The sequence below is a fragment of the Roseimaritima sediminicola genome, assembly GCF_009618275.1.
Classification (GTDB): Bacteria; Planctomycetota; Planctomycetia; order Pirellulales; family Pirellulaceae; genus Roseimaritima; species Roseimaritima sediminicola.
Map to the genome: position 1 here is coordinate 1 of NZ_WIAD01000039.1, position 54,446 is coordinate 54,446.

Genomic DNA, 54,446 nt, shown 5'->3' on the forward strand with positions numbered 1-54,446 from the left:
TCGGCGGACTGTCCCCGACGGCGGATCGCAGGCGATTGCCAGTTGCGAAGCAACGACCGTCGATAGCCTGGGATGCAATCCCAGGTCGCGGGCACCCCACCCCATTGCCAGTCGCGAAGCGACGACCGTTGGTTAGAGCGACGTGAGTCCTCGCCTGACGCGGCAAGGTGCGGGGACAATTCACCTGCCGTCGCTCCGCGACTTCCGACGTATCTTGGGGCTTCCCACCTCGGATTGGCATCCGAGGCTATCCACTGCCATCGCTTCGCGATTCAGCAGTGACCGGGGACAGTGCATGCCCAGCCGACGCATGCTAGCAGCTAGCGGGTTTCGTTTGCGTGCTCTGTCCCCGCCGACCGTATGCATGCACTGTCCCTGGCGTGCCGTGCGTGCCCTGTCCCCGTCGGCGGATTGTTTGCGTGCCCTGTCCCCGCCGACCTTCGCTCCGGCGGAGCGACATGAAACCTCATGCCACCCCTCCAGGGTTTGGCACGTGATGGGGCTCGCGCCCCTGGCTACCACATGTCCTCGCTCCGCGAGTTTCCCGTAGCCGACCTCGGCACGTGCCTCGAAGGCGTAGCCCTCTACGCCCCTCTACGACGCACCTCACCCCGCCAACCAACCCGCCGCGGAGCGGCGCCAGACGGTAGCCTCGAACGCGTCAGGCGGCGGCGGAGCCGCTTGGGTTGGCGCTGCCAAGCCAGGCTTGGACGTCTTGCAGCGTAGGCGGCTCGGCTCCTCGCAGCGCTCGGCGGCCGGCCGAGGTGGCCGCGAATCGCAGGATCGTTTTGTGCAGCGCGTCGGCGTCGCTGTCAGCCAGCTCGGCCGGCGTCCGGCAACCGCTGCCGACCAACAGCTTGACATCCCGGGCCAGGAGGCCGGGAACGCTGCACATCAGTCGGCTCTGCGCCTGCCAGTGTTCGACTCGCTGGGAGTCGATCCAACGCGTCGCCAACCGGCGCGCGGTCGACTCGGCGCCGGCTTCGAGCAGGTCTCCGACGGTTTCGATTCCGATGGCCTGCAGTCTGGCAGCCGTCTTGGGACCGATCGAAGGGGCGTCGACGATCGGCGCCCGGACCGACAAACGCGGACCCGTGGACAGCCCTCGCGGTCGAAACGGAATCGTCGCCGGCGGTTCCTCCGCGGCGGCCTCGTCCGGTTCCGCCGCCGCCGTTCGGCTGCCGCGCTTCTCTTCGACTTGGCGGATCGCCTGCTCGGCACGCTGCATCGCCGCCTGCCGCTGTCGCTCGAGCTGCTGGGCGGTCTGGATGTAGGTTTCCTGCGAAGCCCGTGGGATCGCTGTTTCCGCTGCGCCGCCGAGTTCTCCGGCTGCGACGGTTCGTTCTCGCTGTCGGCGCTGTCGGCGTTCTCGGTGGTAGACGGCGACCGAGCGACGGACGGTTTTGCATTCCTCGGGGACGTGCCGGCGAAGCGTGCCGCTGCGCTGGTGCTCGGCCAGAATCGCTTCCACCGCTCGCTGCTCGTCCCGTCGTTCGATGCGGCGGAGCAGCAACCGGTGCGGCACCTTGACGCCCGCCATGACCAAAGCCATCGAGAGCGTGGCTGGCGGCAGCTCGCTGCCGCGTTGCTGTTCGGCTTCGCGGCCCGCGCGATCGATCACGCGGGCCAGTCCGGTGATCGCCAGGGCGAATAATTCCGCTAGAGTCTGACGCGAGGGCGCGTTCAAACCTCGCGGAGGATCCTTCACGCCGGCTTCGAGGTTGTAGGCCTGGATCAGCGGATCGTAGGCGGTGTGGGCAATGCGAGCCCCGTGCAGGATCGCTTCGGCCAACCAGCCCGGTTGCTCCGACAGCTGGAACTGCACCTTCACGCCGGTGCGATGCCACTGCCCGAGGATCGATTCGTAGCTCTTGGTGATGCTCCATTCCATGGGCCGATGCACCAGCTGTTCGCGATCGCTCTGGGCCGTATGCAGCGGCTGCAGGGGATCGGTGAAGTAGTGGCTGAGCACTCCCATGGCGTGGGCCGCTTCGGCGTACCGGCCCTCCTGCAGCAGCCTCTGCAGGCGTTCGTACCAGCGAATCGCTTTGGCAGGTGCCCCGCCCCAATAACCGTCGGTCACATGGACGACGTGGTTATGGAAATCCCGAAACCGCGTATCGGGATCCTTGGCACCGGCCAGGTAGCGGTCGAAGTGGCGCAGCAACAACCGGCCCAGCCGCCGGCCGGGATCGCTCTGGAGGTGTGCCAGGGCGTCGATGGCAAAAAAGTGATGCGTGCTACGACAGTGGGCCGCACGAAGCAGAGAGATCAGAGCCCGCATAAAGACACTTCGCTCCAGAACAATGGGAAAGCCGTTAGGCCGAACGCCGGCGGACGGGCGGGGTCGAAACGGGCGGGGTCGAAACGGGCGGGGTCGCGTCGTGAGTGTCGGAGGCGTTGATCACACGAGCGACATCCACGCGGTAGCTATGCGCTCGCCGCAGCAATTGTTGCTGGAACCGCTCGAGCCCCTCGGGCAGGTGTTTCGCTGCCTGCCGCCGCTCCGCGAACGTGGCCTGATCGAGCGGCCGAAAGGGGGTGTGGCTCGCCGGCCGCTCGCGCTGGCCGTACAGGGCTTGGATGCGCCACTGGTGGTCGCGGCGAGCGACCTCCAAGTAAACCAGGTACAGTTCGGTTTCGCTCAGCAGGTGCTGGATCGCCACGGCTTGCTGCGTCATCGTTCCGCTCGACAGGTGGGATAGTATTGAGGTCGACCGCTGGTACGGCCGTCCTACGGACTATCGTCCCCAGTGGAACCTGAACGCAAGGGCAACTTTTTGCGGCGGCGATCCACGATCGTGATAAAGCTGGGGACCAGGAAGGTGCGGACAAAAAAGGTATCGACCAGGACGCCCAGGCCCAAGGCAAAGCCCAGCTGGACGATCCCATGCAGGGTCCCCTGCGAGGGCTGCTGGGCCAGCCCGGCTCGCTCCGCCAGCCACGGGAACCAGGCCGACGCGGTCATGCTGAAGAACGTGGCGGCCATCACCAGCCCGCAGGCGGTGATGATCCCGCCGGTTCGCGAGACCGCGCGCCGCAGGGCCGACAACCACCCGCCCCGCCGCTGCTCCTCCAGCACCCGCGTCACCAGATAGACGTTGTAGTCCTGACCGACGGCGACCAGGATCACGAACAGAAACAGCGGCAGCTTCCAGTCCAACCCCAAATAGTCGGGACCATAGATCCACTGAAACACCACCGCGGTAATCCCAACGGTCGCGTAGTAGCTGAGCAGGACGGTGAAGATCAAATACAGCGACAACCAGAACCGTTTGAGCACGAGGATCAACACCGCCAGCACCGCCAGCACGACGGCGACCTTGATGCGTTGATTATCGCGTACCGTTACCCGGCGGAGATCGATGATCGAGGCCGTGGTGCCGGCGACATACACCTCCGCGCCGGCCCAGGCCGAATCCTCGGAGGTACTGTACTGCTTGAGCCAAGACCGCAAGTCGCTGACCTGTGCGGCGGTTTCCGCGCCGAACGGGTCGCCTTCGATCACCACATCGATCCGCGCCAAGCGATCGGCGTATTTGGGCACTTCGCTGAAGAAGTAACGTTTGGCGATCGGGTGTTGGCGGAGCAAACGCCGCCGCCAAGCGTTGGGGTCCAGCAGGCCCATGCGTTTGGGCGGGTTATCGCCCAGGGCGTAATCGCCCAGCGGGTCGCTGGCGGTACGCACGGCGATCACACCATCGAGCTGGTACAGTTGTTCGCGAAGCTGACGCACTTCCTGGCGAATCTGCTCGCGCGGTCGAGGCTGCGCATGCACCAACACGACGGTCGTGGGATTCGAGTCGCCGATCGAGAAGTACTGCGACAACAGCTCCAGTCCGCGGCGGCTGCTGGCCTGGTGGCTCAACTGGCCGCTGAGGTCGTAGGTGACGTCGCGTTCTTTGATCGTGCCGTACACACCGGGAATCAACAGCAGTGCGATGCCGGCGGTCATGGTCGTCCAGGGATAGCGCGTCATGGCCAGCGAGAGCGTGCCCCACACGCCGGCTTGGCGTTCGGGTTGTTGCCGGATCCGGCTGGGCCAAAACACACGCGGCCCCAGGGCGTACAGCAAGGCCGGCGTCAGCGTCAGCGACACCAACAGGCCGACCAGCAAGCACAGACCGATCACCGGCCCGGTGTAGTGGTACTTGCCGAACCGGGCGAACCACAGCATGCCCAGTCCCAAGACGGTCGTCATCGCGCTGCCCAACAGGGCCGGTGTCACCCGCGACAAAGCCAGCTCGCAGGCTCGCCGCCAGGGCCGCCGACGGGCCTCTTCGCGCAGCCGCGAGATCAGGAACAGGCAATAATCCGTGCCCGCCCCGAACAGGATCACGACCACGAAGATCCGCGAGGTGGTAAACACGCGGAGGTCGAACCAGTCGTCCGGATCGACGCGTGCCGCATGAGCCAGGACGGCCACCAAGCCGGTCGCCGTGACCACGGCCACGCCGATCGACACCAACGGAACCAGGACCAACAGCGGAGCCCGATAGACGCCGGCCAGGATCACCAGGATCATCAGGACGGTAAAGATTTCGGTGTAGCGGATCGCGTCGCGGGCGGCCATCAGGGTTTGCCCGCCGATCGCGGCCGAACCGGTGGGCAGGATCTCCAGACCCGGCTGGGTGCAGTGCCCCGAGAACCGCCGGACCTGGGCGATCATCTGTTCGATCGCTTCCAGCGTGGCAATGTTGCTGGTCGCCGCCAGCTCCGATTCCAGTTGCAACCGAATCAGCCGGGCATGGGGAACCTGCAAGCGGTGTCCGATGGCCGGATCGTCCCAGCTGAGCACGTTCAGCAGCGGCATCCAGGCGCCCAGGTCGCGCTGCGGAATCGGCGCCACCCGCTTGGCTATATCGGGCACCAGTTCCAAAGCGGCTTGGCGGTCCGATGCCGAGACATCGACCTCGCCCAGTTCTTCGAGCAGGTTGGCATTGTCCCAGTAAGCGATCGCCATCCGGGGTTCGGTCGGGCTGGGCGAGATGTCCGGCGGCAGGCAGTCGGCGAATTGTTCGTAGAGGCGGGCGTCGGCGTCGAGCGACTGCTTGAGCAACTGGCGGGCGCGCTCGATCCATTCGGCGGCGCGGCTGCCCTCGGCCGGCACGCCGCCCTGCCATCCCGCCTCGGCCGCTTTGACAAGCGTCACTTCGGCCAAACGATGGGACAGCCGGCGCTGGAGGTCCAGGGCGACCGAGTCGTCGGATGCGGTCAGCGGTTGGTCTTGCCGGGCCAGCACGATGATGATGTCGCTGCGGGCCCGCTCGTCGGGAAACGCTTCGTCCAACAACGCCCGTCCAGCAACGCTGGGCAGATTGGCCGGCAGGTATTCAAAGTCGCCGTCGTAGGCGATCGCATTCCAGGCGGGCGACAGCAACCGCGTCAGGACCAGGACGGAAAACCAGGCGATCAGCACCAGGTACCAGTAGCGGATGACCCCGCGGGCCCAGCGGTGGGTAGTAGGAGATTCCCCTTGGGTCCGCATCATGCGAGGACCGCCACGGAATCAAGGGTTGGTTTCGACACGCTTATCGTTGCTTTCGGTGGTCGCTGGTTGGCGGTTCGGCCGCCGCCCGATGGGTTCGTCGGTGAATGCTTGCAGGGCGGCTTCGAGCGATTCGATGTTGATCGATCCGACCGCGCGGTGAACCTGCACGTCGCCCTGCGGACGAGCCGCTTCATCCAGCTGGCGAATCATATCGACCACCAGTTCCAGCAACGGCTCCCCCTCTGCACTGACCAACAACGTATTGCCCACCTCGTCGACGCCCACCGACAATTTACCCTTAAAGGTAAAGTCGCTGCCACCGCCCTCTTTGCCACCCTGGTCGACCAACTCGCTGCCGTTGCCACCGCGAGCCCGGTCCGGCATGTTTTGCTGCTGGCCACCCTGCCCGCCGCCGCGACCTTGCCCCTGTTGGAACGCCTTGTCGTTGCTGCTGAGCAGGTCGCGGTAGGCGTCCTTGACGGTTTCGGCAATCTTTTCGGCTCGCGAATACTGCACCGGGACCAGCCGCGTGTACCGTGCCCGCCGCTTGTTGACCGGCTCGGGGACGTCCCACAGCTCGATCAATTCGCCGATCGTCTGCAACTGCTCCTTGGTCGCGCCGGTGACGATCACGGTATTGGTGTCGTCGTCGGAGACGAACTTCAGCGGTTGCGAGGCGCCCAGCCCGCCCGGTTGGCTCTCTTCTTCGGCGGGCATGTCCCAATACCAGCGGAAAAACGAATCCGACGAACTGTCCTCTTGCTCGGTGTCTTCGAAGAAGTCGGTCAGGTTCAGCTCCATCCAGTAGGCCGACGTGTGCTGGACATAGAACACCTCGTAGGGCCGCTGCGGCGGTGGGGCCTGCAACATCAGGTTCTCCATCCGGTCCAACGCCTCGGTGTCGCGGCTGATCATCAAGATACGACCCTGCGCGTCGACTTCGAAGCGCACCGCCGGCTCGCCGCCGTCGGCCGCCGGCGGGGCGGCGGCGACGGAGTCCGGGCGGCCGCCGGAAGCCTCTTCTGACGAGGTGCCGGCGTTTCCCGAGCCGAACAGGCGGTCGAAGTCGCGGCCGCTGCGGACCTCGGGCAAGGGCCCCTCCTGGTGCGCCGCCAGATCGATCGCCGTGTTCTCACCCTCGGGGCCGGTTGCCGGAGCATCGTCGCCGGCCGGGGCATCATCTTCGGCCGGCGCATCCGGGGAGGCTTTTTCATCGCTCTCCCCATCCCCATCACCCTCGCCACCGTCCGATGCGTCGGTGGGATCCTCTGCATCTGTTTGATTCGGGCGAGTGTTGGGATCGGGAAAGGCGTCGGCTTCGGGCAGTTCGACCGCGTTGGGCGCGAGCAATTGAAACTGGTCTCTCAGCCGCTGGAGGTACTGGTAGGTCTGCGGCGTGGGCGCGGCGTCCAGGACCCGGACCGTGGCGCGATTGCCGCCGGGCGGCGGCAGCTCGCCCAATTTGACCAACAAACTGCGGACGTCCTCCATCTCGTATTCGTTGGCCCACAACAGGATCTGGCGAAACTGCACATCGGCGGCGACGCGGAACTTGTCGTCGTTCTTCTTGTCCTCCTGTTGGTTGCCGCCCCACATGTAATACGGGCGGCGCGTCTGCGTGTCCTCTTTGTCTTCATCGCCCACCAGGAAAGCGATGGATTCGGCCACGGCGCGCGGATCGCGGAAGCGTACCGGCAGGACGTAGAACTGCCGGCCGCTGCCATCGAGCCGCTGGATCAGAGAACGCACAATGAAGCGGTCCGCACCGCTGCCGGACACGATGACCGCTTGGTTCTCCTCGTCCACTTCGATCTGCGTGGTCGGTTCCAGGATGTTCATCCCGCGGATGATCTCCAGCAGCTTTTCCGGATCCAGCGAAGTCAGCCGAAAGACGTCCAGCCGGTTTTCGATGTCGGCCAAGGAAACGATCGAGTCGCTGGGCACATCGATGCGGGCCAGAAATTCGGTAGCCACGGCAATGCGGTTGGGTGGCGCGTGCAGGATGATGGAATTGCGCCGTGGATTGGCCACGATCGAGATCTCGGGTTCTTTCTTCGTTGGCGGTGCCGGCTTGCCGCCTTGCTGAGCCCGCATCTGCTGCATCATCTGCATCTGCTGGGGCGTCATCGGTGCCTGCTGTTTGTCCTTGCCGACGCCCAGGAACGCTTCCAGCATCGCTTTGGCTTCGATCGCCGGCACGTGTCGCAGTTCGAACTCCGGGGCCAGATCGCGACGCGAATCGGGCGATTGTTCGCGCTCGAGCAATTGCGAGATCTGCAGCAGATTGATCGCCGCGTCCATCGCTTCGATGCGGTTGGTCGTCGCCATCGCGACCAGCGTCCCGTTGCCGCTGATCAAGGGCTTCAGCTCCTCGGCCAGCTCCTTGGCCGACAGCCAACCCACGTCCAGTGAGGTGCGAACGAAATCGTGCGGTTGTAAATCCGCCAGTTCGCCCGCGGTGACTCGAGGCACCAGGGCCGGATTGATGTTTTCGGTTTTGACGACCATCAGTCCGTCGTCCATCTTCAGCATCACGAACCCGCGAGCCAGCAGGTGGCGGTTCAGCAGATCGCGGACTTGGTCCAAGTCGTAGCGGCCCGAGGAGGCGATGTTGACGTGGTCGGCAGGCACCTCGCGCCAGTCCAGCGGCATGTCCGAGATCTCGGCAAACCATTCCAGGATGGCAACCCAGGGTTGGTTGCGGAACGAGAACGCCAGCCGATTATCGTCGCCGGGACGGACGTTCAGTTCCGCGGGGTCCGGCGGCGAAGCCGGCTCGTTGGGACGCTGGATCGTTTTCGGCGTGTCTTCTTTCTCGGGTTTTTCCTCGCCGGGTTTGCCCTCACCCGGTTTCTGTTCGCCGGGTTTCTGGTTACCGGGTTTGCCCTCGCCCGGTGGTTTTCCCCCGGGCGGTCTGCCCGGTTGGGGCTTTCCCTGTGGGCCGGCCTGCGCGGGGCGCGCAGCCGGCGCAGCTTGCAACGCAGCCCCCTGGCCCCAGAGACGCGCCGCTGGGTCGTCAGCGCCCCAGCCCAGGACAAGGAGCGTCAAAATGGTTGGCATCAGGCCAGCCCCGGACCGCGGCGCACCTGGGCGGGACCGCAGTTGATAAACGGTCGACAGAATGGTTACGAGCAAGACGAAACTCTCGAGAGTGGCAAGAGAGAATAGGAAGAGAACAGGCCATTGTGGTTCGACCCACTGCGGTTCTCAATCCATTGTGTCATGCGGGGGGCAAGTAATGCAAAGAAATCGCATTTCCGTATTATGACGCTGGCCGAGCGAGGGGCGGAGAGGGTTTTCGTAGGGCCCTCCCCGGGCCTGAGAGCCCGACCCTCCCGCTGCGCGGGAGGGTGTTGTCGCGGGGTTTCACCGAAAGATTCATGCCGACGTGCTTACCAGATCCGCACGCGTTCTTCTTTGGGCAGGTACATCGGACTGTCTTTCGGGATGTCGAACGCTTCGTAGAAGGCGTCCATGTTCCAGACGATGCCGTTGACTCGGTAGCGGCTGGGCGAGTGGTAATCGACCAACAGACGGCGCCGCAGTTCCGGTTCGCGGTACAGCCGCCGCCAGACCTGAGCCCATCCCAGGAAGAACCGCTGGTCGCCGGTCAGCCCGTCGATCACGGGGGCGGGTTTGCCGTCGAGGGAAAGTTGGTAGGCGTGGTAGGCGACATTTAATCCGCCCAGGTCGCCGATGTTTTCGCCCAGCGTCATCTCGCCGTTGACACTCATGTCCTCCAGCGGCTGGAAGTTGTTGTATTGCTCGACCAGCCCCTGCGCCCGTTTTTCGAACTCCTCGCGATCCTCCGGGGTCCACCAATCGCGGAGGTTGCCCGCTCCGTCGTACTGGCTGCCCTTGTCGTCAAAGCCGTGGCTCAGTTCGTGTCCGATCACCGCCCCGATGCCGCCGTAGTTGACCGCGTCGTCGGCGGCCATGTTGAAGAACGGGGGCTGGAGGATGGCCGCGGGAAACACGATCTCGTTCATCGTGGGGTTGTAGTACGCGTTGATGGTCTGCGGCGTCATGTGCCACTCGTTGCGGTCGATCGGTCCGCCCAATTTGTCCAGCATCCGCTGGTGCTCAAACGCCGCGGCCGCCATCAGGTTGTCGGGCAGCGAATCGCCGATGGACAGTTTGGTGTAATCCTTCCAGACGTCGGGATAGCCGATCTTGGTGGTGAACTGACCCAGTTTTTCCAGGGCCTGCTTCTTGGTGCCGGGGCCCATCCAGGTCAGGGTTTCGATCCGCTGGGCGAACGCCTTCTTGAGGTTCTCGACCATCTCGCCCATGCGCCGCTTGGCGGCCGGTTTGAAGTGCTTTTCGACGTACAGTTCGCCCACCAATTCACCCAGCACGCTGCCGGTCAATTCCACGCCGCGGCGCCACATCGGTTTCTGTTCGGTCACGCCCGTGACGGCCGTTCCATGAAAGTCGAAATGCCGCTTCTCCAGCGCTTCGGTCAGCGACGAAGCGTAGGCATCGACGACTTTAAAGGCCAGGTAATCCTTCCAGGTATTCAGCGGGTGTTTTTTCAGCAGGTCGTTGATGTCGCTGAAGAAACTGGGCTGACGCAACACGAAGGCATCGGATTTATCGAACTCCGTGGCCGCCGCGTAAGAGGGCCACGCCGACAGGATCTCGGCCATCTCGTCGGCCGTTTTCTTGTTATAAGTTTTTACCGGGTCGCGGTTCTCGCTCTTGGTCCACTGCGCTTCGGCGATGGCGGTTTCCAGTTTCAGGATCTGTTCGGCGGCCTGTTGCGGTTGGTCGTGGCCGATCCGCTGGAGCATGTCCGCGGCGTACTGGACCAGTTCCTCTCGCAGCTTCTCATAACGTGGTTCGTCTTTCATGTAGTAATCCCGATCGGGCAGCGTCAGGCCGGACTGGGTGACGTACACGGTGTAGGCATCGCTGTTGCGGGCATCGACCGAGACGTAGGAGCCGAACAGGTGGCCAACGCCAAAACGTTCCAGTTCGCCCAGGACGGTTCCCATGGTCGACAGCGAGTCGATCTTGGAGACCTGCTGCAGCATGCCCCGGATGGGCTCGATGCCGCGGGCGTTGCGACCTTCGACGTCCAGGAAGGAACGCTGCAGGTCGCCTACCTTCTGCGTCGCCGTGCCGCGGACCGCGTCGGTTTGATCGGCAGCGGCCTGGATCAGCTCGCGGACCTGCTGCTTGGTTTTGTCATCCAGGATGGAGAACACGCCGTAGTCGGAGCGGTCGGCGGGGATCTCGGTCGACTCGAGCCAACCATCGTTGGCGTACTGATAGAAATCTTGCTCCGGCGTCACCGTTTCGCTCAGCAGCGAGGTGTCGATGCCAGAGACTCGCTCGCTGGTGCCTTTGCCGGTCGCCGAGGCCGCGTCTTCGGCGCGGCTCGGCGAAAGCGTCAGTGAGGTAAAGACCAACAGCACAGCCAACGCGATGCCGCGTGACGGGACAACGGGCCGGGGGTATTGAATCATCCGTTTCGATCCTTCTTAGGAGTGAGAATAAACAGGTTGGATTGAGTACTTGGGGAATGGAGTCATTGAGGTACGGGTAAACGTATCAGGCGGAGGGCCGCGTGGGCTACTGCTGCAACGAGTACAGGATCAGGTTGATCCCGATTTTGGCGGCCTCGGAGGTATCGTATCCGGGGCACTGGATCGAATTGGGACTTTCCAACGCACAGCTCAAATCGAAGGGAGACAGGTAGGCAGCGGCCAGGCCATCGTGCTCGGCCACTTCGATTACCGGCGGGCCCTGCCGGCGGGTAACACTGACACCACCGGGACCGCCGGCGGGTCGCCGCAGGGTGACGTTGGAGAGGTCGTAACCGTACTGGGCCGAGAGCGCGGGATGGTCGGCGGGCATCGGCCGCAGCGGGCTGTCCGGCATGACCAGGGCCCACTGGCGGCGAAACGCTGCCGCGAAGGCTTCGCTGCCGCAGATCGCATCGGCCAGGACGATGCCGCCGTTCTCGACAAAGGTGCGCAGTTGCTCACGCTCGAAAGGCGTCCACTCGAATTCGGTGCGGCCGTGCACCCACAGGATCGGATAGGCGGCCAGTTGTTCGGCATCCAGAGGCACATCGCCCTCGACCGGAACGACTCGCACCGGAAAGCGTTCCTTCAGCATCATCGTCAGGTTGGGCAGCGCTCGAGCGGCTTCTTCATTGCCGGTGGCCATGGCCAGGCGAGCGACTCGCAGCACTCCGCGACGAGCCTGCGATTCGAAGTCCGCGACCAGGATCGAACGCGCGTCCAGTTTGTCTTTCAGTTCGCGGCCCGTGGCATAGGCGATGATGTTCTGTCCCAGTTGGGCGGCGGTCGAGGTTTCGGCGCGGACCACGTCGGAGGCGAACGCACGGTGTCCGGTCGGATCGCTCAGCTCCCAGCGACAGGTCAAACTTTGCGGCGTGTACATCACCGCGGTGCGGCAGCACGCCTGCACGCCGTACAGCCAATAATCTTTGCCAAGGCGGCTGGGCTGGACACGACCCTCGGCCGACCACACGGGGTGGTTCGGCGGCAGCTTCTCCAGTTGCGAAGTGGGAAACCAGCGTCGGCACAGCTGGCCGACGCTGCGCTCGAAGGGGCCGGCATCGCCGCAGCCGTTGCCCGCGTTGGCTTCGAACAGGATGCAGCCGCCCTGATCGACATAGCTCTTCAGCAGGTCGGCTTGATCATCGGAAAAGGCCAGCGGTCCACTGCCGCTGATCACCAGCACGGGCGCCTGCAGCAGGTCGGCCGTCGTCGCGCCTTCCAGTTCGATGGTTTGCCAGGTCAGGTCGCGGCCCCAGCTGCGTTCGACGTGCCGGACCAACTGTTGCAGGCCGCCGGCGTGACGCTGCCACTGCTCGCCGGGCTCCGTCGGGTGATGCAGCCGCCCGATCACGACCTGGCGTTTGCCCTTGGACAGGAACAGCAAGGCGAAGGAGGTGGTGACGTTGGGATCGGTTTCGCCAAAGCCGCGGCCGCGCCACCAGTTTTGAAAAGGATCCTGGACGCTGACCAGGTACTCGGCCCCTTCGCGGTACCAATCGTGGCCACCGATCAAGCGGCGTCCGGTCATGCGTCCGACCCGTTCCAGAGCATACAGGTAATAGAACAACGACGACTCGCTTTGCGACCCCGGGTGGGTGCGGACGCTGAACCGCTTGCCCAGCCAGTCCAGGCCGCGCTCGATCGGGTCGTCTTGGCCGCCGTCGCCGCCACAGCAGATCACGTTGTCGCCCTCGATGCGCGCATCGCCCTGGCTGACCCGCCCCTTGCAGATCACCAGCGAAGCGATCCCCGCGCACGTCATGCTGCCCTTGGCCCAGCGCGTGTCGTAGGTCCAGCCGCCGGTGTTCTTCTGGGTCTGCAGCCAGTACTGCTGGGACTTCTCAAACACCGCCGGATTGACTCGCACGCCGCGTTCCTCGGCCGCGCCCAACGCCAACAGCGCGAACTGGGTATTGGATGGGTCGCCGCTGCCGGCCGCGGTGGCCCGGTAGGACCAATCGCCCGGCGGCTGCTGGGCGGCTTCCAACCAGCGGACGTTCCGCGTGATCGCGGCGATATCGGTGGCCGAACCCAGTTGGCAGAACACCATCGTTTGCAGCGAAACCGAATAGGTTTGTTCGGGGGTCAGCCCGCGCAGGTAGTGCATCGCCCGTCGAATCGCCGGGTCGTCCGGAGCCACGCCACTGTTCAGCAGAGCCAGGGTGCACAGCGACGTCAGGCCGCCGGTGTAATTGCTGTACTCGGGCCAGCGACCATCCTCCAACTGAGTCGAACGCAGGTACTGCACGCCCCCGTTGATCGCCCGCTGGACTTCGGCCGCGGTGATCTCCGCGCGCAGCACGCCCGGCGTGAGGGCTGCAGCCAGCACCGCCACGGCCGCCATCAATACACTTCGCACCGTTCGTACTCCATCTCCATAGGGGCTTCTGCGCTGCCACCGCCTGCGGCAACCTGCTGTGTCGACACGACGCTTTCCATCCTAGCAAATGTGGCCAGTCGTCGATCTGCTGCGGGCGCGGCAAACAACCGAGGCGGTTCGCCTAAACGGCTCAGGCCAGGAACCGAGGCGGTTCGCCTCAACGGCTCATCCGCCCGCGTTGCCACCGCCGACCGCTTGCCCGTAAGATAACACAGCCTTCGGGATCGATAATGGCCTGTCTTCGCTGTGTTCGCTCTGCCCTCTCTTTATCGCTAGCTCTGCACCACCATGTCAGCCAACCCCACGTCGTCGTCCGGCAAGACCCGCAACCTGGGCGATGTCCTGCGAGAATTTTCACAGCATCAGCAGAAGATGCGGACCGAGCTTGCGAAGGTGATCGTGGGGCAGTCCGACGTGGTCGAACAATTGCTGGCTGCGATCTTCACCCGCGGGCACTGTCTGCTGGAAGGGGTGCCGGGGTTGGCCAAGACGCTGATGGTCAGCACGTTGGCGAACATCCTGGACGTGGGCTTCAAACGCATCCAGTTCACGCCCGACCTGATGCCCTCGGACATCACCGGGACGCAGGTCCTGGAAGAAGACGAACAGGGCCGCCGCAGTTTTCGGTTTGTCGAAGGGCCCATCTTTACCAACATCCTGCTGGCCGACGAGATCAACCGGACGCCGCCCAAGACGCAGGCGGCCCTGCTGCAAGCGATGCAGGAACGCCAGGTGACCGTGGGTCGCGACACCTTCGATCTGCCCGATCCGTTCTTTACGATCGCCACCCAGAACCCGATCGAACAGGAGGGGACCTACCCCCTGCCCGAAGCCCAGCTCGACCGCTTTATGTTCAACATCAAGGTCGGTTACCCGACGGCCGACGAGGAGGAAAAGATCCTCACGGCGACGACGCGGGGCGAAGTCGAAAAACCCAACAAGGTGCTGTCCGGTCGAGCGATCTTGAATGTGCAGAAATTAATCGACAGCGTGGCCGTCAGCCCCCTGGTGATCCGCTACGCCGCTCGGTTGGTGCGAGCCACGCGGCCGAGAGATGAATCGGCGCCGGAGTACGTGCGGGAACTGGTGGACTGGGGCGCCGGACCGCGGGCCGGCCAGAACCTGATCGCGGCCGGCAAAGCTCTGGCGGCCATGGACGGACGCTTCAGCGTCGCGCCCGGCGACGTCAGCCGGATGGCGGTTCCGGTGCTGCGTCACCGCATCGCCACGAATTTTCAAGCTCAGGCCGAAGGCATGGACACCGACGCGGTGATCGAAAAATTGGTCGCCGATGTGCCCGTGCCGGCGCCGGACAAGTTCACCACCGAAAAAGGCCCCCCGCCGGTCCAAACATAGAGACAGTACTGCTCTGCTAACCCCCTCTCCCCCGAAGCCTGACTCGCTTAGGCTCGCCAGGCTTCGGGGGAGAGGGGAGTAAACATCAAGGTATTCGGGGCAGCAGATCCAGCGACCGCTTCCAGAATTCGGCCAGCTCCTCCAGGCCGATCTCTTGATAGGACGCCACCAATTCCTCGCGTACCTCGCGGTTATACGGCTCGGCGGCGGCCCGTTGTTCCAGGCTGTACAGCCGCACCTTGGCGTCGAGCAGTTGGCGGTGCTTTTCCAAGTATTCGCTGGCCCGCTCGGGTTCGTCGAGCCGCGCGTAGGCCTGGCCGAGCTGATAATAGGCCTGCTCCTGCGAGGGTGCGATCTCCAGCAGCCGCTGGAAGATCTCCACCGCCGCTTCGAACTCGCCCTCGCTGACCAACATCTTGCCCTTCATCAACAACGCTTCGTCGTCGTCGGGCGCCTGCTCGAGCAGCCGGTCGATGATCGCTTGGGCTTGCTGGGTTTCGCCTTGCTGCAGCAGCAGCCGAGCGTGCATGGTGGGGGCTTGGGCCAGCAGGTCGGGGCGTTCCTCTTTCAAGCGACGGACGATTTTCGCAGCGTCTTCCAAACGTCCCACGTGGGTGTAGCCGTCGGCCAGTTCCACAAGCAACACGTAATCGGTCTGGTCGGTTAACTCGAGCGCTCGCTCGGCTGCAGGAATAAAGTTGTCCCAGCGACCGTGATTGCGATGCACCATCATCTGCACGCGGTGGTACTGAGGGTTTTCCGGCTCCAGTTCGATCAGCTCGTCGGCGTGTGCAAGGACATCGCGATCGCGTCCGATGTCGTAGCGGATCGTGATCGCCAGCTTCAAGCCTTCGACGCGCAGTTCGTCGTCGCGGCTGAGGATCAGCGTGACCAGTTGATCGGCCGGTTGAAACCGTCGCGTGTTGAACAGCAGTCTTGCGATCAACAACAGGTCTTCGGTGGCCACCTGCCGCACCGCATCGGCACCTGGCACCGCGAGGCGGCCTTGGGTGCCGGTCAGTGGAGCGACGGCGACGTAGTACATCGCGGCCGTCGTGCCCGTGGCGTCGTCGCGATCGAGCAGGTCGGTGGCCGCATGCTGGCACCGCACGGCCGCCTGACCTCGTTGGTCGTCGCTCTCGGCGGCAAAGATTTGCGAGGCGGCGATCCGCACCGGTACCAAGGACGGATCCGACGCGCGAGCCAACGAGGGCTGGGATACGGTGGGATCCGATGCCGGCTGGGGGGGCGAAGCGGGAAACGCCGCCGGCGGTGCCGCGGCGGGGGCACCGGGGTCTTGGGTTTGAGGCTGAGAGAAACGCCGCACGGCGACGCCCATCAGAATCACCAGGACGATCGCCAGCAGCGGCAAACGCCAGTGGCGGCGGGGTGAATCAATGAGCATCGGTGTCCTCTCCGCGTCCTTCGATCAGGACGTGTGTGCGGCCGGTCGCGAGATCGGTAAAGCGTTCCTGGCGACCACCCAGCCAAGTGACCAACACCTGCTGCGGTTCCGATCCAGCGGTGGGAAACAGCACGCGGGCGTCGCTGTGCGAGAGGTAGCTGCCGCCGCCAAACACCCAGCGCCAAAGCGGCCGGTTGTCGTCAAGCAGTTGCACCCGAGCCCCGACGGCACCGCGTTCGACCGCCGTGCCGACCAGTTCCAGACGCAACCAATGGCCTTCGCTGGCGTGGCGATTGCGCAGCACCGCAACCGGCTCGTTCTGATGCACGACCACCAAATCGATCGCGCCATCGTTGTCGAAATCGACCTTGGCCGCCCCGCGAGCGGAATGTTCCACCTGGAAGTACGGGCCGCCACGAGCCGTCACTTCCTCGAACCGTTTGCCCTGAACATTGCGAAACAATTGGGCGGGTTGGTAGTAGGGACTGTCCAGACGCTGGTAGGCGACGTGGCCGTTGACCACGAACAAGTCCTCCCAGCCGTCGGCATCGAAGTCGGCAAAGCCGGTGCCGAAACCCACCCAGCGACGCGATACGCCGACCAGTCCCACGGCGGCTTCGGCATGGACGAATCCACTGCCCTGGATGCTGCGCATCAAAGAATTGTCTTGATGCACGTAATTGGCATACCACAGGTCGGCGTAGCCGTCGTTGTTGTAGTCGCCCAGGTCCACGCCCATCGACCCTTCGCGTTCGCCGCTGTTGGAATAGGCGATGCCCTGCAGGCTGCCGTTCTCGGCCAGCGGCAATTCGCCCGAGTTGCTGTACAGTTGGTTTTCTTCGACATCGTTCACGACGGCAAAATCGATCCAGCCGTTGTTGTCGAAATCGGCGGCCACCACGCCCAGGCCACGATTCGCATCGACCAGTCCCGCCGCCTCGCGGACCGCTTCGAACCGTTCGCCGCGGTGCCGAAACAATGCATCCGGGGCGCCGGGAAACATTGTCGGTCCGCAGATGTCTCGCAGACGTTGATCGTTCAAGCAGGATCGCGAGGGATCGGGCTGCCACTGGGCGTAGGTCATCAAGTACACATCGACCAAGCCGTCGCCGTCGACATCGGCGGCCGCCGGCGTGGTGTTCCAGTGATCGTGCTGCAGTCCCATCGGCTGGGCATCGGGGCGGAAGGTTCCGTCGCCCTGATTACGCCACAGCTGGACGCCTCGATATCCGGCAACCAACAGGTCCGGAAATCCATCGGCGTCGATATCCGCCACCGTCGTGCCGTGCGTTAAAAACTCCGGTGCATCGCCTAGACCGGACACGCGGCTGATGTCCTCGAACCGCTCGGCGGCCAGGTTGCGATACAGCCGCGATGGCAGTCCCGTAACTTGCAGCGCATCCTCGCTGCCCTCGAACTGTCCGCCTCCGGTAAAGAAGAAATCCTGCCAGCCGTCGCGATCGTAATCCAAGCTGGCGACGCCGCCACCGACCGATTCGATCAACTGCAAGAAACCCCGCTGGCTGCCGTCGCGGTAGGCGAAGTCGATCCCCAGCGTGCCGGCCACGTTGGCAAACCAATCGTCCTCGGTGGGCTCGGGGAAAATTAATTCGCGCGGAGCCTGCGAAGGCACGGCGGCGGTGGCGGGGAGGCCGGGGTTGCCCGAAGCGGCGGGTTGCGGTTCGGGGGTCGGAGCGACGTCCGCTGCGGGTACCGGCTTCGGCTCCGCTGGATCGGCAAGCGGCGCGGTGGCATGCGGCCCCGCGTCGTCGACCGCCGCAGGGTTCGTGTCACAGCCTCCGGCGATCAGGATGAACGCACCCAGCAAGACGCCCAGCACGCGGGGTGTGGTCAGGGGAAGAGGAGTCGATAGAAGGCGTGAAAGCATGGGATGCACCACTACTTTCCCCCCTCTCCCCCGAATCCTGGCGAGCCTAAGCGAGTCAGGATTTGGGGGAGAGGGGTCGGGGGTGAGGGGGCAGAGTATCGCGGCGAGGAGAGCCAAAGTGTTTCGCGGTCCGCGACGGTTGCAGCCTATGCCACTGTTCACAGGCTGGAAGCCTATGCCACTGTTCACAGGCTGGAAGCCTGGGGCACTGTTCACAGGCTGGAAGCCTATGCCACTGACTTACTGGCTGGACGCCTGGGCGACTTCTGGCTGGGCGGGGAATTCGCTGAAGTCCAGCGTGGCGAAGTAATCGTCGAGTGTTTCGCCGCGGCGGATCTGTTTGAAACTACCGTCGCTGCGGCGGAGCACTTCGGCACTGCGAAGTTTGCCGTTGTACTGAAAACCCATCGAATGGCCGTGAGCCCCGGCGTCGTGGATCACCAGCAAGTCGCCGCGCTCGACCTCGGGCAGCGGGCGATCGATGGCGAACTTGTCGTTGTTTTCGCACAGCGATCCAACCACGTCGCAGACGCCATCGCTGTCGCTGGCCGGTTTGCCGACGACCGTGATGTCGTGATAAGCGCCGTACATGCCCGGCCGCATCAAGTTGGCCATGCAGGCATCGACGCCGACGTAGTGCTTGTAGGTGTGCTTTTGGTGCAGGACACGCGTCACCAGGCATCCGTAGGGACCGGTCATGTAGCGGCCGTTCTCCATACAGATCCGCAGCGGATCCAGGCCGGCCGGCACGATCATCTGCTGGTACAGTTCGCGGATGCCGCTGGAGATGTGCTCCAGGTCGACCGGCTCCTGATCCGGCTTGTAGGGCACGCCCAGACCGCCGCCCAGATTGACGAACTCCAGCTGGATGTCCAGTTCGCGTTTCAGCTCGGCGGCCACTTCGAACACCATCCGAGCCGTTTCGACAAAGAATTGGCTGTTCAGTTCGTTCGACAGCACCATCGTATGCAAGCCAAAACGTTTGACGCCGCGCTGGCGAGCCTGCTTGTACCCTTCGAAAAGTTGCTCGCGGGTAAAGCCGTATTTGGCTTCCTGGGGTTGGCCGATGATAAACGCCGTATCGCTGCCCAGCGACTCGCCGGGGTTGTAGCGAAAGCAAATCAATTCCGGCAGACCGGTCAAGCGATCCAGGTAATCGATGTGCGAGATGTCGTCCAGGTTGATGATTGCGCCCAGCTCCATCGCTTTGCGATAGTCCTCGGCGGGCGTGTCATTGGACGTAAAGATGATCTCTTCGCCGGTGATCCCCAGCCGCTCGCAGAGGACCAGTTCGGCCAGACTGCTGCAGTCTGCGCCGCAGCCTTCCTGCTGGAGGATGCGCAGCAGGTGCGGGTTGGGAGTGGCTTTGACGGCGAAGAATTCTTTGAAGTCGCACCAGGCGAAGGCTTCGTGCAAACGCCGGGCATTGGCACGAATGGCCGCTTCGTCGTACAGATAAAACGGCGTCGGGAACTGTTCGGCCGCATCGGCAGCGGCTTGTTCAGGGAAAGGCAGTTGAGACATGTTCAGTGGGGTTTGGAGAGACCGGTCGTACGAGAGACGATAGCAGCGAGGGGGACGGAGTTTCGCGTTACCAACGCAGCCCGAAACGTTCGCCGCCGCTTTCACCCGAGGTGCCGCCGCGGAGCGGGCCGGAGTGTTGGGGTTTGACGGCGGGTTCGCGGGGCGGCTCGTCCGCTTCCGCTTGATCATCCTTTTTGGCTTCTGGCGGCGGCGCCAGCGCGGCTTTCAGGCTCAGCGAGATCCGCTGGGCGTCGCGGTCGATCGATTGCACCTTGACGTTCACCTCGTCGCCTTCGTTGACCACGTTGGTGACCTTGGAGACGCGGTGGTGAGCCAGTTCGGAAATATGGATCAGCCCCTCGATGCCGGCGCCCAGACGCACGAAGGCGCCGAAGTTGGCCACGCGGGTGACCGTCCCGCTGACGACTTCGCCCACCGGGTAGTCGGCTTCGACCGTGTCCCAGGGGTTGGCGATCAGGTCGCGGTAGGACAGCCCGATCTTGCCGGTCTGTTTGTCGATCGTTTCGATCGTGACCTTGACCTTCTGGCCCTCTTCCAGCACTTCGCTCGGGTGCTGGATGCGATCCCAGCTCAGTTTGCTGATGTGGATCAGGCCCTCGCAGCCCCCCAGGTCGACAAAGGCGCCGAACTCTTTGATCGTGCGAACGGTGCCCTCGAGCACGTCGCCCGGTTCCAGTTTTTCCAGTTGTTCCTTGCGACGCTCCTCACGCTCGCGTTCCAGGACCGCTCGGCGGCTGAGCACCAGGCGGCGGCGACGCGGGTTGCATTCGGTCACGGCGCAGACCATTTTCTGGCCGACAAACTCCGACGTGTCCTCCACGCGGTGTTCGGCGATCTGGCTGATCGGGATGAACCCCTCGGCACCGCCGACGCTGCACTCCAGTCCGCCGGTGTTGGTTCCGGTGATCGTGGCTTCGACGATCGTGCCCTCTTCCAGGTCTTCCAGGTCCGATACGTCGATCGCCTGACCGGGGATCGAGCACAGGTACAGGCCATCGCCGGTGCTGAAGCCTCGCACGACGACTTCGATGGTTTGTCCTTTGGCCGGTTCCTCTTCGAACTGGACCAGGGGCACCATGCCCTCGTCGGGACCGCCCAGGGCGATGAAGACGTGGTCGTCGTGGATCTTCAGAACCGTCGCTTCGGCGCGCTGGCCTTCGCTCAGGCCGCCCTTGCGCTCGCTCATTCCGGCCGAACCACTCAGGAGCGCATCGACGTCGGAGGCGGCCAGTTCGGCGTCGAGCATCTGTTGGATGTCGTCCGGCAGGGGCGCTCGTTTGCTGGGGATGGCGACGCGTTTGGCCGGCGATGGAGCCTGCGGCGGTGGAGATTGTCCGCCCTGGCCCGCTCCGCCCTTTTTTCCACCGCCCTGGCCTGCACCGCCCTGGCCTGCACCGCCCGAACGTTGGTCCTCACGTCCGGAAGCCTGCTTGGCCGCAGCGACCTTGCCGGCCGGCGAATTCGGCTGACCCGGGGGCGAGCTGGGACGGCCCTGACCGGCGGCCATCGCGGCCGGCGAGCGGAGCTTGGGTTTGGGGGCCTTCTGGGACCGGGATTTCTTGGGACGAGCCTTGCCCGCTGGCGCGCCGCCGGCCGGCTCGGATGCCGCTGGCGAAGCGGGTTTGGCCATCCCACCGCCACGAGCCGCCAAGGGACCCGAGCGGCGCACCGCGGCCGACAACGGTCCGGCCGGTCGGCCAGCCCCAGATTCGGGCGTCCCAGATTCGGGCGTCCCAGATTCGGGCGTCCCAGATTCGGGCGTCCCAGATTCGGGCGTCCCAGATTCGGGCGTCCCGGCCTGTTTGGATTCGTTTTGATTGGGCTCGCCCTGCGGCGCCGATTCCTGGGCGGTTTCCGAAGCCACGGGCTGGGCGGTTTCCGGAGCCACGGGCTGGGCCGTTTCGGCGGCCACGGGCTGGGCCGTTTCGGCGGCCACGGGCTGGGCGTCTTCGGGAGTCGCCGGCCGGGCGCCTTCCGGAGCGGTACCGGCATCCGGGCCGGGACCGGCGGGCTCGGAACTGCCAGCGGCCGGGTCGGCGGGCGGTTGAGCGTCGTTGGTCGCAGGCCGTTCGGACGCCGTGGGTTGCGATTGAGGAGGTTGGGATTGCGGGTTGTCGCCGACGGTCATACCGGTACACCGGACTCGATAAGTAGAGCGGAAGGCCGGCGAGCCACTTGCTCGCCGGAGAGCCTGCAGTTTACCAACGAAAACACAACGTTGATAGGTTTGAAACGCGCAGGATCGCTTTGAAAGACGCAGCCGACCCGCGAATCACTCGCCGCCGGCCTCGGCCGCACGGTGCACCACCGGTACGGCGGCGACGCGGAGGTCGGTGCCGCCGGGGGGCGACTGCAGCAGGGCTTGCAGTTTGTACTTGGCCGCCGGTTCCCCCTGCAGTTCCTCGCCCGGAGCGCTGCCCCAGACCATTCTCCGGCCGCTCTGCATGACGATGTCGAAGGCCAGGAAGCGTTGGTTGGGGTTGTTTTCCGCATGCAATTCGATGGCTGCCAGCCCCAGTTGCCGCCGGTAGGGCGCCAGCACCGCGGCCAGGTTCGCCGCGGCGGTGACCCGCGAATCGCCGCAGGAGAAGCCGGGCGTGCCGCGCAGATCCACCTCCGGAATGTTGATTACCAGGTACGCCGCGGCGTCTTCGGCCGTGAACGCGCTGGGCGGCAGGACGATGCCCTGAGGGTCTACCGGATAATAGGCCCAGCCCTGGACGTCGGCGTGGCGGCTCCAGTGGCGAACCATGGCCACGGGCCGGCGATAGCGGACCTGGACGTCGACCGCCCCGCCGGATCGCACCCGCACGGCCAGCACCTGCTCGATCCAGGCATTGGTGGCGTAGGCCTGAGCGATGCGTGCGGAGACTTGCCGGTCCAGCAGGGACAGGTCCCCCAGGGCCGTCGATTCCAGCACTTCCCGCGTCAGGTCCACGCGCTCGGGGATGTAGTCGGGGCGGTCGGTCAAGTGGATTTCGCTGGTTTCCAGCCGGGCGAACTGCTTGCCCACGTGTTCGACGCCCCACTGCTGCCAGGCCCAGTATCCGCCGACCGCTAGCAAAGCCGGCCAAAGGAAGGCGAAGGCCATCGGAGCGGTGGCGATGCGGCGAATCACAAATCCCAGCACCCGGCGCAGCGGCCGCTCGTCACCGCCGGCCGGCGCTTTGGCTTTCGAGGTTTTGGCAGGTTTTGCAGAAGGTTTCGTCACGTTCGTCGACATCCCTGTTCGACGGTTATCAAGCGATCATCAGCCGTAACGCGCTAGCGTCCGGTTCTGCACGCTGGCGGTTTACCGTGGTGCAATGTGTCCCGGAACCGTGGGCTCGCGCCCAATGCCATCTACTTTCACCATCGCTTGCGATTGAAGCGTTAGCGGAGCGGCGCAAGCCGCCCGGTGTGTGAAGGTTCGCACCGCAAAACCGGACGGCTCGCGCCGTTCCGCTACAAAGGAAGTGGCATTGGGCTCGCGCCCGGCGGCTGATCGAACCGGGGGCCAGGGCCGGGCGGCTGAAAGCGACCCTACCAAATCTGCAGATTCAACTGCAAGTCGATCCCGGACTGCAGCGAAACCTGCTCGCGGACGCGATTGAGCAGTTCGACGACGTCGTCGCTGCTCGCGCCGCTGTGGGCCAGCAGGTAATTCGGTTTGTTCGACGCCAGGCTGACGTTGCCCAGTCGCATCCCGCTCATCCCGGCCTGTTGGATCAGGTCGTCGACGCTGAAGCCGTCGGGATCGATGAAGGGCTGGGCGATACGGGGTTCGTCGAAGGGGCGTTGGTTGTGGGCGACGATCCACAGTTTTTGCAAGCGTTTGGTCAGGGTGCTCACGTCCCGCGGTTCCAGCTGGAAGGTGACCGACAGGATCATCAGTCCCGACAGATTGCTTTTGCGGTGGGAGAACTGCAGTTGGTCGGCGGGGATCGTACGGACGGTGCCGTCGTCGTCCAGCACTTCGACGGCCGCCACGGTGGATCCGATTTCCCCGCCCGCTCCGCTGGCGTTGCCGCAGATCGCGGCCCCGACCGTGCCGGGGATGCCGGCCAGGTGTTCCAGTCCGCCCAGGCCCGCTCCCACGGCGTGGGTGATCGCGTGGCTGAGCTTGGCTCCGGCGCCGGCGGCCATCTGGTTGCCGTCGACTTCGACCTGAGCCAGGGCCGCGGCGGCCAGCGAGATCACCAGGCCGTCGAAGCCGGATTCGCGAACCAGCACGTTGGAGCCGCTGCCCAGGACGCGCACCGGCACATCCTGCTCCTTGGCGGACTGGACCAATTCGATCAATTGCTCGCGCGAGTGTGGTTCGGCGAAATAGCGTGCCGGACCTCCGATGCCCAGCCAGGTCAGCTGGGCCAGGGGTTGGTCGTGTTGGATCAGGTGCTGGAGGTGTTCAGGAAAAGCCATCGCGAATCAACGTAGCGCGGAAGAATCGGAAGCAGCCAGAGCGGCTATGCCGGCGCGGCAAAACGGAGCCTAGCCCATGCGGAAACCATAGACGATCGCTGCCGAGTCAACCAGCGGCGAGCGCAACCCGGGCCGCGCAAAAAAAACCGGCGGCGAAAAAACCCCGGCGGCGAAAAAACCCCGGCGGCGAAAAAAAAACAGCCGCGCAAAAAAACACGCCGGCCTGCGGAGGCAGGTCGGCGTGCGGGATTTCGGCGTGCGGGATTTCGGCGTGCCAAGTTTCGGCGTGCCCGGCGACGGCCTCGGGCCTAGCTGCCCTGCGAGAGCTGCTTGGCCTTGCTCAGCACCGACTGCATCGTCGTTTCGCTTTGGAAACCGGTCAGCTGGATCCGCTTCCAGCCGCCCGCGGGGGTTTGCGAAAACACGATAATTTGCGGGATCGTGCGGCCACGCTTCAGCTGGGCGGCCAGTTCGGGTTGGTCGTCTTGGTCGACGACGGCGATGCTCACGTCCTGAAGCTCTCCAGATTGCTTCATCGAGGCGATCGTTTGTGATTTAAGATTGACGCATGCCGGGCACCAGTCGGCGCCGACGACAACCATCAGTGGTTTTCCTTCCTGCTGTGCGGTTCGGTAAGCCGCCGCGTAATCCTGCTGCGGGGCGGGTTGATCGGTGACGACCGTCGAAAGTACAGCTGCAAGAAGCAACGAAACCATATGCTAACATCCCTCGGAAATCGGGTGATGTTCTGGAATGTGTCCGGACCTCTCCGGAGCAAGGGGAATCGTCCTCGGAAGAGAATACCATCCCTGCGAGAAAACATTCGCAGAACCGTCCTTGATATGACGCCGCGTTTCACTGGGAAAAGGACGCGGCCTTACGTTCGTGCCGATTAGGAGAATCCTAACGGCTGCCTTGATTGAGGGCGAAGTATAGGACTGCGATTGCGATCCGCAAGGTCGACAAAACAAGTTTTCCGAGAATAGTTTTTGCGGTTTTTTCAGCGTTTTTGCGACTCTTCGGCACGTTTTCATCACGATCACGCTAAACTGCACGCTGCTAACCAGTTAGCCTTAATGCTGGCATTGTCGATCGAGAGGTTTTCCACAATCCACCGCGGAGCGTGGCCTCCGGGGGGATGATGAATTGTCGCACCTTCTCTTACACCTGCGAGCTGTTGTTCGATGCGTTTGCGGCTTGGGCTGATCGGATTGGGCGACGACTGGCAGACCCGTTACCGGCCCGCCCTGCGATTGCTGCAAGACCGCTTCGAGGTGCGCGCGATCTACACCAACGTGCCCAAGTTGGCCGAGCACGCGGTCCATGATTTCCAAGCCCAGCGGCTCGATGGCTACCGCGCCCTGGTGCACCGCGAGGACGTCGATGCGGTGCTGATCCTCGAACCGTGTTGGCAGGGCTGGCTGCCGCTGTTGGCCGCCTGCGACGTCGGCAAAGCGGTGTACTGGGCGGCGGATCTGAACTTCGACTACCAGCAAGCCAGCTTGGTCAAATCGCGGATCGATCGCTCGGGCGTCGCCTTTATGGCCGAATTCCCGCGTCGCTTTGCGCCGGCCACGCTGCGTCTGAAGGAATTGATTGCGACCCAGCTGGGCAAGCCGAAACTGGTCTTCTGCCACCAACGCTTGCCCGCACCGGCCGCCCACAAACGCACTCCCGCCCAGCGAAACGGGGTCCGCGGCGTCGCCCAGCTGGCCGACCGCGAGCAATTGGAGCTGATCGACTGGTGCCGCTACGTCGTCGCCCGCGATCCCTCCAACGTCTACGCTCGCGAACACTGGACGCAGGATAAATGCGACTACCGCAGCATCAGCATGGCGTTTGCCGAGAGCGATTCCGCCCCGGCCGTCACGGCGCAGATCAGCTGTGGCAATTACATTCCGCCGCAGTGGCACGAAGCGATTAATTTTCGCGCTCCCTCGGCGATGCAGATCTGCTGCGAACACGGCGTCGCCTTTATCGATCTGCCGTCCACCCTGGTTTGGTTCGACGAAGCCGGGCGTCACCTGGAATCGCTGGATACCGAGATGTCGGTCGGCGAACAGCTGCTGACCCAGTTCCACCGCGCGGTCACCAGTCTGGTCCGCAAGATGGGCGACCTGGAAGACGCCTGGCGAGCTTCGCAGATCCTGCAGGCCGCCCGCCAAAGCGCCGCGAGCAAACAAAGCGTCGAACTGGAGCTGGAGTAAGGCCAGTGGCATAGGCTTCCAGCCTGTGGAGTCTGGCCGTAGCTGAACCGCGCCAGACTTTGGACCTGCTCGCCGCTTCGCTCCAATCTCTGGCGAGATCCGCTACCTCTGGCGAGATCCGCTACCCTGAAATTAAAACTGGACGAACTACTACGGCCGCGAAACCTCGGACACCGGCAATTCCAGCCAGCCGGTGATGATCACGCGCTGGATGACCGGTTCGGATAACTGCCCCAAGAGGACCTCGATCAAACGGTCGCGCAGGACCGTTTGCGTGGGATCGTCCAGCAGCTCGGGCGGGCTTTGCCGCAGCAGTTGTTCGACCTGTTCGTGGATTTCCAGCTTGTTCTGCAGCAGCCTCTCCTCGGCGTAATGCCGCCGCTGGGGGTCGACGATCACGTGCAGCCGAAACGAATAGACCTTGGAAAGGTCTTCGATGTTCTGGAACTGAAAATCGCCCACCGCTACGGTGGTGGACGGAACGTTTTTCAGCCGCGCTACCTGGCTGCGCACATAGCTGATGATGGCGGCGTGGATTACCACCATGGCCAGCACCAGTCCGACGACCCAGTAACGACGCAGAAAAATCACAGCAGACGGGCTCTTGATAACGGGTGGAGGTGTCGGCCCCGCGGACGCGAGGCCCCGGTTTGCCGCACGGTCACGAAGTAACGAATATGTGTATCAGCCGCGTGGGCGCTAGCCCCCGGTTCCTCGTGTCGGGGTACGAACCGGGGGCTAGCGCCCGGCGGCTCAGTGCATGGCACAGTGCCGCGTCCAAACATAGGTTGTAAATGGTGAACGCGTCGAAAAATCTCGGGTCGTCTTCCGCGGAGCCGTCGAGTGATGCCGAGACGGTGCTGATCTGCACCAGCCCGCGGGCGGGCAGTGGCCGGGGCCGCGAACGGATTCCTCAGCTGGTCCAGCGGCTGGCCAGCGAGGGGTACCGCGTCGTCTGTAGCGACCAGATCCCCGAAATCCTGGCAACGATTCGCCAAACCGATCCGCGGCGCCTGCGGGCGGTGATTCCCGCCGGCGGGGACGGGACGATCAATCTGGTGGCCGATCGGACCCCGCCGGGCACGCCCCTGGTGCCCTTTCCCCTGGGCACCGAGAACCTGCTGTCGCGTTATTTTGGGTTCACGCCCGATCCTCAAGCGACCGTCCGGACGGTCAGGCAGGGGGCCCTGCAGCGTTGGGACGCCGGTCGGGCCAACGGCAAGCTGTTTCTGGTGATGGCCTCCTGCGGGTTCGACGCCGAAGTCGTCCGCGCAATGCACCTGACGCGCCGCGGTCACATCGGCCGCTGGAGTTATGCCAAACCGATCGCCCGCGCGGTGCGTAGATACCGGTATCCGCATATTCGCGTCCGCCCGTGGAGCGCGCAAGCGGATCGTGAAGGTCTGGAAGATCTTCCAGCCGGCCAGCACTCCGAGGACGCCGACGGCTGGGATTGTCGCTGGGCGATGGTCTTCAATCTGCCGCTGTACGGGGGCGGGCTGCGGATCGAGCCCGACGCGGTGGGCAACGATGGCTTGTTAGATATGTGTGCCTTGCAGTACGGTTCGACCCTGTCGACGCTGCGCTACGTGGCGGGCGTGTTCGCCGGGCGGCATCATCGCTGGAAGGACGTCCGTCGCCAGCGGGCGCGGCGGTGGACCCTATCGTCGGACGTTCGCGTCTCGTATCAATTGGATGGAGACTACGGCGGACGTTTGCCGTTGGAGCTGGAATGTTTGCCCGAGCGGTTGACATTGCGCGTGCCTCCCGGAGCGGCCTGAGGGTGTCGGCATCCGTGATGCGCTAGAGAGTAGATCGTCTATTTCTGTTTGACGCCGTGCTAAACACTGGTAATGAACTTGTCTGAATCCGGTACCCCTGCTGATCCGCTCCGCCCGTCCCGCTCGGCGGGTTTGCCCGCACCGGTCACGATCGGACCCTACACGTGTGGTCCGGGCGAGCCACTGCTGTTGATCGCTGGGCCATGTGTCCTGGAGACGCTCGATCGCACGCGTCAAATCGCAGAGGTCCTGCAGCGCTTGTCCGAGCGTGACGACGTAAACGTGGTCTTCAAGGCGTCCTTTGACAAAGCCAACCGGACCAGTCTGGCGGCTCGCCGCGGTCCCGGCATCGACGAAGGCCTGCGGATGCTCGAGCAGGTTTCGGCCGAGACCGGGCTGCCCACGACCACCGACATTCACTTGCCCGAGCAGGCTGCCGCGGCCGCCGAGGTGTGCAGCCTGCTGCAGATCCCCGCGTTTCTGGCCCGGCAGACGGATCTGTTGGTCGCCGCCGCGGCGACCGGTCGACCGGTGAACGTCAAAAAGGGCCAGTTCATGTCGCCCGAAGACATGCAGTACGTCGTGCAGAAGGTTGCTGGCAGCGGTTCGGGCGGAGTGTTGCTGTGCGAACGAGGCACCTTTTTCGGTTACGGCCGCCTGGTCAACGACATGCAAGCCCTGCCCCAGATGCGGGCCTTGGGGGTGCCGGTGGTCTTCGACGCCACGCACAGTGTCCAGCGTCCCGGCGGCCTGGGCGGAGCGACCGGCGGCAACCGCGAGATGGTCGAACCGCTGGCCCGAGCGGCCGTGGCGATCGGCGTCGACGGCTTGTTCTTCGAAACCCATCCCGATCCGGCCACTTCGCCCAGCGATGGCCCCAACATGATTCCGCTGGAGCAGTTCCCGGCGCTTGTCGATCGACTGCTCCGGCTTCGCAGCGTTGTCGAGGAGCTTGCACGATGATTGGCAATCGGTGGTCTCGCCTGAGCGTGGTGGCAGTGTTGTTGGGAGCCGTCGTGGGCTGCGACAGCGACCGCGACAAGTTCCGCGAAATCCAGGTGCGCCAGCAGCGACGCATCGAAGCGGCCACCAGTGTGAATCATCTGGAGGAAGCGTTCGACCTGTTTTCTCGGCTGGGCGAATCCGATCTGGAAGCCGCCTCGCGGCAGATCAACTACCACCTGAACGCGTGGAGCGAATCGCAGGAGCCCGAGTCTGCGGCCGCCTCCGACACGGCGGATGCATCGCGATCGCTGGAGCGGCTGCTGAAGACGTGGCGAGGGCGAATCGACGCCGAACAACTGCAGCGCCAGCTGAGCTCGCGCGAGTTTCAAGCCGGCGACGTGGAGCATTTCCGTCTGCAGTACCTGCTGCATAAAATCAGCAACTGGAGCCTGGATCGGCGGCAGATCGATCCCTGGCTGGAGCGGCGCGTCGAGGCCGAGTCGTTGGCCGAGCAGTCCGCGTATCGGTTGCGCGTGGCCAGCCGGTTGTTCGACTGGGTGATCCGCAACGTGCAACTGGAACCGATGCAGTTGCCGTCGCCACCCTTTTCGCCCCCGGCCATGCCCACGGGACTAGAGTTCGACGGGGCGGGTTATCGACAGACCAACTGGGAAACCCTCTGGCGCGGTTCGGGCGACGCCCTGCAGCGAGCCGGCTTGTTCCTCCAGCTGTGCCGGCACGCGGGGCTGGATGCTTGCTTGCTGGGGTTGCCGGCCGAAGATCAGCCGCAGCCGGTGCCGTGGATGTGCGGCGTGTTGATCGATGGGCGGCTGTACCTGTTCGATACCGCCCTGGGGCTGCCCGTCCCCGGTCCCGACGAAGAGGGCATTGCGACGCTGGCCGAAGCTCGCGGCGAACCCAGTGTGCTGCGCCGCTTGCGGGTTGCCGGCGTGTTTGAGTATCCCTACACGCACGAGGACATCCAGCAGTGCATCGCCCTGTTGTACGCCACGCCGGAACTGCTCAGCGACCGCATGCGGCGGTTGACCGAGCACTTGCTGGGCGACCAGAGGATGAACCTGCACTTGGATGCGGCGGCGGTGGCTCGGCGCTTGGACGACGTGCCGGGGGTCGCCGGGGTGCGGCTGTGGCACGTGCCGCTGGAGGCCGAGGCCTATCAGCAGACGATCGAGGATGCCCTGCGTGACAACATCGACCTGAACCGTTGGTACTTCGGACGCTGGGGCTTGATTGCGCCGCAGAGCCCGTTGGGGAAAGCTCGCTGGCGGCACTTGGAAGGGCAATTCGATAATGATCCTCAGCGAGCGATCGACGGAGCGCGCGTGTTGTACATGCAGCAGCGGCGGCCCGAATTCGAGCTGGCGGACTTGGCGCTGGACGTCCAGTTGCAGGCGGAGTACGACCTCCAGCGGTTGCCTCGCGAGAGCGAGATGCAGTACCAGCAGCGGATCGCCGGCATGCAGCAGGTGCTGCGGGCGGCCAAACGCACGGCCACCTTCTGGTTGGCTCTGATGCACGTCGAGGAGGCCAACTGGAGCAGCGCCGAGAAATGGCTCGAGGACCGCGTGCTGGACAATCCCGAAGCGGTTCAGTGGCATTCGCTGGCGCGTTATAATCTAGCTCGTACCGAGGAGCGGCTGGAAAACTGGCAGCGTGCCGAACAGCTGTATAAAACCGACGGAGATCCTCAGGAACAAGGCAACCGCATTCGCGCCCGCTTGCTTCCGGAAGGAAACTAGAAGTGCAGCTTTACGAAGTCCGCCAGCGGCTGGTCTCACGACCGCTCCGCGACGTAGCCGCCGCGGTCGAGCAGCAACTCGATCGGTTGGACTTGGACGTGCCCGACGGCGACGTGGCCATTACCGTCGGCAGCCGCGGCATTCATCAGATTCCCGCCATCATCCATGCCGCCGGCCGCTGGCTCAAGCGACGCGGGGCCCGGCCCTTTATCGTTCCCGCGATGGGGTCCCACAACGGCGCCACGGCCGCAGGCCAACGCCAGATGATCGAGTCGTTGGGCGTGACCGAAGCGGCGATGGAAATGCCGATCCGGTCCAGCATGGACGTCGTGCGACTGGGCGACGTGTCCTCGGGCGCCGTCTACATGGACCGCTACTGCTACGAAGCGGCCGGGGTGTTGGTGGCAAATCGCATCAAGCTGCACACGTGTTTCGCCGGGCCCGTGCAAAGCGGTTTGACCAAGATGATGGTCGTGGGGATGGGCAAAATCCGCTCGGCCGAAACCTTTCACTCCGCGCCCACGCCGAGAATGAAGGACATGCTGTTGGAGATGGGCCAGCGGGTGGTCGACAGCGGCAAGATTCTGGCCGGGCTGGCGATCCTCGAGGACGGCAACGACCAGACGGCCGAGCTGCACGGCGTGCGGCCCGAAGACATCCTCAGCCGCGAACCGGAATTGCTCGAGCGACACCGCGAACTCTTTCCGACCCTGCCCATAGACCAGCTGGAAGTGTTGATCGTCGACAGCGTCGGCAAGACCTACAGCGGCACCGGAATGGATACCAACGTGATCGGCCGCCGCGGCGTGGTGGGTTTGGAGGATATCCAGCGTCCGAAGATTCGCATCATCGCCGCCCTCGAACTGGCCGCTGCCTCCCAGGGAAACGCCATCGGCGTGGGCTTGGCCGACTTCATCACCCGGCGGCTGCGCGAGGGGATCGACGAACACAAGACGTTGATCAATGTCCTGACCACCGGCGAAATGTCTCGCGGCAAAATTCCGCCAACCCTGGCCGATGATGAAGCGGTGATCGAAACGATCCGCCAGCGTTTCGGCCAGCGACGGTGGATGTTCATTCCCAACACGCTGTGCTTGGACCGGCTGTACGTCAGCGAAGACCTGCGCGGCGAACTGCAAGAGCACCCGCGATGTGAAGTCGCCGACGAGCCCACCGAATGCCGCTTCGACGGCGGCCGTCTACAACTGTTTCAGTAACCACTCGCCCGCCCCGGATAATGACCTGGTATGGAATCCGCCGACTCTTCCGCCGACTCTTCCGCCGACTCTAGCGTTGGGACGCCGAAGGACGCTGGACGGCTGCAGGACGGTTTCGGACGGAGGCATCACAGCCTGCGGATCAGCGTCACCGATCGCTGCAACATCCGCTGTTTCTACTGCATGCCCGCCGATCAGGTGACGTTCTTGCCGAAAGCGGACATCCTCAGCTTCGAGGAGATCCACCGTGTGGTTTCGGTCCTGGCGACCGCGGGGATCCGGCGGCTGCGCTTGACCGGTGGCGAGCCCCTGGTCCGGCATGATCTAGCGGGTCTGATCCAGATGCTCTCGGGCATCGACGGGATCGAAGACATCGCGCTGACGACCAACGGCATGCTGCTCGGCCCACAAGCCGTGGCCCTTCGCACCGCCGGCCTGCAACGCGTGAACATCAGCCTCGATACGCTTCGCGAAGCCACGTTCCAGCGGATCAGTCGCCGGCCGGGGCTGGACCGCGTGATCGCGGGCATCGAAGCGGCTCAAGCGGCCGGTTTTGACGAGGTGCGTCTGAACGCCTTGGCGATCCGCGGGCTGGTCGATGACGAAGCGGAGGGGCTGGTGCGGTTCGCCTCGCAGCGCGGGCTGGTGATGCGCTTCATCGAATTCATGCCCCTGGATTCGGACCGCAACTGGGACGCCGGCGACGTGCTCTGCGGCGACCAGTTGCTCGAGCGGCTCGAGCGACACTTCGGACCCGCGACACCGCTGCCGCGGCCCGATCCCGCCCAGCCGGCCCGCGACTACCGCTTTGCCGGAGGCCAACGAGTCGGCTTGATTCGGCCGGTGACCGCGCCGTTTTGCGGCGCCTGCGACCGGTTGCGATTAACCGCCGAAGGAGCGCTGCGGAATTGTTTGTTTTCCCAGCAGGAGTGGTCCCTACGGGACCTGCTCCGCAGTTCAGCCAGCGACGCCGAAATCTTGCAAACGGCCCAGGCCTGCGTGGCTGCCAAACAGGCCGGCCACCTGATCAATCGCCCCGAATTCGAGCAACCCACACGCGCGATGTACCAGATCGGTGGGTAGTTGTTGGTTGTTGGTTGTTGGTTGTTGGTTGTTGGTTGGTCACCGTAGCCGAACTCGCCAGAGTTTGGAGTGGCGGGTAGCGAGTAGCGGTTTAGATCGTACTCGTGCTCGTGCTCGATTTGAGATCAGCTGACCCCGGCGGAATCTATGTACGGACAAATACGTTTTCTCCCCTCTCCCCCAAAGCCTGGCGAGCCTAAGCGAGTCAGGATTTGGGGGAGAGGGGGCGGGGGTGAGGGGGAATTGCAGCGTAGGTTCGTCAGCGCCTCGCCTCGATGCGGTACGCGGCGGGCGAATTCGATGCAATGAGTCAGCCATTTGCACCCGAGCCCCCTCACCCCCGGCCCCTCTCCCCCACCGCTTCACTCGCTGACGCTCGCGGCGCCGCGGGGGAGAGGGGAGAAAACTTCCTTACCTATACATAGGATCCGCCGGAGTCAGCTGATCTCAAATCTCAGATCTCAAATTTCCTGACTCTAACGGAATCTATGTATGGCGTGCGAAGCTCGGTCGCAGCAGCCACGGAGTGGCGACATGTGGTAGCCCCAGGCGCGAGCCTGGGGTGCCGGCGCCCCACACCCGCGCGCCAGTCCCGGAGGGACGGCATGAGATCCGATGCGATCCTTCATGTCGCCCTTTCAGGGCTTTTGTTCGTGGTGTTTACGTTTCCCCGGGCTCGCGCCCGGGGCTACCACATGCCATCGCTCTGCGATTCGGGAACGTCCGTTCCCGTACATAGAATCCGTTAGAGTCAGCAAATTTCAAATCTCACATTTCAAATCGCTTCCTCCAAGCTCTGGCGAGTGCGGCTACCTGGATTTCGCCTACGCGGCGTTCGCCCGGGCGACGGGCTACTCGAGCGGTCGTAGCCAGATGTTGCGAAAGCGGACGGCCGCGCCGCCGTCTTGTAGCACCAGCGGCGCAGCGGGTGGACCGGCGGTGTACTCCGGTGCTTTCATCGGTTCGGCTGCGCCGAGCACTTCGCGGTGATGCTGGACCAGTACGCCATTGTGGAACAGCGTCACATAGGCGGGCCGCTGGAGCTTGCCCTCGAGGTCGAACTGAGGGGCTTCGAAGATGATGTCGAACACCTGCCACTGACCCGGCCGGCGGGCGGCATTGACCATCGGCGGGTACTGACCGAAGACCGCGGCGGCTTGCCCGTCGGCAAAGGTCCGGTTGTTGTACGAGTCCAGGATCTGAACCTCGTACTGGCCCATCAACAGGATGCCGCTGTCGCCGCGATCCTGGCTATCACCTGCAACCTGCTCGGGCGCCGCCCACTCGACGTGCAGCTGGCAACTGCCGTAGCTGTCGAGCGTGCGCAGCGAACCGCTGCCGGGCAGGACTTCCAGCGTCCCCTCCCGCCATTTCCACTGCGGCACGCGCAGGTCCGCCGGTCCGCCGGGGCCTTCGTGAGCCCACGATGAGACGCCGGTTTCGCCGCCCAGCAACACCACGGCGTCGCTGGGCGCCGTGCCCGGAGTGTCGTAGGTGCCGAGCTGGCCCGGCGTGATCGCTCGCGGTCGCGGCCGCAGGATGTCGTGGACTCGCCACGGTTGCCCCGGCAACTTCGGCGTGTTGGCATACCCCACCACCGGCAACAACTGCGGTCCCTCCGGTTTGGGTTCCGGTTTGGGCTCGGGTTTGGGCTCGGGTTTGGGCTCGGGTTTGGGCTCGGGTTTGGGCTCGGGTTTGGGCTCGGGTTTGGGTTCCGGTTTGGGTTCCGGTTTGGGTTCCGGTTTGGGTTCCGGTTTGGGTTCCGGTTTGGGTTCCGGTTTGGGTTCCGGTTTGGGTTCCGGTTTGGGTTCCGGTTTGGGTTCGGGCTCTTGCTTCGGTTTCGTCTCTTCAGAAGAGCCGTCGTCGTCTGGGGTGCCTTTGTCTTGGCCCTCGTCGCTGCTCGATTCGGCAGGTTTTTCCTTCTCGGCCGCTTGCTCCGCAGCCTCCTCGGCTGAACCTTGCTCTTCGGCCGGAGCTTGCTCTTCGGCCGGAGCTTGTGCGAGCGCCGTCGTCGGGATCGCGATGAAAGTCAACAAACTGACAAACAAGAACAGTCGAGCGATGTTAGGATGCATGAAGGTTCCGGGGGGCGTTTTTGAGCGGATATTCACCGAAAACATGATTGTAATTGTAGTTGCGGACGGATCATTTTGGACAACGGATGGAAATTCCTTCGGGGACTGATCGGCTGTGCGACCTGGTGCGCGTTGGCCGCGGCGGGCATGACTCAGGAGCCGCGCGGCCAGCGGAGTGCGAGGTCGGAGGAGCGAGACGCGATCGTGGCGGCGGCGCCGCCGGAGCTGGCCGGTTTGATCGAGGTGGGAGCGGTTCAGTTTGTGTTCTACGATTCCCACGATCCGCCGCCGGAGCGCCAGCGGTATCCGGCCGAGACGCGCTTCGATGTCCGTTACCGATACCGCAGCACGAATCGCTGGCACGTGTATCAAGCCGCGGGGCGGCGCCGCGTCGCGATCCGGCCCGCTTTTGAAAAGATCACTTGGCAACCCTCGCACACGATACATCTACCCCAGCGGCTGGTGGGACCGGAGTTCTACGCAGAACCCCTGGTGCGGCACGAGTTCGACCATGTGCGGATCAGCGTCCAGCCGGATTTCGAACGGCGGTTTCGCGAAGGGATTGCGGAGCTGGAAGTGATCGATCGGACGGTGCCGCCGGGTCAGACCGTCGATGCCGCCTGGGTCGAGCAACAGGTCCGTTGCCACGTCGAGGATCTCTTTTGGCAGACACTGCAGTTGATCGAAATCCGCTATCGCGAGCTGGACCGCGTCACCGATCACGGGGTCCAGCCTCTGCCGGCCGGGTTCTTTGCCCGGTGAGCCGCGATTTGACTTCTCGTGGGGGTTCTAATACCGTAGTACTACCTCTTCTCCTGGCCGTTGCCGATTATGATGCGAGCTTTTCTCCTTCTGCTGCTATTGCTTGCCGCTGACGCAGTCCTGTGTCAGTCGGCTGGAGCTAGTTGCGGAGATTGGCTGGCGCATCCGGCTCCTGCGGCCGAGCAATCCTCGGAAACCTTCGAGAACCAGCGGCCCGCGGCGGCTTCGGACGCTACGGCTCGGCCGAGTGCATCGCCAAACGCGGCGCGTCCGGTTCCCTGCGGTTGTAGCGGTCCGGAGTGCGGCCAGTCGCCGCTGACGAGTCCATCGGCGCCAACCGCCCCGCCCCAGCACCGCATGCCCGAGCTGGCCTGTGGATCGCTCGCCGCGGTCCCCTCGCCGCCGCACTGCCAGCGGCTTCTTCACCACGCCTGCCGGTTGCTGGCCAGCCCGTGCGGGGCGCGCATCGACCGTCCGCCGCGCATCTGAGCCGGTTTTCTGTGTTGGTGTACTCGGTCGCCGTGGCGGTCGTTTCGTAAGCCGGCATCGAGCAGGGACAGGAAAGCAGCCCGGCTGCGCGCCCTCGTACGGTCACCAGATTGACCGCGGCGGGCGCCGCGAGCGAGCCCTGTGCCGCATGTGCCCCGATTGCCTCAGGTGCCTTTCGAAGCGACGCCCGCGGACCGAAATTCGGTCGCTGTCCTGCTGGAAAATGAATCATGGCTTCGGTATCCGCGGGGGCTGCTTCGGCAGCGGTTCCCCAGAAAAAGAAAAAGAAGAAGTACGTCCGCGCGGTCGGACCCAAACTGCGCCGCTTGTTGTATGCGATCTTTGTGTTGGTCGCTCTGTTGTTTGCCAACTCGGGCTACCTGGCCAGCATCACCTTTCTGGAATGGCTGCACAGCGAGACCTACCAGGACTACTACTACCAGTACATGTTCCTGGCGCACCTGGTGATGGGCCTGCTGTTGATTCTGCCGGTGGTGGTGTTTGGCCTTGTCCATATGTGGAACACCAAGGATCGTCGCAACCGCCGAGCGGTCCGGATGGGTTATCTGTTGTTTGCCGTCGCCCTGGTGCTGTTGGGGACCGGCGTGTTGTTGGTGCGGATCGGGGGCTTTGACCTGAAGCATCCGCTGGCGCGCAGCACCGTGTACTGGTTGCACGTGGCCTGTCCGCTGGCGGTTGTCTGGCTGTACTGGCTGCACCGCTTGGCGGGGCCGCGGATCAAGTGGCGAATCGGCGGCAGCTTTGCCGCCGTCACCGCGATGGCGATCGCCGCGATGGTGGCGCTGCAGATGCAGGATCCGCGACAGTGGAATGCCATCGGTCCCGACTCGGGCGTCAAGTACTTCGAACCGTCGCTGGCCCGGACGGCATCGGGAAATTTTATTCCCGCCGAGACGATGATGAACGACCAGTACTGCTTGAAGTGTCATGCCGACATCCATGCCGACTGGAGCGACAGCGTGCACCGGTTCAGTTCTTTCAACAACGAACCCTACCTGGCCAGCGTCAGCGAGACGCGGGCCGTGTCAATGGAGCGGGATGGGTCGGTGCAGGCATCCCGCTGGTGTGCCGGGTGCCACGATCCGGTGCCTTTCTTCTCCGGCGCTTTCGATGATCCCGAGTTCGACATGTTGAAACACGAAACCGCGGCGGCGGGAATTACCTGTACGGTGTGCCACGCGATTACCAACGTCAACAGCGTGCGAGGCAACGCCGATTACACGATCGAAGAACCGCTGCACTATCCCTTTGCTTCCAGCGACAACGCCGTGCTGCAGTGGGTCAACAATCAATTGGTCAAAGCCAAACCGTCGTTCCACAAACGCACGTTTCTAAAACCGTTTCATAAAACGGCTGAGTTCTGTTCGACCTGTCACAAGGTCCATCTGCCGGCGGCCTTGAACCACTACAAGGAGTTTCTTCGCGGCCAGAACCATTACGATTCGTATCTGCTGAGTGGCGTCTCGGGCCATTCGGCGCGCAGTTTCTACTATCCGCCCGAAGCCGTCGACAACTGCAGCCAGTGCCACATGCCGCTGGTGCCCTCGAACGATTTCGGAGCCCAGATGTTCGCCGGCGCCGACACCCTGAGTGTCCACGATCACACGTTCCCTTCAGCCAATACGGGCATTGCGTGGTTGAAGGATCGCGAGGACCTGGTGGCGGTGCATCAGGAGTATTTGCAGGACATCGTTCGCGTGGATCTGTTTGGCGTTCGCGAAGGCGGCGAGATCGACAGCCCCTTGATCGCTCCGCTGCGTCCCGAAGTACCCACATTGAAACCCGGCCAGCGGTATCTGCTGGAGACGGTGATTCGAACGCTGAAGCTGGGGCATTTGTTCACGCAGGGCACGGCCGATTCCAACGAGGTTTGGTTGGATGTGACCGTCACCAGTGGCGACCGCGTGATCGGACGCAGCGGTGCGATCGATCCGGCTCAGGCCAACGAGGTCGATCCATGGGCGCATTTTGTCAATGTGTTCATGCTGGATCGCGACGGCAACCGCATCGCTCGCCGCAACCCCGAGGACATCTTTACGCCGCTGTACAACCACCAGATTCCGCCTGGTGCGGCGTCGACGGTGCACTACGAATTGCAGATGCCCGAGCGGTTGACGGCGCCGGTCACCGTGGAAGTAAAACTGCAGTACCGCAAATTCGACCAGCAGTACATGGACTTTGTCGCCCGTCGCAACGCCGAGCTGGGAAACCTTATCCGCGGCCACGTCCCGGGGCAGACTTACGTGAACCAGTTGCCGGTAACCACGATGGCCGTCGATCGCGTGACGTTCCCGGTCGAGGGCGTGGAGGCAGAGGTCAACAACGCGACACGAGAGATCCCCACCTGGCAGCGCTGGAACGATTACGGCATCGGACTGTTGCTGAAGGGAAAGGCCGAACTGCGACAGGCCGAAGCGGCGTTCCGCGAAGTGGAGAAACTGGATCGCTACGATGGTTCGCTGAACCTGGCTCGTGTGCTGAACACCGAGGGACGGTTGGACGAAGCGGTCGAGGCCCTGCAGCGGGCCGACCAGTATCGCGATCAACCCGGCTATCCACGCTGGACCTGGGCGTGGCTTTCGGGCGTGATCAATTCCCAGCAAGGACGCCTGGAGGAAGCGGAGCAGAACTTGCGCAGCGTGCTGGAAGACCGGACGGAGGAGATGCAGCGGCGCGGGTTCGATTTCAGTCTGGACATCGAAGTCATCAACCTGCTGGGCCGCACCCAGTTCGACCTGGGCAACATCCGTGACCGCCAGGGCCGCAGCGAAGAAAGCCGGCAGTATTACCGCGAGGCGGTCCAGCGCTTCGAGCGGACGCTGCAGATCGATCCCGAGAACGTCACGGCGCACTTTAATTTGCACCGCTTGTTCGAGGCTCTGGGAGACAAGGATCGGGCGGCCGAGCATCAAGCCTTGCATCTGCGTTACAAACCCGATGACAACGCCAAAGGTCGCGCCATCCGTTTGGCTCGAGAAAAGTATCCGGCCGCCAACCACGCGGCCGAAGCGGTCGTTAAGTATTCTCTGCAGCGAAACCTGCCCTCCCAGGCGAACGCCACGGCGACAACAGCGGAAGCCGGCGAGGCCAACGCTGAAGACAGCGAAGACAGCGAAGACGCTGAAGACGCTGAAGACAGTGAGAACACTCCCGAGCCCGATGAGGAGAATTTCCGCAATGGCAACTAAGACAAAAGCAAAAGCAAAAGCAAAAGCGGGCCGGAAGGCGTCGGACGAGTTCCACGATGACGAGGCGGAACAGAGGGACGATGCCGTCATCGGCCGCGCGCTCAAAGCGTCCCTGGCGGGCATCGTCGTGATCGCCGGTCTGATCCTGGCGGTCGTCTACGTGCTGAACCGTCCCGAGCCGCCACCGCCGATCAAGGAAACGGCGCTCGCCCCGGTGGCCGTGCGCGCGGTCTCGCCCGTCCAGCCGCCGCGAGTGCCGTTTGAGGACATCACGGCCGCCGCCGGAATCGATTGGCGGCACAATAACGGGGCTCGCGGTGACAAGTTGCTGCCCGAGACAATGGGCGGCGGATGCGCTTTCTTCGATTTCGATTCCGATGGCGACCCGGACATCCTGTTGGTCAACAGTACCGATTGGCCCTGGGACACGCCCAGCGATCGCTCTCAAACCGCCGCCCTGTACCGCAACGATAACGGTACGTTCGTCGACGTGACGGCGGGCTCCGGATTGGATACGCCCTTGTATGGCATGGGTGCGGCGGTGGGCGACTTTGACAACGATGGTCACGTGGATGTTTTTCTAACCGCCGTGGGTACCAATCGTTTGTTTCGCAATCTGGGTGATGGTCGTTTTGAAGACGTTACGGACACGGCCGGTGTTGGTGGCGACGAGAATCGCTGGAGCACCAGCGCGGGGTGGTTCGATTACGACAACGACGGCGACCTGGACCTGTTCGTGTGCAACTATGTGCAGTGGAGCCGCGAGTACGACCAGTCGCAGGGGTTCCAGTTGGTCGGTGGCGGGCGAGCCTACGGACGGCCGCAGAACTTTGAAGGCACGTTTCCCTATCTGTACCGCAACGACGGCGGGGGCCGGTTTACCGACGTTTCGGCCGAGGCGGGTATCCAGATCCGGAATCCCGCGACCGACGTACCGCTGGCCAAATCGCTGGGGGTGGTCTTCTGCGACTTCGATAACAACGGAGCATTGGATGTGGTCGTCGCCAATGATACGGTGCAGAACCTGTTGCTGCAGAACGATGGTCAGGGCTCGTTCACCGAAGTGGGGACGTTGGCGGGGATTGCTTTCGACGCCACCGGTAACGCGCGCGGGGCGATGGGCATCGACGTGGGAGCCATTCGCGATCGCAAAAACTTGGCGGTCGCCATCGGAAACTTTTCCAACGAAATGACCGCCCTGTATGTGACTCGCGACGGCGAGATGAATTTTTATGATGAAGCGGTCGCCACGGGGCTCGGCCCCAGCACGCGGTTGTTGTTGACCTTCGGCGTGGCGTACCTGGATTACGACCTGGACGGACGCTTGGACCTGGTGTGCGCCAACGGTCACTTGGAGGAAGACATCCACCGCGTCCAGCCCAGCCAGCACTATGAACAACCGCCACAGTTGTTCTGGAATGCCGGTCCCGAGCAGGGCACGGAATTCCTGCCCGTCGGCGAAGCCCTGGTGGGCGAGGACCTGTTGCAGCCCATGGTCGGTCGCGGGGCCACCTATGCCGATATCGACGGCGATGGCGATCTGGATCTGTTATTGACCGCGTCGGGCCAGCAGCCACGACTGCTCCGCAACGATCAACAACTGGACCACCACTGGTTGCGCATCCGCTTGGTCGGCGACGGCCAACGTACCAATCGCGATGCCATCGGGTGCTGGGTGGAGGTGACCAGCGGTGATACCATACAACGCAAACAGGTCATGCCGACGCGGAGTTATCTGTCGCAGGTGGAGTTGCCGTTGACCTTTGGGCTGGATGCGAACGAAACCCCGCCCGAAGTCGTCGTCATCTGGAGCGACGGAGCGCGGCAGGAACTGGGCACGCTGGAAGTGAATCGAGAGCATGTGATCCGTCAGGATTCGCGCCAAGAGGACACAGCGGTTACGCAAGAATCTTAGTGACCACGACAGGGACATAGCCTTTCTTGATGACTCCCCTGCCCTACCACGTTCAGATCAGCGAATACCTGTGGCGCGAGCATCGCGAGATTTGGGACTGGTACGCCAAGCAGCAGCCGGCCGGCGATCAAGCCGAAGCGGTGCGGTTTGAATTGCTCAAGAGCACGTATCGGATCGAGCCGGAGACGCAGCCCGAGCTGTATGCTCAAGCCAAAAGCGCGGCCGAGACGCTGGGCCTGGACGTGCCGATCACGATCTACCAGGCGCAGAATCCTCAAGGCTTGAATGCGTCGCTGGCGTGTTTGAACGACCAAGCCCACATCGTCCTGCATGGACCGGTGACCAAGACCCTGGGCGTGGCCGAACAGAACGCGTTGCTCGCCCACGAGCTGAGTCACCTGTTGCTGTGGCGCGGCTGGGAAGGCCGCTACTGGATCGTCGACCAGGTGCTGGCCGCGCTCAGCTGTGACGCTTCCGACGCCGCCGCGCCCCAGGAAGCGATGCGGCTGTTTCAGTTGTACAACGAGGTGTTCTGCGACCGTGGCGCGTTGGCCGTGGTCGGACAGACGTCGGTTGTGGTTTCGATGTTGGTCAAGGTCCTGACCGGCGTCAGCGACGTGGATCCGGAGAGCTACCTGCGGCAAGCTCGCGAGATCCTCGAAAAGACATCGGTACGCGCCGACCAGTACACGCATCCCGAAGCCTACATCCGCGCGGCCGCCCTGCAGTTGTGGGAAGAGCAAAACGAACGGGCCGACGAACGCATCGCGGAAATGATCGAAGGGCCGCCGACGCTGGATCGGCTGGACCTGCTGGGCCAGCAGCGGATGCAGACGCTGACGCGGCGACTGGTCGATCACATCCTGTCCCCGGCGTGGATGCAAAACCCCACCACGCTGGCGCACGCCCGACGCTTCTTCAGCGACTTTGCCCCCGCCGAGAACGCACACCAGGATGCGGACTTGGCCGCGATGGTCGCCGGCGAGGATTCGATTGCCGATTACGTCTGTTACCTGTGGTTGGATTTCGCTTCGGTCGATCGCGATCTGGAAGAGTATCCATTGGCCTGGGCCCTGACGCATTGCGAGACGCTGGGGATCAAGAGCCGCATGATCGACATCGCTCGCAAGGAACTACGGCTTCGCAAGAGCCAGCTGGATGCGATCGACGGGAAGAAAGAACGTCTTTTGGAGGAAGCCGCCGCGGCGCTGCAGAGCTCATGACCTCGCTGGAGTCATTCCTAACCGAACGCCTGGCCGGCGAAGGCTTTTCCACCGAAGACAGCCTTAGCAGTTTTCTGCCGTTGTTGGAGGAAGTGATCGAGACCCACGCGGCCGGAATGGTCGCGCCGCTCGATGGCCTGGGCGCCTTGCGCGTCGACGGCGTCCGGGTGTGGTTCCCGGAGGACCAGCGGCGTTCTGCCCGAGACGCCGCGGGGCGGTTGCGGGCGATCGAAGCGGAGAACCGCTCGGGCGTCGAGATCCTGTCCGAGCACCGACGCGTCGTCGATGTCGACGAAGGCACCAGCCAGTTCAGCGAAGCGCTGATTGGCGACCCCGACGGCCAGCTTGTTCGTCCGCTGTACCTGCCCGGATACCAGTGCTGGGAGCATCGGATCGGACATCATGACCCGCGGACCGATGTCTTCTGCCTGGGAATGATTCTGGCCAGTTTGGCGTGCGGGTTGGACTTTCGCGATATCCAGCAGCTGAAACGCTTCGTCGCCAACCGCCGCAATCTGTTTCGGCTGCGCGGCGACCTGCATCCCGTCGTCGCTCAGGTGATCTTCCAGATGACCCAGCTGGATCGACATCGCCGGCTTGGGCAACTGGAACAACTGGTGCCGTACCTGGAGAACTATCGCGATCAATCGGTGTCGCTGGATTTTGATCTGGCGATGTTGGACCAGGCGGACGCCTCCCAGGCCGACAGCAAACACGTGGCGGTGCTGAGCAAGCTGCGCCAGCGGCTGTTCCAGCTGTCGCGACGCAATCGCCTGCTGCACTTCCGCCCCACCCTGAACAGCACGAACCTGACCCAGGCTTCGGTGCCGCTGTCGTTTGACATTCAAAATATTCGTCCCAATCAGATTCTGATCTGGAACGATGCCTTCAAGAAAACGTTGGTCGCCGGCAAAGCGGTCTCGTTGAACAAGTACCTAAACTTTTCCGAGGCGCTGTACCTGCCGGCCGCCCTCGATGGGATCCTTTCCGAAACACGCAAGGATCAGGCCGAGTACGGTTTTGCCCAGTTGCGATTGGTGATCGCTTTTCTGCGGTGGTCGAACCTGAAAGAGAAACCCATCCAACGCTTCGATTCGCCGCTGCTGTTGTTGCCGGTCCGGTTGCACAAGAAGAAAGGCGTTCGCGACACGTACTACCTGCAGACTTTGGATCAACGCGCCGAAGTCAATCCGGTAATCCGTTACCAGTTCGAGCAATTGTTCGACATCCGTTTGCCCGAGAGCCTGGATCTGGGAAAAACGACGGTCGATGCGTTTTACGATTCCCTGTGCGAACAGATCCACGCCAGCGAACCGGCGGTGACGCTCAGCAAGGTGGACCGCCCGCGGATCTCGTTGCTACACGACAAGGCCAAGCGGAAACTCGACCAGTACCGCCGCCGAGCTCGGGTTTCCGGGCGTGGCGTGCGAAACTATCTCGATCAACAGTACAGCTACGATCCGGCCAACTACCATCCGCTGGGCATCAAACTGTTCGAGAACAAAGTGCGGACCGAGGAGCTGACGCTGCAGGCGATTTTGCAGCGGAACCCACGTCCCCGACAGTTCGCCGTTCCGCCGCCAGAGACGCCCAGCACGCAACGCGAAAAGACCTTTTTCCAGCTTGGCGGTTCGGACGACGAGAGTCCCTACAGCTGGGATTTCGATCTGTGCAACGTGACGCTGGCGAATTTCAAGTATCGCAAGATGTCGCTGGTCCGCGACTACCAAACGCTGCTCGCACAGCCTCGCGAAAACCCCGCCTTCGAAGCCACCTTCTCGCTGACGCCTCGCGACCAGGAATCCCGCCCCGCGGAGGCTCCGCCCCTGACCGAGCGTCATGACGTGGTGGCCTGCGACCCGACCCAGGCCCTGGCCATCGCCGAAGCCCGCGCCGAGAACAGTTACATCATTCAAGGGCCGCCGGGAACCGGCAAGTCGCAAACGATCACCAACCTGATCGCGGACTATGTGGCTCGCGGCAAACGCGTGCTGTTCGTCTGTGAAAAACGAGCGGCTTTGGATGTCGTCTACGCCCGGCTGCGGCAGTGCGGCTTGGACACGCTGTGCTGCCTGGTGCATGATTCCCAAGCCGACAAGAAGGCTTTGGTCATGGACCTGAAACGCACCTACGAAGGGTTCCTGCAGGACGTCGATTCGGGCGAAACCCACCACTCGCAGCACCAGCGTCTGTTGCGGTTGATGGACAAGGATCTGCAGCCCCTGCGGCACTTCGATCAAGCGATGCGTGCCGAATCGACCGATGACGGCCTCCACACTCGCGGCCTGCTGGACCGGTGCTTGGTCCTGCGGGATCGCCTGCCGGACCTGGACGCGCTCCAGCGCGAACGCTTGCCGGAGTACGACCTCTGGTGGCAGCATCGCGAGGCGATCGAAGCATTTTCGCAGGAGGTCGCCGAGGCCCTCTCCGATGGGGACGATGCCGTCTTCGCCAACCATCCGCTGTGTTGGGTGACGCCACGATTGGCCGACTCGCCGCGGCCGCTGGAAACCTTTGTGACCCATGTCGAAGCGGCCCTGTCGCAGGTCGTGCGGCTGCGGGAAACGCTGGACGATGTGTCGCAAGCCTGCGGCGTGTCCAGCCGAGCCTGGTCGAACCTGGACGACGTGCAGGCCGCGGCCCAGTACGCGGCGGCCGTTCTGCCCTTGGCCCGACGCGACCAATTAATCTTGCTGGACGCCGATAGCGATGCGTCAAAACGGTTTCGGCAAACGCAGCGACTGTGGGAAGAGCAGCAACAGATCGTGGCTCGGGCCCGCGAAATGAACCGAGGCTGGATCCAGAAACTGGGACCGGCCGACACGGCGGTCGCGCTCGAGCAAGCCGAGGCGTTTCAGTTGCGGGCCGCTCCCTGGCTGAGCCCCGCCTGGTGGCGGCTGCGTCGTCTGCTGCGGCATGCCTACAACTTTTCCGGCGACGCGGTCCGCCGCAGCTGGACCCGCATCCTGAGTGATCTGCAGACCGAGCACCAACAGGTCGAAACGCTGCACCAGTTTGCTCACGACAACAAGCGTCGCTTCCATTTCGAAGACGACCTGGACGCCTTCGTCGATCGAGTGACCGAGGCGACGCGGCGGGTCGAAGCACTTTCCGAACCACTGCGGCAGTTGCACGATCGGTTGCGTCACCAAGAACAGGCCGCGGAGCACTTGCAGCGTCTGGCCGAACTGGCACCGGCGGCCGATGTGGTCCGCGACTCGTTGCAGGCCGTGTGCGATTGCCCGATGGATCGTGCTTTGGAAACGTTGCAGCGGACACTGGCAACCGCACTGGAGGAAAAGGAAACGCTTTCCGCCGCCCTCCGCTGTGTGCATTTGCTGCAAGGCGTGCCGCGACGGCTCTGCGAATTGCTGACGCAGTGGCCGCTCGCACCGGCGGAACTCGAATCGGCGATCGCCGACCAAAGCTTGCGGCAACGGCTGCAGGAGGATCGCGGCCTCCAGCGTTTTGCCGCGGCCACGCGCCAGCGACACGTCCGCCAGCTGGGCAAACGATACGAGGGATGGCTGACCAGCAACGCTCGCCACGTTGTCGAATGTGTCAAGCAACGCTTTCTGGAACATGTGCGGATCGCGACGACGCCGGCCCAGAAACTGCAACCCGAGCAAAAGGTTTTTAAAAAACAGTACGCCCGCGGCCGCCGCACTCTGGAACATGAGTTTGGCAAATCGATGCGCTACAAGCCGATCCGGGAATTGATCACCGGCGACAGCGGCCAAGTGGTCCGCGATTTGAAACCCGTGTGGTTGATGAGTCCGCTGAGTGTATCCGATACGCTGCCCCTGCCCGGCCAAGCCGACGATGGGCCGGGCGATTCGCCGGCCGGTGCCGGGTCCGGCGAAGAGGACCTGCTGGACGTGGTGATCTTTGACGAGGCCAGCCAGATCACGCTGGAGGAAGCGGTACCGGCCCTGTTTCGAGCTCGACAGGCGATCGTTGTCGGCGACCAGATGCAGCTGCCGCCGACTTCGTTCTTCGCCACCAAACGCGACGACGACGAAGCCGACGAGGCGTTGATCGAGGAAGACGGCCAGATCATCCAGTACGACCTGAACAGCAACAGTTTCTTAAATCACGCGGCCACGAATTTGCCGTCGAACATGCTGGGCTGGCACTACCGCAGCCGCAGCGAATCGCTGATCAGTTTCTCCAACTGGGTCTTCTACGATGGCCGCCTGTTGACCGTGCCGGAAGAACGCCTGCCCCGCGCCGGTCGACCGGCCCTGGAGGCGGACGCTGCGGAGGAAGCTCGCCGGCACGCCGGCGCGGTGTTCGATCGCAGTATCAGTTTCCACTGGATGCGGCGCGGGGTTTATGAGAAACGGCGAAACCGGGCCGAGGCCGAGTACATCGCTGAATTGGTGCGGGAGATCCTCAGCCGTGACACCGGCGTCAGCCTGGGCGTGATCGCGTTTTCCGAAGCGCAGCAGAGCGAGATCGAAAACGCCCTGCAACGCTTGGCCCAGAGCGACGAAACCTTCGCGGCTCGCCTGGAGGCGGAACTGGAACGCGAAGTCGACAACCAGTTCGTGGGGCTGTTGGTCAAGAACCTGGAAAACATCCAAGGGGATGAACGCGACGTAATCCTGTTGAGCGTGTGCTACGGCCCCGATCCACAGGGCAAGATGCGGATGAATTTTGGGCCGATCAATCAAAGCGGTGGCGAGAAGCGATTGAACGTGGCGTTTTCGCGAGCCAAACAGCACATGGTCGTGGTCAGCAGTATCCACGGCGACCGCATCACCAACGACTACAACGACGGCGCCAATTGTTTGAAGAACTACCTGCGCTACGCGGCCGCGGTGTCGGTGGGCGACGTGGCGGCCGCCCGCCGTGTTCTGGAGAACGTGTCGTTGGGCGCCACGCCGCCGCAGCGGACGCTGAAGATGCCCGAAGTGCTGGCGGATCAGTTGACCGAAGCCATTACCGAGCGCGGCTTCGTCGTCGACCGGGACGTGGGCCAGTCGCACTTCCGCTGTGACCTGGCCGTCCGCTCTGAGGGCGACACCGCCTATCGCCTGGGGATCCTGATCGACGGACACCGCTATTACCAGCAGCGAGACATCGTCGAACGCGATCTGTTGCGGCCACAGTTGCTGGAGGCGTTTGGGTGGCGGTTAACGCATGTCCTGGCCAAGGATTGGTACGAGGACTCGGCCGCGGTGATGAACAGGATTGAGGGGTTGTTGGGTTCGTGAAAAACGCCTGAGCCGTAGGCGCTAGCCTCGGGCGTCACAGCTTGCGTCGGTCTGTATCGCCCCTCCGGGGCTTTGGTTTGTTCGAGGGTTCGCAACCCGGCGGTTGACACCGCCGGCAGGGGCTGTGTCGCCCTCCGGGCTGGTTCTGCGGTCGGGGTGATTGTTGCGGCATGGTCTGTTTGGGTGCCGCCGCGCGACCGACCTAGCTTGCGTGGGGACAGCCTACTTCTGGCTCCTAGCCCGCAGGGCGGCACAGCCTTTGCCAGGGACGCAACTTCACAGGCTGGAAGCCTATGCCACTGTTTAGATCGCTGACGAGCTCTTGATGACGGGGATCAACAGGGCCATGACGACGATCAACACCAACGTGGCCATGATCAACAACATGATCGGTTCGAGCAGTCGAACGAACAGATCCAGTCGCCGGAAGGTGCGTTTTTCTAAACTGTCGGCGATCGTCGGCAGGACCGTCTCCAGCGAGTTGCTCTCCTCGGCGACGCTGATCATTTCGACCACCGTTTGCGGGAAGTAGCCACTGCTGCGAAGCGGCGCCGCCAGGCTTTCGCCCGAGCGAATGTTCTCGCTGGCTTCGCCGATCGAATGGCTGAGCAGTCGGTTGCCGGTCGCCGCTCGACTGATCTCCAGCGAACGCAGGATCGGCACGCCGTTGCCCAGCAACGTGCCCAGCACGCGGCAGAAACGGGCGACGGCCAAGTTCATCAAAATCCCGCCCAGCACGGGGATTCTGAGTTTGATTTTGTCAGCCGCGAACTTGCCCTCTTCCGATTGCAGTTTGAACCGTACGAATACGCCGGCGGCGATCAAAGCCAGCAATAGGTAAACGCCGTACTGCTGCAGCAGCATGCTGAACGAGAGCAGGCCGTCGGTCAGCGGCGGCATCTCGCCCTTGTCGCGAAGCCGGGCGAACAGCGGATCGAATTTGGGGACAAAGAACACGATCAATACCGTGATCACGATCGACCCCACACCGAACAGGAACACCGGGTAGGCCAGCGCGCTGACGGTCTTGCCTTTGAGGTCTTCCTGCAGTTCGGTGAACGTGCTGACCCGGTCCAGGGCGTCTTCCAGAAACCCGCCCTCGGTCCCGGCGCGGACCATGTTGACGCCCATCTCACTGAACACCCGCGGATAACGCGCCATGGCGTTGCCCATCGGTTCGCCTTCTTCGACCCGGCTGCGGATGTCGGCCAGCACGACCTGGAGGTTCTTGTCGGTGGCCTGCTCGCCCAGCACGGTCAGGGCTCGCATCATCGAGACGCCGCTGCGCAGCAGCGAAGCCATTTGTCCGTAAAACACGGCCATCGTCTGCGGCTTGACGCGGCGCGAACGCAGGCGGTCGGGCGAAGCGGCCGAGCGGTCGGCGGGTTTGACGTCGATGGGAAACAGCGAACGGCTGGCCAACTGGGCCGCCGCGTCGCGGGGGTTGCCCGCATCGATCGTCCCGGACACCTTCTTGCCGCTCGTGTCGCGAGCGATGTAAGCAAAGTCTGGCATGGTTTACAGCTGGTCGCCCTTGGTGATGCGGAGCACTTCGTCGACGCTGGTATCACCCTTGATGGCTTTGCTCCAAGCATCCATCCGCAGCGTCCGCATGCCGCCTTCCAGAGCCGCCTTGCGGATGTCCCAGCTGCTGACTCGGTCGTGAGCCAACTGGCGCACCTGTTCGTCGGTGACCAACAATTCGTAGATCCCCATTCGTCCCGCGTAACCCACTTTGCGGCACACCCGGCAGCCGACGTTACGGTACAGCGGCCTCCCGTCCAGGTCGTCCCAGGGAAAATCCTCCGGCAACTCGTCACGGTCCGGCTCGTAGGCTTCCTTGCAGTGCGGGCAGAGCTTGCGGAGCAGCCGCTGGGCCATCACCGCTTCGACCGTACTGGCCACCAAGAACGGTTCGACGCCCATGTCGGTCATTCGCGTGTAGGCGCCAGAGGCGTCGTTGGTGTGCAGCGTGCTGAACACCAAGTGACCGGTCAGCGAAGCTTGGATCGCGTTCTCGGCCGTTTCCAAGTCGCGGATTTCACCCACCAGAACGATGTCCGGGTCGTGACGCAGGATGCTCCGCAGCGACGCGGCAAAGGTCAGCCCGATTTTGGGATGGACCTGAATCTGGTTGATCCCATCGAGCTGGTACTCGACCGGGTCTTCGGTGGTGATGATCTTGTTGTCCGGGCCTTTGATCTCCATCAGCGAACTGTACAGCGTGGTCGTTTTACCAGAACCGGTGGGGCCGGTGACCAGGACGATGCCGTGGGGCAGCCGAATCAGTTTGCTGAACCGTTCGTACGTGGCCGGGTCCATCCCCAGGCCCTGCAGGTCGAAGACCATCGACCCCTTGTCCAGGATACGCATCACCAAGCCTTCGCCGTGGATCATCGGGATCACGCTCAAGCGGATATCGACTTCGCGGCCGTGGACGCGGAGCTTGATACGGCCGTCCTGGGGCAGGCGTTTTTCAGCGATGTTCAGTCGCGCCATGATCTTCAGGCGGCTGATGATCGCGGCTTGGAACCGATTGATCTCCGGCGGGACGGGTTGGGGATGCAGGATGCCGTCGATGCGGTAGCGGATGACCAGGCCGTCGGACTGCGATTCGATGTGCACGTCGCTGGCCCGCGACTCGATCGCCTCGAGCATGATCTCATTGACCAGCCGCACGACCGAAGCTTCCTGGGCCATTTCCGACAGTTCGCTGCCGTCGGATTCGATCTGATCCAGCAGTTCCACGTCGTCTTCTTCGGTCGTGGCGGCCATCAGGCCTTCCACGGTCTCGCTGCCCACGCCCATGTGGCGTTTGACCAACCTGGCGATCTCGCCGCGTTCGGCCACCACCGGCGTGATGCTGTTGCCGGTGGCCGCACTGGCTTCGTCCAACGGGTACAGGTCCAGCGGATCGGCGGTGGCGACGACCAGGCAGCCGTTCTCGCTGCGCAGCGGGAACAGGGCGTGGCGGTAAATTAATTTCTGTGGAAAGCCTTTCAGGGCGGACAGATCGACTTCGGTTTCGCGGAGGTCGACAAAATCCAAGCCGACTTCATCGGCCAACACCGAGAGGGCTTCGCGTTCATCGACGTATCCCAGTTCGATGGCCGACTGGATCACACCGCCCGAGCCGTTGCTGAGGCTCTGGTGCAGTTGATCCTCGGTCAACAGACCGCGTCTGCGAAGGATCTCGCCGGCTTCCATGATCATGATGGCTGGGTCGCTATTGGGCTGGAGGGAAGATGCACAGTGGGGAGGGAGGGAGGAAGGGGGACGGGCATTAGGGAACGGGCATTATCGGCCACCGCGGCCGCCACCGCCACGACCCCCGCGATCGCCGCCGCCGCGACCACCGCGGTCGCCTCCGCCGCCCCGGTCACCGCCGCCCATCGCACTTCGCATCGCTCGGAAGGCTTCGATCCGGCGACGGATCTCATCGGCGGAGTTGTTGTTATTGTTATTGTCGCTGCGGTTGTTGGCGGTACTGCTCGAAGCGCTGCTTGAAGAACCGGACTGGGTGCTGGTGACAACCTTGCCCATGACCGATTCAAGAGCTTGTTTGATGACCTCGGGGTTGACCGCACCGTTGATCGCGATCACGTCGGTCACCTCTTCGGATTCCGCTCCGGCTTGATCGATCTGTTCGACCAATTCGCGGATCTCTTCGAAATCTTGGGGCGTGGCCGTGACAATCAAGGTATTGCTGCGAGCGTCGACGGCGATGCTGACCTTGGTGGGTTCGCTCTTCTCGCCGGCATCGCCACCACCGCCACCGCCCCGGCCGCCACCACCGCCCCGCAGGGCGCGGATGATGTCTTCGGGATTGGGCTGGTTGCCGCCTCGGCCGCCGCCTCCGCCGCCGGCATCCGCCATGCGTTCGGCGAACACGCCTTTGACGATTTCGGCCACGTCACTGGCTGTATTATAGATCACCGGGATCAGCCGCGGTTTGGCGATCGTCTGCACGTCCTCGGGGCTCTCTTCGCGGTCGATGACCTCGAGGATGGTTTCGATGGTTTGCATGTCGACCGGATTGGCCTGGACGATCAAAGCGTTCAGACGGTCGTCGGGCACGATGCTGACCGAACCGGTGGCCGTCAGGATCGGGCCCGTGCCGCTGTCGCCCATGCCGCCACCGCCCAGGCCCATCAGCCCGCCTAGCATCCCCAGGCCGCCGCCCAGTTCATCCAACAATCCGCCTCCGCCGCCACCCATGCCACCGGAACTGTCGCCGCCCAGGATCTGCGTGACCATCGTGCTGGCTACGCCCGCCTTGACGTATTTCAGCCAGAACACGGTCGGCGGCTGGCTGGCGAAACTGGACTGGTCCGACAGCGTCCGCAGCAGCTCTTCAAACTCGTCCAAGGCCAGCGGATCGTCGCTGGCCACGATCAATCCCTGCGGTGTGGGCGTGATCACGATGTCGGCCCCGCTGCGTCGATCATCCTGAGGTTCGCCGCCGTCGGCCGAGGAGTTCGACGGGCCCTCGTTTGCGTTGTTCTCGTTCGGCGAGTTTTCGTTCGGCGAGTTTTCGTTCGGCGAGTTTTCGTTCGATTGGCCAGCGGGCGAGGCCGGCGCCTGGCGGGTGACGGCGGGCTGTTGGGTGACCAAGTGGTAGCGCGCGGCGGCAGCGTCCGAAGACGAGGCCTGGATGGCTGGCTGCGAAGCGTCCTGGACGTCGTTCTCGCCGGCTTCCTCACCGTCCTCGCCAGATTGGGGCTCGCCGGATTGGCCCCCGCCGGATTGGGGCTCGCCGGATTGGGGCTCGCGTTGGATGCGGCGCTCGGGAAAGCCCTGTTGGGTTCTGTTCCGCGAGGGGGTGACCATGCGGATGCGGTTCTGGCGACCGGAATTTTCCCACATCATGCCGGCTTGTTCCAACAGCTCCATCGCATTTTGGCCGGTATAGGGCAGCACGCGAATGCGGTCGGTCAGCGAGCCCAGGGCATCGCTGCCTTCGAGTCGTTCGATCAACTCCTTGGTTTGGCGGATCTGCTCGGCGGTGCCGCGAACCCACAACCGCCCCGTGACCGGGTCGCCATCGACGATCGGGCCGGCCGTGTTCTCCTCGGTCTTGCCGAAGAACTTGTTGATCGTCAGCAGCGCCGCCGAGGGCTCCAGCCGCCGCAGCTGGATCGTGTCGACCTGGATGCCCTGCCCTTCCAGTTTGTCCAGGGCCGACTGGACGATCTTGTGCGTGTCGGGACGGGCGAAGACGATCAGCGAGTTGGAGGCCGGGTCGAGGGACAGACGCGTATCGGGCAGGCCTGCCAGGAGGGTCGAGATCACGTCGAACACGGTCGACGGGTCGGCCAGGGTGATCGGATAGGTGCGCAGATCCGGCAGCTGGACGTCCTGGGTTTCGTCGCCCTCGGTCGTCAGCGGTTGATCCGCCTTTTCGACAATCCGCTGAAACAGCGTGACGGTGGCCGGTTCGCCCGCTACGAACATGCGGTCGCCGAAGGGATCGACGGAGATCTTTATGCTGTCATTGGCGTTGACGCCTTCTTCCAGGCCCAGCAGGGGCCGGGCCAACATCAGCACTTCGTCGGCCGCGCGGTGCTCGAGCGTGATCTCGGTGACTTCCAAGCCCGCGTTGGTGGCTTCCTCGAGCACCGCGCGGATGGCTTTCAGGCGTGCCACCGTGTCGGTGACGACGACTTGGCGCGCCGAAGCCAGGACGGTCATCGGCATGCTGGGGCCGAGCATCTGCCGCAGCTCTTCATCGGCCGCTTCGGGGGTCATCGCGCCGAGCGGAAAGATGGTTTTGACGATGTCCGACTCGCCCCGTCCGTCGAGCGCCTCGGGCGGGACCACTTCGGCGATGTTCTCGATGTACTTCGATGCCAGCGGGCTCTCCAAATCGATCACCATCAACATCCGCCCGCGACGGACCATGGCAAAGCCGCGGTCGAGCAGTTGGCGGTTCAGCTGGTCCAGGGCTTCGCTGACGGTGTATTCCCGCGTCGGATCGACAAAGGACAGCGTGCCGCTGGGAAACCGTTCGGCTTTGAGCGACAGATTGGCTTCTTCGCTGAGCCACAGGAGGACGTCTTTCCAGGCCGTATTGGAAAAATTAAATCGCACCGTCTGTGGACCGGAGGCCGAATTAGCGGAGTCGGGCTCGGTACTGGCACCGGCAGATGAGTTCGATGGGGCCGGCTCGTTGGCACTGGCCGCCGAATCCACAGCGTCCTGCGCGAGGCACCGACCGGCGGGGGCTGCCAAAATGGCAATCGCCAAGGAAAGTCCATAAACAGCGATCAGAGAACGATTTAGCATGGACGGACAATCGGGAGATAGGAGAAGTCGGAACCGGAGCAATCGCGGGAAAAGGACCGTTTTTTATACTAGTCGCCGCGACCAGGAAAAAAATCCGCAATCGGCTAGATTCGCCCGAGAGCGGCTCGAACGAGTTCCCGGCATGATGGCTTGAACCCCGGGCGTCGGCGAAAGTTTCGCAAAGCTCGCAACCTCCTGCCAAAGCGGAGCCCGCCCGCGCGCGCGCCGCAGGCGGCACCGCCCAAGCAGCCAAGACGAGTGGGCAGGTTTCGGATC

The 54,446-nt window shown here is 63.6% G+C and carries 30 protein-coding genes; 12 read left to right on the top strand and 18 right to left on the bottom strand.

The features are described 5' to 3' along the window. Positions 1-661: 661 nt before the first annotated feature. The 6 genes from GE027_RS16695 to GE027_RS16720 form a co-directional block, all read right to left on the bottom strand. The gene (locus GE027_RS16695; RefSeq protein WP_153558356.1) at positions 662-2,284 is read right to left on the bottom strand and encodes a DUF4332 domain-containing protein; all 1,623 of its coding nucleotides are present in this window, start codon (positions 2,282-2,284) and stop codon (positions 662-664) included. A gap of 34 nt (positions 2,285-2,318) precedes the next feature. Next, positions 2,319-2,681 carry a hypothetical protein gene (locus GE027_RS16700; protein ID WP_153558357.1) on the bottom strand — a complete coding sequence of 121 codons (363 nt, stop codon included), beginning with the start codon at positions 2,679-2,681 and terminating at the stop codon, positions 2,319-2,321. 53 nt (positions 2,682-2,734) lie between these two features. After that, positions 2,735-5,491 (bottom strand): MMPL family transporter, encoded by a 2,757-nt coding sequence (locus GE027_RS16705; RefSeq protein WP_237607600.1) that lies wholly within the window; start codon positions 5,489-5,491, stop codon positions 2,735-2,737. Positions 5,492-5,509: 18 nt separating this feature from the next. Next, a complete protein-coding gene (locus GE027_RS16710; RefSeq protein WP_153558358.1) occupies positions 5,510-8,539 on the bottom strand; it encodes a secretin N-terminal domain-containing protein in 3,030 nt (1,009 codons plus the stop codon). Between the two features lie 344 nt (positions 8,540-8,883). After that, on the bottom strand, positions 8,884-10,962 hold the full coding sequence (locus GE027_RS16715; protein ID WP_153558359.1) for a M13 family metallopeptidase: 2,079 nt from the start codon (positions 10,960-10,962) through the stop codon (positions 8,884-8,886). Between the two features lie 106 nt (positions 10,963-11,068). Then, complete coding sequence (locus GE027_RS16720; RefSeq protein WP_237607601.1) at positions 11,069-13,384, bottom strand: DUF4159 domain-containing protein; 2,316 nt, start codon at positions 13,382-13,384, stop codon at positions 11,069-11,071. A 309-nt stretch (positions 13,385-13,693) separates the two neighbouring features. On the opposite strand from GE027_RS16720, the gene GE027_RS16725 reads away from it, so the two are divergent. Continuing rightward, complete coding sequence (locus GE027_RS16725) at positions 13,694-14,761, top strand: AAA family ATPase (RefSeq protein WP_153558360.1); 1,068 nt, start codon at positions 13,694-13,696, stop codon at positions 14,759-14,761. 85 nt (positions 14,762-14,846) lie between these two features. Here GE027_RS16725 and GE027_RS16730 read toward each other — a convergent pair whose 3' ends face one another. From GE027_RS16730 to GE027_RS16760, 7 genes are all read right to left on the bottom strand, one after another. Beyond that, the gene (locus tag GE027_RS16730) at positions 14,847-16,166 is read right to left on the bottom strand and encodes a tetratricopeptide repeat protein (protein ID WP_153558361.1); all 1,320 of its coding nucleotides are present in this window, start codon (positions 16,164-16,166) and stop codon (positions 14,847-14,849) included. Further along, positions 16,156-18,054 (bottom strand): CRTAC1 family protein, encoded by a 1,899-nt coding sequence (locus GE027_RS16735; protein WP_153558362.1) that lies wholly within the window; start codon positions 18,052-18,054, stop codon positions 16,156-16,158. Before GE027_RS16735 ends, GE027_RS16730 begins: the two co-directional genes overlap by 11 nt. Before the next feature lie 240 nt (positions 18,055-18,294). After that, positions 18,295-19,578, bottom strand: coding sequence for a diaminopimelate decarboxylase (gene lysA / locus GE027_RS16740; protein WP_153558363.1), 1,284 nt, complete (start codon positions 19,576-19,578; stop codon positions 18,295-18,297). Between the two features lie 67 nt (positions 19,579-19,645). Next, complete coding sequence (locus tag GE027_RS16745) at positions 19,646-21,727, bottom strand: 30S ribosomal protein S1 (RefSeq protein ID WP_202617445.1); 2,082 nt, start codon at positions 21,725-21,727, stop codon at positions 19,646-19,648. A 144-nt stretch (positions 21,728-21,871) separates the two neighbouring features. Then, complete coding sequence (locus GE027_RS16750; RefSeq protein ID WP_153558364.1) at positions 21,872-22,810, bottom strand: cell division protein FtsQ/DivIB; 939 nt, start codon at positions 22,808-22,810, stop codon at positions 21,872-21,874. Positions 22,811-23,121: 311 nt separating this feature from the next. Next, positions 23,122-24,000 (bottom strand): UDP-N-acetylmuramate dehydrogenase, encoded by an 879-nt coding sequence (gene murB / locus GE027_RS16755; protein ID WP_153558365.1) that lies wholly within the window; start codon positions 23,998-24,000, stop codon positions 23,122-23,124. Positions 24,001-24,308: 308 nt separating this feature from the next. Then, positions 24,309-24,707 (bottom strand): thioredoxin family protein, encoded by a 399-nt coding sequence (locus tag GE027_RS16760; protein ID WP_237607602.1) that lies wholly within the window; start codon positions 24,705-24,707, stop codon positions 24,309-24,311. A 477-nt stretch (positions 24,708-25,184) separates the two neighbouring features. On the opposite strand from GE027_RS16760, the gene GE027_RS16765 reads away from it, so the two are divergent. After that, positions 25,185-26,207, top strand: coding sequence for a Gfo/Idh/MocA family protein (locus GE027_RS16765; RefSeq protein WP_153558367.1), 1,023 nt, complete (start codon positions 25,185-25,187; stop codon positions 26,205-26,207). A gap of 150 nt (positions 26,208-26,357) precedes the next feature. Here the strand turns inward: GE027_RS16765 and GE027_RS16770 are convergent, their stop codons facing one another. Continuing rightward, positions 26,358-26,798: a hypothetical protein gene (locus tag GE027_RS16770; protein ID WP_237607603.1), complete on the bottom strand. Its 441-nt coding sequence runs from the start codon at positions 26,796-26,798 to the stop codon at positions 26,358-26,360. 203 nt (positions 26,799-27,001) lie between these two features. Between GE027_RS16770 and GE027_RS16775 the strand changes: the two genes are divergently transcribed. From GE027_RS16775 to moaA, 5 genes are all read left to right on the top strand, one after another. After that, complete coding sequence (locus tag GE027_RS16775; RefSeq protein ID WP_153558368.1) at positions 27,002-27,988, top strand: diacylglycerol/lipid kinase family protein; 987 nt, start codon at positions 27,002-27,004, stop codon at positions 27,986-27,988. 72 nt (positions 27,989-28,060) lie between these two features. Then, positions 28,061-28,951, top strand: coding sequence for a 3-deoxy-8-phosphooctulonate synthase (gene kdsA, locus GE027_RS16780; RefSeq protein ID WP_153558369.1), 891 nt, complete (start codon positions 28,061-28,063; stop codon positions 28,949-28,951). Continuing rightward, a complete protein-coding gene (locus GE027_RS16785) occupies positions 28,948-30,693 on the top strand; it encodes a hypothetical protein (RefSeq protein ID WP_153558370.1) in 1,746 nt (581 codons plus the stop codon). Before kdsA ends, GE027_RS16785 begins: the two co-directional genes overlap by 4 nt. A gap of 2 nt (positions 30,694-30,695) precedes the next feature. Further along, complete coding sequence (locus GE027_RS16790) at positions 30,696-31,910, top strand: nickel pincer cofactor-dependent isomerase, group 22 (protein WP_153558371.1); 1,215 nt, start codon at positions 30,696-30,698, stop codon at positions 31,908-31,910. A 30-nt stretch (positions 31,911-31,940) separates the two neighbouring features. Further along, complete coding sequence (gene moaA, locus GE027_RS16795; protein WP_153558372.1) at positions 31,941-32,993, top strand: GTP 3',8-cyclase MoaA; 1,053 nt, start codon at positions 31,941-31,943, stop codon at positions 32,991-32,993. Positions 32,994-33,844: 851 nt separating this feature from the next. Here the strand turns inward: moaA and GE027_RS16800 are convergent. After that, positions 33,845-35,068, bottom strand: a complete 1,224-nt coding sequence (locus GE027_RS16800; RefSeq protein ID WP_153558373.1) for a 3-keto-disaccharide hydrolase — start codon at positions 35,066-35,068, stop codon at positions 33,845-33,847. A 75-nt stretch (positions 35,069-35,143) separates the two neighbouring features. Between GE027_RS16800 and GE027_RS16805 the strand changes: the two genes are divergently transcribed. From GE027_RS16805 to GE027_RS16825, 5 genes are all read left to right on the top strand, one after another. Beyond that, positions 35,144-35,830, top strand: coding sequence for a hypothetical protein (locus GE027_RS16805; protein WP_153558374.1), 687 nt, complete (start codon positions 35,144-35,146; stop codon positions 35,828-35,830). 719 nt (positions 35,831-36,549) lie between these two features. Continuing rightward, a complete protein-coding gene (locus GE027_RS16810; RefSeq protein WP_153558375.1) occupies positions 36,550-39,528 on the top strand; it encodes a tetratricopeptide repeat protein in 2,979 nt (992 codons plus the stop codon). Next, positions 39,518-41,443 carry a CRTAC1 family protein gene (locus tag GE027_RS16815; RefSeq protein ID WP_153558376.1) on the top strand — a complete coding sequence of 642 codons (1,926 nt, stop codon included), beginning with the start codon at positions 39,518-39,520 and terminating at the stop codon, positions 41,441-41,443. The genes GE027_RS16810 and GE027_RS16815 overlap by 11 nt, the downstream gene beginning before the upstream one ends. Before the next feature lie 29 nt (positions 41,444-41,472). Further along, entirely contained in the window at positions 41,473-42,666 is a 1,194-nt protein-coding gene (locus GE027_RS16820) for a M48 family metalloprotease (RefSeq protein WP_153558377.1), read from the top strand. Then, positions 42,663-47,885: an AAA domain-containing protein gene (locus GE027_RS16825; protein WP_153558378.1), complete on the top strand. Its 5,223-nt coding sequence runs from the start codon at positions 42,663-42,665 to the stop codon at positions 47,883-47,885. Before GE027_RS16820 ends, GE027_RS16825 begins: the two co-directional genes overlap by 4 nt. 303 nt (positions 47,886-48,188) lie before the next feature. Here GE027_RS16825 and GE027_RS16830 read toward each other — a convergent pair whose 3' ends face one another. From GE027_RS16830 to GE027_RS16840, 3 genes are all read right to left on the bottom strand, one after another. Then, positions 48,189-49,400, bottom strand: a complete 1,212-nt coding sequence (locus GE027_RS16830) for a type II secretion system F family protein (RefSeq protein WP_153558379.1) — start codon at positions 49,398-49,400, stop codon at positions 48,189-48,191. A 3-nt stretch (positions 49,401-49,403) separates the two neighbouring features. After that, positions 49,404-51,098 (bottom strand): GspE/PulE family protein, encoded by a 1,695-nt coding sequence (locus tag GE027_RS16835; protein ID WP_153558380.1) that lies wholly within the window; start codon positions 51,096-51,098, stop codon positions 49,404-49,406. Positions 51,099-51,182: 84 nt separating this feature from the next. Then, positions 51,183-53,975, bottom strand: coding sequence for a secretin N-terminal domain-containing protein (locus GE027_RS16840; RefSeq protein WP_162006774.1), 2,793 nt, complete (start codon positions 53,973-53,975; stop codon positions 51,183-51,185). Between the last annotated feature and the right edge of the window lie 471 nt (positions 53,976-54,446).

Coding starts and splice junctions, on each gene's coding strand:
- GE027_RS16695 (WP_153558356.1), bottom strand. CDS start 2,284: ATGCGGGCTCTGATCTCTCTGCTTCGTGCGGCCCACTGTCGTAGCACG.
- GE027_RS16700 (WP_153558357.1), bottom strand. CDS start 2,681: ATGACGCAGCAAGCCGTGGCGATCCAGCACCTGCTGAGCGAAACCGAA.
- GE027_RS16705 (WP_237607600.1), bottom strand. CDS start 5,491: ATGATGCGGACCCAAGGGGAATCTCCTACTACCCACCGCTGGGCCCGC.
- GE027_RS16715 (WP_153558359.1), bottom strand. CDS start 10,962: ATGATTCAATACCCCCGGCCCGTTGTCCCGTCACGCGGCATCGCGTTG.
- GE027_RS16725 (WP_153558360.1), top strand. CDS start 13,694: ATGTCAGCCAACCCCACGTCGTCGTCCGGCAAGACCCGCAACCTGGGC.
- GE027_RS16730 (WP_153558361.1), bottom strand. CDS start 16,166: ATGCTCATTGATTCACCCCGCCGCCACTGGCGTTTGCCGCTGCTGGCG.
- GE027_RS16735 (WP_153558362.1), bottom strand. CDS start 18,054: ATGCTTTCACGCCTTCTATCGACTCCTCTTCCCCTGACCACACCCCGC.
- lysA (WP_153558363.1), bottom strand. CDS start 19,578: ATGTCTCAACTGCCTTTCCCTGAACAAGCCGCTGCCGATGCGGCCGAA.
- GE027_RS16745 (WP_202617445.1), bottom strand. CDS start 21,727: ATGACCGTCGGCGACAACCCGCAATCCCAACCTCCTCAATCGCAACCC.
- murB (WP_153558365.1), bottom strand. CDS start 24,000: ATGGCTTTTCCTGAACACCTCCAGCACCTGATCCAACACGACCAACCC.
- GE027_RS16765 (WP_153558367.1), top strand. CDS start 25,185: ATGCGTTTGCGGCTTGGGCTGATCGGATTGGGCGACGACTGGCAGACC.
- GE027_RS16775 (WP_153558368.1), top strand. CDS start 27,002: ATGGTGAACGCGTCGAAAAATCTCGGGTCGTCTTCCGCGGAGCCGTCG.
- kdsA (WP_153558369.1), top strand. CDS start 28,061: ATGAACTTGTCTGAATCCGGTACCCCTGCTGATCCGCTCCGCCCGTCC.
- GE027_RS16785 (WP_153558370.1), top strand. CDS start 28,948: ATGATTGGCAATCGGTGGTCTCGCCTGAGCGTGGTGGCAGTGTTGTTG.
- moaA (WP_153558372.1), top strand. CDS start 31,941: ATGGAATCCGCCGACTCTTCCGCCGACTCTTCCGCCGACTCTAGCGTT.
- GE027_RS16800 (WP_153558373.1), bottom strand. CDS start 35,068: ATGCATCCTAACATCGCTCGACTGTTCTTGTTTGTCAGTTTGTTGACT.
- GE027_RS16810 (WP_153558375.1), top strand. CDS start 36,550: ATGGCTTCGGTATCCGCGGGGGCTGCTTCGGCAGCGGTTCCCCAGAAA.
- GE027_RS16815 (WP_153558376.1), top strand. CDS start 39,518: ATGGCAACTAAGACAAAAGCAAAAGCAAAAGCAAAAGCGGGCCGGAAG.
- GE027_RS16820 (WP_153558377.1), top strand. CDS start 41,473: ATGACTCCCCTGCCCTACCACGTTCAGATCAGCGAATACCTGTGGCGC.
- GE027_RS16825 (WP_153558378.1), top strand. CDS start 42,663: ATGACCTCGCTGGAGTCATTCCTAACCGAACGCCTGGCCGGCGAAGGC.
- GE027_RS16830 (WP_153558379.1), bottom strand. CDS start 49,400: ATGCCAGACTTTGCTTACATCGCTCGCGACACGAGCGGCAAGAAGGTG.
- GE027_RS16835 (WP_153558380.1), bottom strand. CDS start 51,098: ATGATCATGGAAGCCGGCGAGATCCTTCGCAGACGCGGTCTGTTGACC.